This is a genomic window from Flagellimonas flava (assembly GCF_900129665.1).
Classification (GTDB): Bacteria; Bacteroidota; Bacteroidia; order Flavobacteriales; family Flavobacteriaceae; genus Flagellimonas; species Flagellimonas flava.
This window is the reverse complement of sequence record NZ_FQWL01000008.1, coordinates 56902-99979: the sequence shown is the minus strand read 5'-3', so window position 1 is coordinate 99979 and position 43078 is coordinate 56902. Positions and strand designations below refer to the sequence as shown.

Annotated in this window: 44 protein-coding genes, 4 tRNA genes and 1 rRNA gene (1 of these 49 cut by a window edge); 30 read left to right on the top strand and 19 right to left on the bottom strand. The window is 41.9% G+C overall.

Annotated elements, in window-relative coordinates; all coding sequences use genetic code 11:
- Positions 1-154 precede the first annotated feature (154 nt).
- The 3 genes from BUC10_RS16530 to BUC10_RS16520 all read right to left on the bottom strand — a co-directional run bounded on the left by BUC10_RS16530 (position 155) and on the right by BUC10_RS16520 (position 2056).
- A tRNA-Ala gene (locus BUC10_RS16530) sits at positions 155-228 on the bottom strand.
- A gap of 123 nt (positions 229-351) precedes the next feature.
- Positions 352-425, bottom strand: a tRNA-Ile gene (locus BUC10_RS16525).
- A gap of 107 nt (positions 426-532) precedes the next feature.
- Positions 533-2056: ribosomal RNA gene (locus BUC10_RS16520) — 16S ribosomal RNA — on the bottom strand.
- A 441-nt stretch (positions 2057-2497) separates the two neighbouring features.
- Here BUC10_RS16520 and thrS point away from each other — a divergent pair.
- The 4 genes from thrS (at position 2498) to rplT (ending at position 5710) form a co-directional block, all read left to right on the top strand.
- Positions 2498-4438: a threonine--tRNA ligase gene (gene thrS / locus BUC10_RS16515; protein WP_073181715.1), complete on the top strand. Its 1941-nt coding sequence runs from the start codon at positions 2498-2500 to the stop codon at positions 4436-4438.
- 30 nt (positions 4439-4468) lie between these two features.
- Positions 4469-5023, top strand: a complete 555-nt coding sequence (infC, locus tag BUC10_RS16510; RefSeq protein WP_084732690.1) for a translation initiation factor IF-3 — start codon at positions 4469-4471, stop codon at positions 5021-5023.
- A gap of 50 nt (positions 5024-5073) precedes the next feature.
- A complete protein-coding gene (rpmI, locus tag BUC10_RS16505) occupies positions 5074-5271 on the top strand; it encodes a 50S ribosomal protein L35 (RefSeq protein ID WP_073181711.1) in 198 nt (65 codons plus the stop codon).
- Between the two features lie 94 nt (positions 5272-5365).
- Complete coding sequence (rplT, locus tag BUC10_RS16500) at positions 5366-5710, top strand: 50S ribosomal protein L20 (protein ID WP_073181708.1); 345 nt, start codon at positions 5366-5368, stop codon at positions 5708-5710.
- Between the two features lie 63 nt (positions 5711-5773).
- On the opposite strand, the gene BUC10_RS16495 is transcribed toward rplT, so the two are convergent.
- Positions 5774-6196, bottom strand: a complete 423-nt coding sequence (locus tag BUC10_RS16495) for a secondary thiamine-phosphate synthase enzyme YjbQ (protein WP_073181706.1) — start codon at positions 6194-6196, stop codon at positions 5774-5776.
- Positions 6197-6268: 72 nt separating this feature from the next.
- Between BUC10_RS16495 and BUC10_RS16490 the strand changes: the two genes are divergently transcribed.
- Both BUC10_RS16490 and BUC10_RS16485 read left to right on the top strand, forming a co-directional pair.
- The gene (locus BUC10_RS16490) at positions 6269-7060 is read left to right on the top strand and encodes an HAD family hydrolase (protein WP_073181704.1); all 792 of its coding nucleotides are present in this window, start codon (positions 6269-6271) and stop codon (positions 7058-7060) included.
- On the top strand, positions 7057-7557 hold the full coding sequence (locus BUC10_RS16485; RefSeq protein ID WP_073181702.1) for a cupin domain-containing protein: 501 nt from the start codon (positions 7057-7059) through the stop codon (positions 7555-7557). Before BUC10_RS16490 ends, BUC10_RS16485 begins: the two co-directional genes overlap by 4 nt.
- Positions 7558-7567: 10 nt before the next feature.
- Here the strand turns inward: BUC10_RS16485 and BUC10_RS16480 are convergent, their stop codons facing one another.
- The 5 genes from BUC10_RS16480 to tgt form a co-directional block, all read right to left on the bottom strand.
- Entirely contained in the window at positions 7568-8872 is a 1305-nt protein-coding gene (locus BUC10_RS16480; RefSeq protein WP_073181700.1) for an asparagine synthetase B, read from the bottom strand.
- Positions 8856-10400, bottom strand: a complete 1545-nt coding sequence (gene dnaB / locus BUC10_RS16475) for a replicative DNA helicase (protein WP_073181699.1) — start codon at positions 10398-10400, stop codon at positions 8856-8858. Before dnaB ends, BUC10_RS16480 begins: the two co-directional genes overlap by 17 nt.
- A gap of 167 nt (positions 10401-10567) precedes the next feature.
- On the bottom strand, positions 10568-11521 hold the full coding sequence (locus BUC10_RS16470) for an acetyl-CoA carboxylase carboxyltransferase subunit alpha (protein ID WP_073181697.1): 954 nt from the start codon (positions 11519-11521) through the stop codon (positions 10568-10570).
- A 104-nt stretch (positions 11522-11625) separates the two neighbouring features.
- Positions 11626-12708 carry an LptF/LptG family permease gene (locus BUC10_RS16465; RefSeq protein WP_073181695.1) on the bottom strand — a complete coding sequence of 361 codons (1083 nt, stop codon included), beginning with the start codon at positions 12706-12708 and terminating at the stop codon, positions 11626-11628.
- Entirely contained in the window at positions 12708-13838 is a 1131-nt protein-coding gene (gene tgt, locus BUC10_RS16460) for a tRNA guanosine(34) transglycosylase Tgt (protein WP_073181693.1), read from the bottom strand. Before tgt ends, BUC10_RS16465 begins: the two co-directional genes overlap by 1 nt.
- Positions 13839-13995: 157 nt before the next feature.
- Here tgt and BUC10_RS16455 point away from each other — a divergent pair, with 157 nt between their 5' ends.
- From BUC10_RS16455 to BUC10_RS16440, 4 genes are read left to right on the top strand one after another with little or no spacing between them, the layout of a single operon-like run.
- Entirely contained in the window at positions 13996-14841 is an 846-nt protein-coding gene (locus tag BUC10_RS16455; protein WP_073181691.1) for a transketolase, read from the top strand.
- A 12-nt stretch (positions 14842-14853) separates the two neighbouring features.
- Positions 14854-15540, top strand: coding sequence for a hypothetical protein (locus BUC10_RS16450; protein ID WP_073181689.1), 687 nt, complete (start codon positions 14854-14856; stop codon positions 15538-15540).
- Between the two features lie 7 nt (positions 15541-15547).
- Positions 15548-16501, top strand: coding sequence for a transketolase family protein (locus BUC10_RS16445; RefSeq protein ID WP_073181688.1), 954 nt, complete (start codon positions 15548-15550; stop codon positions 16499-16501).
- 51 nt (positions 16502-16552) lie between these two features.
- Entirely contained in the window at positions 16553-17164 is a 612-nt protein-coding gene (locus tag BUC10_RS16440; protein WP_073181686.1) for an outer membrane beta-barrel protein, read from the top strand.
- A gap of 53 nt (positions 17165-17217) precedes the next feature.
- Here the strand turns inward: BUC10_RS16440 and BUC10_RS16435 are convergent, their stop codons facing one another.
- Positions 17218-18189, bottom strand: a complete 972-nt coding sequence (locus tag BUC10_RS16435) for an FKBP-type peptidyl-prolyl cis-trans isomerase (protein WP_073181684.1) — start codon at positions 18187-18189, stop codon at positions 17218-17220.
- A 79-nt stretch (positions 18190-18268) separates the two neighbouring features.
- On the opposite strand from BUC10_RS16435, the gene BUC10_RS16430 reads away from it, so the two are divergent.
- The gene (locus tag BUC10_RS16430) at positions 18269-18640 is read left to right on the top strand and encodes an RNA-binding S4 domain-containing protein (RefSeq protein ID WP_073181682.1); all 372 of its coding nucleotides are present in this window, start codon (positions 18269-18271) and stop codon (positions 18638-18640) included.
- A 36-nt stretch (positions 18641-18676) separates the two neighbouring features.
- The gene (locus tag BUC10_RS16425) at positions 18677-19174 is read left to right on the top strand and encodes a phosphoribosyltransferase family protein (RefSeq protein WP_073181680.1); all 498 of its coding nucleotides are present in this window, start codon (positions 18677-18679) and stop codon (positions 19172-19174) included.
- Here the strand turns inward: BUC10_RS16425 and BUC10_RS16420 are convergent.
- Positions 19166-19681: a shikimate kinase gene (locus BUC10_RS16420; protein ID WP_073181677.1), complete on the bottom strand. Its 516-nt coding sequence runs from the start codon at positions 19679-19681 to the stop codon at positions 19166-19168. The two genes, BUC10_RS16425 and BUC10_RS16420, sit on opposite strands and share 9 nt — an antisense overlap.
- 121 nt (positions 19682-19802) lie before the next feature.
- Here BUC10_RS16420 and BUC10_RS16415 point away from each other — a divergent pair.
- Positions 19803-19875: transfer RNA gene (locus tag BUC10_RS16415), tRNA-Lys, on the top strand.
- 97 nt (positions 19876-19972) lie between these two features.
- Here the strand turns inward: BUC10_RS16415 and BUC10_RS16410 are convergent.
- From BUC10_RS16410 to BUC10_RS16380, 7 genes are all read right to left on the bottom strand, one after another.
- On the bottom strand, positions 19973-20494 hold the full coding sequence (locus BUC10_RS16410) for a glutathione peroxidase (RefSeq protein WP_073181675.1): 522 nt from the start codon (positions 20492-20494) through the stop codon (positions 19973-19975).
- Between the two features lie 113 nt (positions 20495-20607).
- Complete coding sequence (locus BUC10_RS16405) at positions 20608-21906, bottom strand: TRAP transporter large permease (RefSeq protein WP_073181672.1); 1299 nt, start codon at positions 21904-21906, stop codon at positions 20608-20610.
- A 1-nt stretch (position 21907) separates the two neighbouring features.
- On the bottom strand, positions 21908-22366 hold the full coding sequence (locus BUC10_RS16400; RefSeq protein ID WP_073181670.1) for a TRAP transporter small permease: 459 nt from the start codon (positions 22364-22366) through the stop codon (positions 21908-21910).
- On the bottom strand, positions 22367-23284 hold the full coding sequence (locus tag BUC10_RS16395; protein WP_245812849.1) for a TRAP transporter substrate-binding protein: 918 nt from the start codon (positions 23282-23284) through the stop codon (positions 22367-22369).
- Positions 23285-23330: 46 nt separating this feature from the next.
- Positions 23331-24734, bottom strand: a complete 1404-nt coding sequence (gene uxaC, locus BUC10_RS16390) for a glucuronate isomerase (protein WP_073181666.1) — start codon at positions 24732-24734, stop codon at positions 23331-23333.
- Between the two features lie 22 nt (positions 24735-24756).
- A complete protein-coding gene (locus BUC10_RS16385; protein WP_073181664.1) occupies positions 24757-26325 on the bottom strand; it encodes a solute:sodium symporter family transporter in 1569 nt (522 codons plus the stop codon).
- 29 nt (positions 26326-26354) lie between these two features.
- Positions 26355-27233: an inositol oxygenase family protein gene (locus tag BUC10_RS16380; protein ID WP_073181662.1), complete on the bottom strand. Its 879-nt coding sequence runs from the start codon at positions 27231-27233 to the stop codon at positions 26355-26357.
- Between the two features lie 409 nt (positions 27234-27642).
- Here BUC10_RS16380 and BUC10_RS16375 point away from each other — a divergent pair, with 409 nt between their 5' ends.
- On the top strand, positions 27643-28740 hold the full coding sequence (locus BUC10_RS16375) for an aldose epimerase family protein (protein ID WP_116465787.1): 1098 nt from the start codon (positions 27643-27645) through the stop codon (positions 28738-28740).
- Between the two features lie 27 nt (positions 28741-28767).
- On the opposite strand, the gene BUC10_RS16370 is transcribed toward BUC10_RS16375, so the two are convergent.
- Positions 28768-29199: an RrF2 family transcriptional regulator gene (locus tag BUC10_RS16370; protein WP_073181658.1), complete on the bottom strand. Its 432-nt coding sequence runs from the start codon at positions 29197-29199 to the stop codon at positions 28768-28770.
- 125 nt (positions 29200-29324) lie between these two features.
- Here BUC10_RS16370 and BUC10_RS16365 point away from each other — a divergent pair, with 125 nt between their 5' ends.
- The 16 genes from BUC10_RS16365 to BUC10_RS16290 all read left to right on the top strand — a co-directional run.
- Complete coding sequence (locus BUC10_RS16365) at positions 29325-29828, top strand: c-type cytochrome (RefSeq protein WP_073181656.1); 504 nt, start codon at positions 29325-29327, stop codon at positions 29826-29828.
- 9 nt (positions 29829-29837) lie between these two features.
- Entirely contained in the window at positions 29838-30416 is a 579-nt protein-coding gene (locus tag BUC10_RS16360; protein WP_073181654.1) for a fasciclin domain-containing protein, read from the top strand.
- A 33-nt stretch (positions 30417-30449) separates the two neighbouring features.
- A complete protein-coding gene (gene nosZ, locus BUC10_RS16355; RefSeq protein ID WP_073181652.1) occupies positions 30450-32408 on the top strand; it encodes a Sec-dependent nitrous-oxide reductase in 1959 nt (652 codons plus the stop codon).
- 78 nt (positions 32409-32486) lie between these two features.
- On the top strand, positions 32487-33074 hold the full coding sequence (locus BUC10_RS16350; protein WP_073181650.1) for a hypothetical protein: 588 nt from the start codon (positions 32487-32489) through the stop codon (positions 33072-33074).
- A 10-nt stretch (positions 33075-33084) separates the two neighbouring features.
- The gene (locus BUC10_RS16345) at positions 33085-33531 is read left to right on the top strand and encodes a nitrous oxide reductase accessory protein NosL (protein WP_073181648.1); all 447 of its coding nucleotides are present in this window, start codon (positions 33085-33087) and stop codon (positions 33529-33531) included.
- Between the two features lie 54 nt (positions 33532-33585).
- Positions 33586-33834: a cupin domain-containing protein gene (locus tag BUC10_RS16340; protein WP_245812848.1), complete on the top strand. Its 249-nt coding sequence runs from the start codon at positions 33586-33588 to the stop codon at positions 33832-33834.
- Between the two features lie 4 nt (positions 33835-33838).
- Complete coding sequence (locus tag BUC10_RS16335; RefSeq protein ID WP_073181645.1) at positions 33839-35065, top strand: nitrous oxide reductase family maturation protein NosD; 1227 nt, start codon at positions 33839-33841, stop codon at positions 35063-35065.
- On the top strand, positions 35065-35775 hold the full coding sequence (locus BUC10_RS16330; protein WP_073181643.1) for an ABC transporter ATP-binding protein: 711 nt from the start codon (positions 35065-35067) through the stop codon (positions 35773-35775). Before BUC10_RS16335 ends, BUC10_RS16330 begins: the two co-directional genes overlap by 1 nt.
- Positions 35768-36550: an ABC transporter permease gene (locus BUC10_RS16325; RefSeq protein WP_073181641.1), complete on the top strand. Its 783-nt coding sequence runs from the start codon at positions 35768-35770 to the stop codon at positions 36548-36550. Before BUC10_RS16330 ends, BUC10_RS16325 begins: the two co-directional genes overlap by 8 nt.
- Positions 36551-36662: 112 nt before the next feature.
- Positions 36663-38381 (top strand): GMC family oxidoreductase, encoded by a 1719-nt coding sequence (locus BUC10_RS16320; protein WP_073181640.1) that lies wholly within the window; start codon positions 36663-36665, stop codon positions 38379-38381.
- A gap of 2 nt (positions 38382-38383) precedes the next feature.
- The gene (locus tag BUC10_RS16315) at positions 38384-39097 is read left to right on the top strand and encodes a gluconate 2-dehydrogenase subunit 3 family protein (protein WP_073181638.1); all 714 of its coding nucleotides are present in this window, start codon (positions 38384-38386) and stop codon (positions 39095-39097) included.
- Between the two features lie 127 nt (positions 39098-39224).
- Positions 39225-39308 (top strand) — tRNA-Leu (locus BUC10_RS16310).
- Positions 39309-39477: 169 nt separating this feature from the next.
- Entirely contained in the window at positions 39478-40377 is a 900-nt protein-coding gene (locus tag BUC10_RS16305; protein ID WP_073181636.1) for a MerR family transcriptional regulator, read from the top strand.
- Positions 40378-40393: 16 nt separating this feature from the next.
- Positions 40394-41848 (top strand): phytoene desaturase family protein, encoded by a 1455-nt coding sequence (locus BUC10_RS16300; protein WP_073181634.1) that lies wholly within the window; start codon positions 40394-40396, stop codon positions 41846-41848.
- A gap of 4 nt (positions 41849-41852) precedes the next feature.
- On the top strand, positions 41853-42692 hold the full coding sequence (locus BUC10_RS16295; RefSeq protein ID WP_073181632.1) for a phytoene/squalene synthase family protein: 840 nt from the start codon (positions 41853-41855) through the stop codon (positions 42690-42692).
- On the top strand, positions 42693-43078 hold the 5' portion of the coding sequence (locus BUC10_RS16290; protein WP_073181630.1) for a sterol desaturase family protein. Its footprint extends 64 nt past the window's final position; the window shows 386 of its 450 coding nt (coding positions 1-386); it begins with the start codon at positions 42693-42695; the stop codon falls past the right edge of the window.

The window sequence follows — 43078 nt, the reverse complement described above, 5'->3', positions numbered from 1 at the left end:
GTAATCCTTATATATTCTATTCTACTTCGTGTTTCTTCTTTGACTTCGCAATGATGGTACAATACCATCATGCTCCGTCCCAATATGTCAATGAACTTGTGGCGGGCCGCCACTGGCAGTTACAAAAATGCCGTGGACAGCTTTTACGCCCTTGTGGAGAATACCGGAGTCGAACCGGTGACCTCCTGCGTGCAAGGCAGGCGCTCTAGCCAGCTGAGCTAATTCCCCATATACTAGTCGTTAGTACATAGTAGTTAGTAGTTAGTCCATAACTACCGCCCAACTTCCAGAATTTCCTTTCAACATTTAATGAACTTCGGCCCCCTTCGCACCAGGCTCCGGTGACCACAGTAGTCTCAGGCAGACTCGAACTGCCGACCTCTACATTATCAGTGTAGCGCTCTAACCAGCTGAGCTATGAGACTGTTTGGCCTAAAATTGCCAGTATGTTTACATATTATAAGACAGCATAAAAGAAAAACAAAGGGACCACCTGATGCCGGACCCGAATCGTCCGGTCGTCTTTCTCTAGAAAGGAGGTGTTCCAGCCGCACCTTCCGGTACGGCTACCTTGTTACGACTTAGCCCTAGTTACCGATTTTGCCCTAGGCCGCTCCTTGCGGTGACGGACTTCAGGCACTCCCGGCTTCCATGGCTTGACGGGCGGTGTGTACAAGGCCCGGGAACGTATTCACCGGATCATGGCTGATATCCGATTACTAGCGATTCCAGCTTCACGGGGTCGAGTTGCAGACCCCGATCCGAACTGTGACCGGTTTTATAGATCCGCTCCCCCTCGCGGGGTGGCTTCCCTCTGTACCGGCCATTGTAGCACGTGTGTGGCCCAGGACGTAAGGGCCGTGATGATTTGACGTCGTCCCCACCTTCCTCACGGTTTGCACCGGCAGTCCCGTTAGAGTCCCCGACTTGACTCGCTGGCAACTAACGGTAGGGGTTGCGCTCGTTATAGGACTTAACCTGACACCTCACGGCACGAGCTGACGACAACCATGCAGCACCTTGTAATGAGTCCGAAGAAAAGCCTATCTCTAAGCCTGTCCCACTACATTTAAGCCCTGGTAAGGTTCCTCGCGTATCATCGAATTAAACCACATGCTCCACCGCTTGTGCGGGCCCCCGTCAATTCCTTTGAGTTTCATTCTTGCGAACGTACTCCCCAGGTGGGATACTTATCACTTTCGCTTGGCCGCCGAGCCCGAAGGCCCGACAGCTAGTATCCATCGTTTACGGCGTGGACTACCGGGGTATCTAATCCCGTTCGCTACCCACGCTTTCGTCCATCAGCGTCAGTACGTTGTTAGTCACCTGCCTTCGCGATCGGTGTTCTATGTGATATCTATGCATTTCACCGCTACACCACATGTTCCGGCAACTCCACAACGACTCAAGACCGCCAGTATCAAAGGCAATTCTACGGTTGAGCCGCAGACTTTCACCCCTGACTTAACGGCCCGCCTACGGACCCTTTAAACCCAATGATTCCGGATAACGCTCGGACCCTCCGTATTACCGCGGCTGCTGGCACGGAGTTAGCCGGTCCTTATTCTTACGGTACCGTCAGACACCTACACGTAGGTGCGTTTCTTCCCGTATAAAAGCAGTTTACAACCCATAGGGCAGTCATCCTGCACGCGGCATGGCTGGATCAGTCTCCCGACCATTGTCCAATATTCCTCACTGCTGCCTCCCGTAGGAGTCTGGTCCGTGTCTCAGTACCAGTGTGGGGGATCCCCCTCTCAGGGCCCCTAACCATCGTTGCCTTGGTAAGCCGTTACCTTACCAACAAGCTAATGGTACGCATGGCCATCCCTGTCCGATAAATCTTTAATCCCTCCACCATGCGGTGGTGGGATACCATGGGGCATTAATCCAAATTTCTCTGGGCTATTCCCCTGACAGGGGCAGGTTCCATACGCGTTCCGCACCCGTGCGCCGGTCGTCGGCAAAGTGCAAGCACTTCCCGTTACCCCTCGACTTGCATGTGTTAGGCCTGCCGCTAGCGTTCATCCTGAGCCAGGATCAAACTCTTCATTGTAAAAAGTTAAATAAATTCAACTCCCAAACAATACAAGGTCCTTGACATCAAAATGGTTCTTTGTTATTCTCTTTTACGCTGTCTATACAATATGTCAAATGAACTTCAAAAATCCACAAGAGAAAAAAATAAGGCCCGCAGACCCTCCTAAATCCCCCAGTAAACAACCCAGCTTTATCAGCTAAGCGGGTGCAAATATAGAGAGGTTTCTTTTATCCAACCAAACAATTTCAAAAAAAAAATCAAAAAAAACACAAGTCATTGCAAATCAGGTATTTAAATTTCAAAATTTTGAATTTCAGCCTATTACGGTAAGCCTATTTAACGAACCCCATTTATAATCCTCTGAAAGAAAGGTTTCTATCAATACAATCCTCCTACTATTGTAAGCATCATATCAAGATAGTATCTTTGCGCTCCATCCAAAATAAAGGAGAACAAATGATTCAGATTACATTGCCAGATGGCGCAATAAAAAAAGTTTCCAAAGGCACGACTCCCATGGAGATTGCCAAAAATATCAGTGAGGGTCTTGCAAGAAATGTTATTTCCGCAAAATTCAATGATACCACAGTGGAAACCGTCACTCCTTTAGAAGAGGATGGAAACCTTACATTATATACATGGAACAATGCGGAGGGCAAAAAAGCTTTCTGGCACTCCAGTTCGCATGTTGTGGCCCAAGCGCTGGAAGAACTTTATCCAGGCATCAAACTAACCATTGGCCCAGCCATAGAAAATGGATTCTATTACGATGTTGATTTTGGAGAACAGGGTATTTCAGAAAAAGATTTTCCAGCCATCGAAAAAAAAGCTCTGGAAATTGCTCGTGGAAAACACGAGTATAAAATGCGAAGTGTGTCAAAAACCGAAGCGTTATCCTATTATAAAGATCAGAACAACCCTTACAAAGTTGAACTTATTGACAACTTAGAGGATGGCACCATAACTTTTTGCGACCACAGTACCTTTACCGATTTGTGCCGAGGGGGACACATCCCCAATACTGGCATCATAAAAGCCATAAAAATCCTAAGTGTTGCAGGGGCATATTGGCGAGGAGATGAAAATAATACCCAATTGACAAGGGTTTATGGTATTTCATTTCCTAAACAAAAGGAGCTTACCGAATATCTTGCCTTGTTGGAGGAGGCCAAAAAACGTGATCATAGAAAATTGGGTAAGGAACTGGAGCTCTTCACCTTCTCACAAAAAGTTGGACAAGGACTGCCTTTGTGGCTTCCGAAAGGAGCTGCCTTGAGGGAACGTTTGGAGCAATTCCTGAAAAAAGCTCAAAAAAAGGCTGGGTATGAAATGGTGGTCACTCCCCACATCGGCCAAAAAGAGTTATATGTCACCTCTGGGCATTATGCCAAATACGGGGAAGACAGTTTTCAACCTATTCATACTCCAAAAGAGGAGGAGGAGTTTCTTTTGAAACCCATGAACTGTCCTCATCATTGCGAAATATATAATAGTCGCCCTTTTAGCTACAAAGACCTACCCAAACGTTATGCAGAATTTGGAACTGTCTATAGATATGAACAAAGTGGAGAACTACATGGACTTACACGAGTAAGGGGTTTCACTCAAGATGACGCCCATATTTTTTGTACGCCTGATCAGCTGAACGAGGAGTTCAAGAATGTAATAGACCTTTCACTTTATGTTCTGGGCTCATTGGGTTTTGAAAACTTTACGGCCCAAGTTTCGGTTCGTGATTTGGACCAACCAGAAAAATATATCGGCGATACCGATAATTGGGAAAAAGCTGAACAGGCCATTATCAATGCTGCCGAAGAAAAAGGACTCAACTTTGTTATCGAAAGTGGTGAAGCTGCTTTCTACGGGCCCAAACTGGATTTCATGGTGAAAGACGCCCTTGGGCGGCAATGGCAATTGGGAACCATCCAAGTTGACTATAACCTGCCAGAACGCTTTGATCTTACTTACAAAGGAAGTGACAATGAACTGCATCGTCCAATAATGATTCATCGGGCTCCTTTTGGGAGTTTAGAACGATTTGTGGCATTGTTATTGGAACATACTGGAGGGAATTTCCCGTTATGGCTTATTCCGGAACAGGCTATAGTCCTGCCAGTCAGTGAGAAACATGAAAAATATGCTGAAAAAGTTTTGAATTCGTTGGAAAATCACGAAATTCGCGCGCTCATTGATAATAGGAATGAGACGGTCGGGAAGAAAATCCGGGAAGCCGAGCTGAAGAAAATCCCATTTATGCTCATCGTTGGTGAGCAAGAGGAAGCCTCCGAAACCATTGCCGTAAGAAGACATGGAGGAGAGGATTTTGGAAGCATCAGCATCAATGAATTTTCTGACTTGGTAGCTACTGAAATAAATAGTACCTTAAAGTCGTTCTAAGAATTTTAGTTTAATTAAAAAGTATACGTCATAGCAATACGAAGAAGATTTAGACCCCAACCACGGAGGGAAAATAAGAACCCTCACAATATCAATGACAAGATTACAGCCCCTGAGGTTAGGCTCGTTGGGGACAATGTGGAAGTAGGGGTATACCCTATTGCCAAAGCAATGGCCAAGGCCAATGAACTGGAACTGGATTTGGTGGAAATATCCCCCAAGGCCAATCCGCCGGTTTGTAAAATCATAGATTACAAAAAGTTCCTTTACGAGCAGAAAAAAAGGGAAAAGGCCATGAAGGCCAAAGCCACGAAAGTTATAGTAAAGGAAATCCGGTTTGGTCCGCAGACAGATGACCATGATTATGAGTTTAAAAAACGTCATGCGGAGAAATTTCTAAAAGATGGAGCCAAGCTAAAGGCATATGTCTTTTTTAAAGGAAGATCTATCGTTTATAAGGATCAAGGTGAGATTCTACTGCTTCGTTTGGCACAGGAACTCGAAGAACTTGGCAAGGTAGAGCAGATGCCAAAATTGGAAGGGAAAAGAATGACCATGTTCATTGCTCCCAAAACCAAAAAATAAATAAAGCGGGAGACCAAATTGTTTTGGTCATAATTTATAAAGAGGAGAAAATGCCTAAAATGAAAACAAAATCCAGTGCTAAAAAGCGATTTAAGCTTACAGGTTCTGGTAAAATCAAAAGAAAGCACGCTTTTAAGAGTCATATCCTGACTAAAAAGTCTAAAAAGCGTAAGCTTAAGTTGACCCACTCCACATTGGTGCACGAGTCGGATGTCAACAGCATCAAGGAACAATTACGATTAAAATAATTGTTCAAACACAGGTACATTAATTTATAACCATGGAGTCAGGCTCTAAAAAGCGTTCGCAATTGAACCGCCTGCTACAAAAAAATGAAACATTATGCCAAGATCAGTAAATTCAGTTGCTTCTAGAGCTCGAAGAAAAAAAGTAATGAAGCAAGCCAAAGGTTACTTTGGAAGACGTAAAAACGTTTGGACAGTAGCCAAAAATGCGGTAGAGAAAGCAATGCTTTATGCCTACCGTGACAGAAGAAACAAAAAACGTAATTTCCGCGCCCTATGGATCACTCGTATCAATGCAGGTGCCAGAATGCACGGAATGTCTTACTCCCAGTTCATGGGAAAAGTTAAATCCAACGGAATAGAACTTAATCGTAAAGTTTTGGCGGATTTGGCCATGAACCACCCAGATGCTTTTAAAGCCATCGTGGAGAGAGTAAAATAAGATTTTATATAAACTTACCCCGCTTATCAAAATCCCGCTCAATTGAGCGGGATTTTTGTATTTCTAAATTCCTGAAACCGTGAGCACCAATTTTCTCCCAGAGGCATGGTCCCGATGCTCACAAAGGTAAATTCCTTGCCAAATCCCCATATTCAGCCTACCATTCGTTATTGGAATGTTCACCGATGCTCCCAGCAGGGAAGACTTTATATGTGCGGGCATATCATCTGGCCCTTCATAGGTATGCACATAGTAAGGCGCATCTTCGGGAACCATTTGGTTAAAGTGACTTTCAAAATCTAAACGGACCGTAGGGTCGGCATTTTCATTAATACTCAAACTGGCAGATGTATGCTTTATAAAAACCTGCAACATGCCCATTTTGAATTCTCGGATTTCCGGTATGGATCGTTCAACAATATCCGTTATCAAATGAAATCCCCTTGAATGGGGTTTAAGTGTTATTTCCGATTGGTGCCATTTCATAAGTTGTGAATTTAAGACAAAGTTTACTTCATTCCCATAGCAAGACCTACCTTTGCAGTTTAAATCAAATGCATGGACCTTTCCCAGATTAAAATGGTTGTCTCTGATATGGATGGCACCCTACTTAACTCAAAACATCAAGTCAGCGATAGATTTTTTGAACTTTTCAAGTCCTTGGCCAATAGGAACATTCGTTTTGTGGCTGCAAGTGGAAGGCAATATCATAGCATTGTGGACAAGCTTGACCCTATACGGGAAGATATCCTTGTGATTGCAGAAAATGGAGCATTGGTAAAAGACAAAGAGAGGGAGCTGTTGGTCACCCCAATTGAACACCACCTTAAGAACGACCTTCTTTCCATAGTCGACCACATTGAAGGCGCCCATGCTATGTTATGCGGTAAGTACAACGCTTATTTTGATGGAAAGTCAGCACCCTTTTTGGAACAATTGAAGGAGTACTATTCGAGTTATGAAATACTGGATAATCTTCATGACGTAACGGACGAAATTATTAAAATAGCCGTGTACCACAGCATAAATGCCGAGGAATACATCTACCCGGCCATGAAAGGTTTGGAAAGTCAGGTTAAGGTGAAGGTCTCGGGTTTAAATTGGGTGGATTTAAACCATTCTAACGCACACAAAGGGCATGCTTTGGAAAAGCTCATGAACGCTTATGGCTTAAAGTCCCATGAAGTTTTAGTCTTTGGCGACTATAACAACGATTTGGAAATGTTGGAATTATCGGATTATAGCTTTGCAATGGCGAATGCACACCCCAATGTAAAGCAAATTGCAAAATATGAAACCTTGAGCAATGACGAATTTGGTGTGGAGCACATCTTGGAACAGCTGGTATGAACAGGATTTCACAACTTATTTCCAATTTCGGACTTCAACCCCATCCGGAAGGAGGGTACTTTAAAGAAACCTATAGGAGTGATGGTTTAATACCCAAAATCTCCCTTCCGTCCCACTATCCCGGGAATAGAAACTACGCCACGGCCATTTACTTTTTGTTGACATCAGACACATTTTCAGCTTTTCATAGGATAAAGCAGGATGAGATATGGCATTTTTACGAAGGCTCTCCCATAAAGCTTCATGTAATATCCGAAACGGGTGCATATACGGAGCAATTAATCGGAACCAATTTCTCAGCCGGGGAGGTCCCCCAATTCGTGGTTCCGGGAAATCATTGGTTTGCCGCTGAAACTGTAGAACCCAATAGTTACTCCTTTGTTGGTTGCACTGTTTCACCAGGTTTTGATTTTGCAGATTTTGTCATGGCAGATGGCACAGGGTTGGCAGCTCAATTTCCAGACCTTGGTGATGTAATAGGAAGACTAACCCGGTAAAGACTCTATCTTAGGTCTTCTGCTTCTTCTTACGAGCAGCGGGGAACAATACATTATTCAAAATAAGGCGATATCCAGGCGAGGTTGGATGCAGCTCCAATTCGGTTTTGGGGTCCCCTACCCTATGCTGGTAATCTTCCGGATCGTGTCCTCCGTAAAAGGTAAAGAAACCTTTGCCCTTTATCCCATGGATATAGCGTGCTTCCCCATTGATTTTGTTCTCTCCCAATATCATGACCGTTGGTTTAACCTCATTTCTGGTAAAGGCGGTTGTCTGACCCATGAATCCTTTTACCAATGTAGTATGGTTCTGGGTCAACATGGTGGGTACAGGATCCCATTTGGCCGAGAACTCCATCAACGAAAAATAGTCCGACTCCCTTGGGACATTCCTACGTTTATTGGTCATATCAATGGATGAAAACTCATATCGAAGGGGGTTTCGCTCCAAAACGAAATTGGTGAAAGCGAAGGTGTTTCCGTAATCCAGTTTTCCTTGATAGTTGGCTTCTGATGGATCACCATCGAACATAGGTTCACAAATGTCCACACTTTCAGCTGCCAAAGCAATGTCAAAACTATCCGCAGCAGAGCACATGGCAAACATAAATCCGCCCCCTATCACATAATTTCTGATTTTAAGGGCTACGGCCCTTTTTTCTTCCGAAACTTTGTCAAAACCCAACTTCTGAGCCAAGGCCTCAGCTTTTTTCTTTCCTTCAATATACCAGGGAGCCGCCCGGTAAGCACCATAGAACTTTCCATACTGGCCCGTAAAATCCTCGTGATGCAAGTGTAACCAATCATACAACACCAATTTATTGTCCAGCACCTCTTCGTCATAAACCGTGACATACGGAATCTCTGCATACGTTAGGACCATAGTCACCGCATCATCCCAGGGTTGGTTTCCCTTGGGAGAGTACACTGCAATTTTAGGGGCTTTTTCCAAAATGACAGCTTCTTGGTTTTGGGATGGACTGCTTATCCCATCTAAAATTTGCTCTGCCTGGGCATCAGACAAGACCTCAAAGGAAACACCCCGAATCTGGCATTCCTTTCTGATGGTTTCTCCATCCGGTAATAGAAAAGACCCGCCCCTATAGTTTAACAGCCATTGCACCTTTTGCTGTTTCCCCAACACCCAATAGGTTATCCCGTAGGCTTTTAAATGGTTTTCTTGACCCTCCGCATCCATCGGTATAAGAATAACTGAGGCAAACGATTTAAAAAAGAATAAAAAGAAAAAGAAAAGGAAGGCACTTCTCGCTTTGGCTTGAAGCGGCGAGCTTACAATTTTAGAAAGGTACGTCATTCTCCGGGTCATCGTCACTATTCATTGCGCTGCCAAATGCCTCATCTGTGCTTGGAAGATTCGGTGTTGCAAAAGGGTTTTCTTGATCCGCATTCATCTTAGACTGAAACTCAAATGGGGAATCAAAGTCATCCAAGTTATCAAATTTACCCAGTGCACCCACAAACTTTAACCTAATATTATCCAATCCACCGTTTCTGTGCTTGGCCACAATAAATTCGGCCTGACCTTGGGTAGGGGTCCGTTCTTCATCATCCCACTCATCAATTTTGTAGTATTCAGGTCGATAAATGAATGACACAATATCTGCATCCTGCTCAATGGCACCTGATTCCCTCAAATCAGAAAGAATAGGACGTTTGCTGCCACCACGCGTTTCCACTGCCCTAGACAACTGGGACAACGCTATGACGGGCACATTAAGTTCTTTTGCCAGTGCTTTTAGGTTTCTTGAAATCGTTGAAATTTCTTGTTCCCTATTTCCACCTTTTTGGCTACCCCCAGCGGTCATCAATTGCAAATAATCAATTACGATGAGCTTTATACCATGCTGGGATGCCAACCGTCGAGCTTTTGCCCTTAAGTCGAAAATCGAAAGCGATGGAGTGTCGTCAATAAACAAAGGAGCCTTTTCCAAGGCCTTTACCTTTACATTGAGCTGTTCCCATTCATGTTTTTCCAATCTCCCGGTTCTGAGCTTTTCGGAGGATAGACCTGTCTCTGACGAAATTAAACGGGTAATCAACTGTACAGAGGACATTTCCAAGGAGAAGAATGCTACGGGAATTTCCGAGTTTACGGCGATGTTCCTGGCCATTGAAAGCGTTAACGCCGTTTTACCCATACCAGGCCTCGCAGCCACAATAACCAAATCGCTGGGTTGCCAACCTGAGGTCAGTTTGTCAAGTTTATCAAATCCAGAGGGAATTCCACTTGTACCTTCTTTGTTTGAAATCTCCTCAATTTTCTTTTTGGCCTGAATGACCAAATCCAATGCGGTTTCGGCGGATCGTTTCAGATTACCTTGAGTAACCTCGTATAATTTGGCTTCCGCACTATCCAACAAATCAAAAACATCGGTTGAATCGTTGTATGCATCTTCAATGATTTCGTTTGAAATTTTAATCAAACTTCGCTGAATGTATTTTTGAAGTACGATACGGGCATGAAACTCAATATGGGCGGAAGAAGCCACTTTTTGAGTCAATTTTATCAGGTAAAAATCACCTCCTACGGCTTCCAAGTGTCCGTCCTTCTTTAATTGCGAAGAAACGGTTAATAAATCCACTGGCTCCGAAGATTCAAACAATTTGAAAATAGCTTCGTAGATAAACCTATGGGCATCTTTGTAAAAGGCATCGGGATGTAAGATATCTATTACTTCATCCACTCCTTTTTTGTCAATCATCATCGCCCCTAACACAACTTCCTCTAAATCAACAGCTTGCGGAGGTATCTTACCTCTCTCAAGGTTGATTAGGGTGGATTTGTCAACTTTATGACCAATAATCGGGCTGGGCTTATCCATAACTACGAAAGTAGGTAATTAACCTTTAGTTAACTTTAAATTTATCCTTTGCGATGTTCACAGGTAATAAACAAAGTTAGTGTTGATAACTTTGAAATATTGTTAATAACCTGAAAATGTTTGAAGAAAAAAACTGAAAAAAATGAGGATGGGCCAGAAACCCGTTATTACCCGTTGAACACTCCCATAGAAGCATACTTTTCCATTCGGGTTTTTACGAGTTCTTTTGGTGATAACTTTTTTAGCTCCTCAAAATGGGCCGAAATTTTATTCCGAACGGTCTCGAAAGTTTTTTCTCGATTGGTGTGCGCACCCCCTAAGGGTTCCTTTACAATCTCATCCACCAACTTCTGTTTTTTCATATCCGTGGCCGTAAGTTTCAAGGCATCCGCTGCCTGCTCCTTAAACTCCCAGCTTCTCCAAAGAATGGAAGAACATGATTCTGGGGAGATTACAGAATACCAGGTATTTTCCAACATCAACACCTTATCCCCTACTCCAATGCCCAAAGCACCGCCTGAAGCACCCTCACCAATAATCACCACAATGATGGGGACCTTTAAACGGGTCATTTCCAAAATATTTCTAGCAATGGCTTCGCCCTGACCTCTTTCTTCGGCCTCAATTCCAGGATAAGCACCGGGAGTATCCACAAAACATACCACTGGAACACCAAATTTTTCGGCAGACTTCATTAAACGTAATGCCTTTCTGTAACCTTCCGGATTGGCCATACCAAAGTTTCGATATTGCCTAGTTTTGGTGTTGTAGCCTTTTTGTTGGCCCACGAACATATAGCTCTGCTCACCAATTTTTCCCAAACCACCGATCATCGCTTTGTCATCCTTCACGGTCCTATCGCCATGCAATTCCAAGAAGGTGTCCCCACAAATTGCATTGATATAGTCCATTGTATAGGGTCGGTTGGGATGTCTGGACAATTGAACCCGTTGCCAAGCGGTAAGGTTTTTATAGATGTCCTTTCGTGTTTCGCCCAACTTCTTTTCAATCTGAAGGCAGGTTTCGCTAACATCTACATCGCTCTCCTCTCCTATTATCATACATTTTTGAAGCTGGTCTTCAAGTTCTTTAATGGGAAGTTCAAAATCTAAATACTCCATGGAAGTTTGGTTTCAACAAAATATTGGGGACAAATATAAAACTTTAATGATACTCCGTGCCTCCTACCGGCATCAATTCCCCTTCAAAGGATTAGTGTAAAAGCTTATCGTTTGGCTCTCATCAACATATATACTGCAAAAGCCCCAAAAAGAAGGTTGGGAATCAAAACCGCCAACAAAGGTGAGAAGCCAGATTGCTCTGCCAAGGTTCCAAAAACCTTATCGAAGAATATGTAGATAAAGGCCACACCAATTCCAAAGGCAAGATTTAATCCCATTCCTCCCCTACGTTTAACCGAGGAAACGGCTACCGCGATAATGGTAAGAACAAAAGCTGTTATGGGAAGTGCCCATCGTTTGTATTTCACCAAAATATAGGCATTGATATTGGAGGCTCCTTTCCGTTTTTGATCATCGATGAACTCGTTCAACTCAAAAAGGTTCTTGGTTTCCGCCACATAGGAAACCGGGGTAAGGTCTTCAATTTTAAATGTGAACAAGGTATCCAACCTACGTTTGGTTTCCATGATTTCCACCCCGTCCCTAAGCTTACGTTTAACGTAATTTGTCAACCTATATATACTGTCTTTTTCTATCCATCTAATATTGGTAGAGGAAATTTTATAGTCGAGCTGTTTGATGGAATCGAAATGCTCAAAGGTAAAATTGTAGCCAATTTTTCTGCTGGGCTCAAAACTGCTTACATAAATGTAATCGTTCTCATTTAACTGGTTGAAAATATTCGTAGTTTCCCTTACCTGTTTTCCTCGTTTGAAATACTTGTATTCAAATTCGTTGTACCCAATACTTGCATGAGGCACAATAAACATCCCCATCATAAAAATCAGAAAGGCGACCAAGGTCGCACCTATTAAGTAAGGCCTTAGGAATCTCCAGTAGGACACCCCAGAACTTAAGATAGCCACAATCTCAGTATTACTTGCCAATTTGGAGGTAAAGAAAATGATGGACAGAAAGAGGAATATGGGTAGCAATAGGTTCCCGATCACCAGGGTGAAATTGCCATAAAACACAATTACCTCTCCCAGCGGAGCTTCATTGTCTATGATCTTTCCAACTTTTTCGGCCAAATTGGCCATGATGCCAATGGGAACAAACAACATCAGCATTCCCAAAAAGGTCACCAGATATCGTTTCAAGATGTATCTATCCAGTATGGTAAGCATTACAATCTTTTATCCATTTGTTGAACCATTTTGGTCTTCCATTCCTGAAAATCTCCCACTAAAATACGTTCTCTCGCGGTACGCACCAACCAGAGATAAAAACCGAGGTTGTGGATCGTAGCGATTTGCTTGCCCAAATATTCGTTGGCAGCAAATAAATGTCGTAGATACGCCTTCGAGTACTCAGTATCTACAAAGGTGATGCCCATCTCGTCGATTGGGGAGAAATCGGCCTCCCATTTTTTATTCTTGATATTTATGGTCCCGTGAGCGGTAAACAACATTCCGTTCCTTGCGTTTCTAGTTGGCATAACGCAATCGAACATATCTACGCCCAAGGCAATATTTTCCAAGATATTGATGGGTGTACCCACACCCATTAGATACCGTGGTTTGTCCTCCGGTAAAATATCGCAAACCAATTCGGCCATGGCATACATTTCCTCAGCAGGCTCACCAACAGAAAGTCCCCCTATAGCATTTCCCTCTGCACCTACCGAAGCTATGTATTCGGCCGACTGCTGACGTAGGTCCTTATATGTAGACCCTTGGACAATCGGAAAAAAACTCTGGGAATATCCATACTTAAAAGGTAATTTTTCCAAATGGTTGATACATCTATCCAACCATCTATGGGTCATGTGCATGGAACGTTTGGCATAATTGTAATCGCATGGGTAAGGTGTACATTCGTCAAAAGCCATGATAATATCAGCCCCAATGGTTCGTTGGATTTCCATCACATTTTCAGGGGTGAAAAAGTGATTGGATCCATCAATATGCGATTTGAACTTGACCCCTTCCTCTTTAATCTTTCTATTGTTGGACAAGGAATACACTTGATAACCGCCGCTATCCGTTAATATATTTCGGTCCCAGCCCATAAACTTATGAAGTCCCCCCGCTTCTTCCAGAATGGCAGTTTTTGGCCTTAGGTAAAGGTGATAGGTATTGCCCAAAATGATATCGGGATTGATTTCCTCACGTAGCTCCCGCTGGTGCACCCCTTTTACAGAGGCTACCGTGCCAACCGGCATAAAGATGGGAGTTTGAATTGTACTATGATCCAAGGTAAGCGTTCCGGCCCGTGCCTTGCTTTGGTTGTCCTTATGTTCTAGGGTAAATTTCAATGGTAACTTTTAAAACCGCAAATATAGCCAACTCCACCACTACAAAGCCTTAACAAAAAAATAAAGTTTCCCTTCGCAAAGCGTTTCGTAAAATAATGTACAAGTGCTTGTTTAACAACGGGAATGCCGTTACTTTTGAGAGCTTAAAATCAATACGATGCCAAACATTCAGGAATTACAGGATTTAGTTACCCAGGTTCGCAGGGATATTTTGCGAATGGTACACAAGGTAAACTCTGGACATCCAGGGGGTTCCTTAGGTTGTACTGAGTTTTTTGTTGCACTGTACAACGAGGTAATGGAGTTGAAAGATGGTTTTGATATGGATGGAATTGGTGAAGACCTTTTCTTCCTTTCCAATGGCCATATCTCACCTGTTTTTTATAGTGTTTTGGCACGACGTGGTTATTTCCCTGTTGATGAATTAAACACATTTAGATTGATAGATTCCAGATTGCAAGGTCATCCAACAACCCATGAAGGACTTCCGGGTGTACGTGTAGCTTCCGGGTCTTTGGGTCAAGGTATGTCTGTGGCCGTTGGCGCAGCTTTGGCCAAAAAGTTAAATGGGGATAATCATTTGGTTTACAGTTTGCATGGGGATGGTGAACTTCAGGAAGGGCAGAACTGGGAAGCCATTATGTATGCCGCAGGAAACAAAGTGGATAATTTGATTGCGACCATAGACAGAAATGGCCAGCAGATTGATGGTGGTACGGAAGATGTATTGCCCTTGGGCGATGTAGCCGAAAAGTTCAAGGTTTTTGGTTGGGATGTTATGGAAATTGAAAACGGGAACAACTTGGAACAAGTCATTTCCGGACTGAAAGAAGCCAAGAGCAGAACCGGAAAAGGAAAGCCGGTTTGTGTGGTAATGACCACAGAAATGGGCAATGGGGTTGATTTTATGATGTACACCCACGCATGGCATGGCAAGGCCCCAAGTGACGAACAGCTGGAGACCGCTTTGGCGCAAAATCCAGAGACTTTAGGCGATTATTGATAAACGTCAATCATGAAAAAGTTATTTTCACTATTTCCAATGCTGTTAATGGGATGCTTATGCTTCTCCCAGAATTTTGACTTTAAACTGGACTATGAAATAACTTATTTAATTCCTAAATCCAATGATACAGTTCGAATTAGGGTAGGCAATGCAGGACAATATCTGTTTACCGATTCCAAGACCGTGACATCAAGTTTTAGGAACTCCTTCCGCAAATTTGGCGGCAACAATAAAAATGCCATCATGTCCGGCAAACTGTTCTTGGATATGTCCACTAATTTCATGTTAATGCAAATGCAGATAGACAACAACACAGTTTGGGGACATGTGGACCTTACCACATTCATGAATCAAAACAAGTCCTTTGACTCCAAGGAGGAAACGGCTTTGGTAAAAAAATCGACCTCCGAAATCGTAACTATAAATGGCACCGAATATAGGGTGTATGAAATTGCACCTGCCAATAAGCCGGATGATATTCTATATGCCGCTTTTGACGACACCTACGATTTGGATTACAATACGTATTTTGGAAAGCTGTTTTCTGCCGCTCTTGGAGAAAAATTCAAAGTTGATATCCCAAACGGTGCATTGGTCTACGCCAGGGATAAAGATGGAAACGAGCAATTCCGACTTTTAGGAATAAAAGAAGAACAACTAACGGGTACCGTAGACCTCAATTTTACGCTAGAATAACATTATTATGACAAAATATACTGACCAAGGAAAACAGGATACAAGAAGCGGTTTTGGTGCCGGAATGACAGAATTGGGTCGAACCAACCCAAACGTGGTGGCTCTTTGCGCCGATTTGGTGGGCTCCCTAAAAATTCAAACGTTCATTGACGAAAACCCTGATCGTTTCTTTCAAGTGGGAATTGCCGAAGCCAATATGATGGGGATTGCCGCTGGACTTACCATTGGCGGAAAGATTCCTTTTACCGGAACTTTTGCCAATTTTTCCACGGGAAGAGTTTATGACCAAATCAGACAGTCCATCGCCTATTCGGGGAAAAATGTTAAGATATGTGCTTCACATGCTGGGCTTACCTTGGGAGAAGATGGGGCTACCCATCAAATTCTTGAGGATGTGGGTATGATGAAGATGCTACCAGGGATGACGGTCATCAATCCATGCGACTTCAATCAGACCAAAGCAGCTACCATTGCCATCGCAGAACATGAAGGCCCTGTTTACCTTCGTTTTGGAAGACCAAAGGTGGCCAATTTTACTCCAGTAGACCAGAAATTTGAGATTGGCAAGGCACTTATGCTAAATAAGGGTACGGATGTAACGATCATAGCTACCGGTCATTTAGTATGGCAATCGCTTATCGCAGCGGAAAACTTGGAAAATCAAGGAATCTCGGCTGAAGTAATCAATATTCACACTATAAAACCTTTGGACGACGAAGCTATTTTGGCTTCTGTCAAGAAAACAGGTTGTGTGGTTACTGCGGAGGAACATAACTACCTGGGAGGACTTGGCGAGAGTGTTTCCAGAGTACTGTCCATGAGTCATCCTGCTCCCCAGGAATTTGTGGCCACTCAAGATACTTTTGGTGAAAGTGGCACCCCTGATCAACTTATGGATAAGTATGGTTTAAACAATAAAGCCATAGAAGCTGCCGTTTTAAAAGTGTTGAAACGAAAATAGTTTTCGGTATCATCTTTGATACATTTCAACCAATTAAAAAACGAAGCACTTATGAAAAAAACACTCTTCATTGCAGTGTTGGCCCTAATGGGTACAGCTGCATTTGGCCAAAGCGGTTCAGGCTTTGGTGTAAAAGCAGGAATCAGTTACAACAAAAACGGAGATTTAATTCGGACTATTAGTAATTCTGCCCAGAACGCGGTGGAAGGTGCCGAGGGCAAAACCGGTTACCACTTTGGTTTCTGGGGAAAACTGGATTTTCCTAAAATTTACCTGAGGCCAGAACTGGTTTATACCAAAACCAAGAGTACCTATGATGTGGACGGCGACTCTAATGATTATGATGTTTCCAAATTGGACTTACCGGTACTGTTAGGTTATAAATTGGTTGGGCCGCTACATATTTTCGCGGGACCTGCCTTTCAATATACCCTAAGCAACGACTTGGGAGATTTGGAAGTGGAAGACGTAGAGAACGATTTCACCGTCGGGCTGAACGCCGGTGTAGGTGTTAATCTCGGTAAATTAGGATTGGATGTGCGCTATGAGCGTGGTTTCTCGAAAAACGAGGCCCAGATTATTTCGAACAATATCACCAATATTGAGGGAAGGGTAGATTCAAGACCATCGCAAGTAATTTTTGCCCTATCCCTGAAGTTGTAGAAAAAAAGAAAATTTATACCGTATAAAAAGCCCCGTTTAAAACGGGGCTTTTTTTAGTTTGTATCAGGATCCAGATAATCAGGAGTCCCATCGCTATCCGAATCTGGGTAAGGGAATATGATTTCACCCGTATCATCATTGGTTATCTCATTTCTGGTGGACACTCCATCCCCATCATCATCTCCATCTTGAAAATCGGCAAACCTAGTGACCAACCCAGAGTTGGATTCTACATCCACGTCTGTATTATCATCAAATAGATACCCGTTTCCATTTACATCTTCTTGAATGGAAGGAACACCATCGTTATCGCTGTCCGTATTTTCAATGACCCGCCCCACCTCTACTTGGAATACCAAATTAGCATACCGTGGTAAGGTATTGCTGGGACCGGTTCCGGAGAAATATGCCAGTCCAGATGGCATAATAATAAGGCCAATACCACTATCGTTATATTGGAAAGTACCATCAGGATTTACTACCAACCCATCGTTGGTAGCTGATGTGAGTTTGGAAATACCATTGGAATATCCTCGCAAGAAAAACGGTAATTCTTGCCAAATAAAACTTTCGGATGCATCAAATTTGACTCCGTCCAAAAGCATACCCTCATACCTTAAAAAAGTAGAGTCGGCCACCGTTGGCATTACTCCTTTTCCGTCTCTAGCAACCAAATAGTAAAGTGTATGGGGAATATCATTTTCTTCCTCACTAAGACCTAACTGGGAGGATGAAACCTGCACGGTAACAGAGCTAACCTGGTCGGCCAATGGAGTCTTATCCGCATTTGCGCCTGCAATGGTATCTATTTTAATTTTGATATCCAGAGCATCCGGATTCGCATCAAATTCTTCGTAATTATAAAAATGTGTGCGTAAGTATTCCTGAATCTCCTCATCGTTTTCTGGCGAAACCTCCGCCAACAGTCTCGGAGGGACAGTTTCAAGGTCAGGACCATTGTCGTCGTTATTGCAGGAAACGCATAAAACCATCGTAACCAAAAAAGCTAAAAAACCGTTCTTCATTCAAAAACTTGATTTAGCTGCGCAAGATACAATTTTCCACTATTTTTGCTCCTTACGTTAACAAAGATTTGCAGACCTTATGCGCATTGATAAATATCTCTGGTGTATTAGATACTATAAAACTAGAAACGTTGCCACAAATGCTGTTAAAAAAGGTCAAGTTCGGGTTAACGGGAGTGTAGTCAAAGCCTCACGGGAAATTTATCCCTTGGACGAAATTGTGCTTAGAAAAAACCAGATCGACCATAAACTTACCGTTTTGGATATTCCCGAGAGTCGTGTGGGAGCCAAATTGGTGGACATCTACAGAAAAGACACCACACCAAAGGAAGCTTTTGAGCATACAGATTTGTTGAAACACGCTAAAGAGCATTATCGTAAAAAAGGGCTGGGTAGGCCCACTAAAAAAGATCGCAGGGATATAGATGATTATTTGGATGAATCCGAATAATCTGTTTTTTATCTTTGGTAGCACTAAATTAGTTTCATGTTGAACCGCATACTCACCCACGAACAAATACAGCATAAGGTAAAGCGCATAGCCTATCAGATTTATGAGGCCAATGTAAACGAGAAGGAAATCATTGTTGCCGGGATAGATGGCGGTGGACTGAACCTGGCCAAAAAAATAACTACGACCTTAAGAAAAATTACCGAAGCACAGATTGTGCTCTGTAGCTTAAAAATGGATAAAAAAGACCCTCTTAAAAGTGGGGTGAGTACATCAATAAGTGAAGATGCATATAAAAACAAATCCATTGTTCTTGTAGACGATGTGCTTAACTCCGGCACTACGCTGATCTACGGGGTCCACCATTTTCTCAAAACGCCCATAAAACAATTAAAGACCGCCGTTCTGGTCAACAGGAACCATAAAAAGTATCCGATAAAGGCCGATTATAAGGGGATATCGCTCTCAACCTCCTTAAATGAACATATCCGCGTAGAGTTTGAGGCCAAAAACAACGCGGTTTACCTAGAGTAGTTTCTCCTTTACCTCAGCGACAAGTTCCACTATCGACTTACCGTAGCAATCCAAAGTAAATTTGGCCCTTGCATAAAAAGATCTTCTTTCAAAAAGGTGTTTCCCAACAAATTCTGGCAATTCCTCGTTATTCAGATTCTTTACCAGTGGGCGTTCCTCTTTCTCTTTGGCTATACGCTCCACTAAAGTGGCAACTGGCAGCTGCAGGTATATTGAATGATCGGAATGTTTTAGAATCGTATCCATATTTATACCATAGCATGGGGTCCCCCCCCCAGTAGAAAGTAACAGGGATTCTTTTTCCGTTAGGACCTTTTCCAACATTTGGTGTTCCAGTTTCCGAAAAAAGATTTCTCCTTTTTCCTGAAAAATGTCTTTGATGGATTGGCGTTGCTGTTCTTCGATATAGTCATCCAAATCCACAAAATCAAGACCTATTTCTTTGGCCAACAACCTTCCAACAGAAGACTTTCCACTTGCCATATAGCCGACTAAAACTACTTTCATTTCCTTGAATTAAAACCGATTTCAAAAAAACACAAATTTATCATTAAATCATCTTGCAAAATAGATTATTGATATTATATTTGCACCCGCTTAAGGCTACTCACGGTAGTAAATAAAGCAAGACCTGATAGCTCAGTTGGTAGAGCATCTCCCTTTTAAGGAGAGGGTCCTGGGTTCGAGCCCCAGTCAGGTCACTTAAAAAGCCCATAAATCTTTGATTTATGGGCTTTTTGTTTCTTGTTCCAATATGGGGGAATTAGACTTTGTCAAGCTTATATTTTCAATTCAAGTCTACAAGTATTTAGTAATCTTTGAACTTAGTGGTTTTGTAAAAGAATAGTAATAATCAATAAGTTGGCCTTTAGGACTGACCAAATACTTTTGAAAATTCCACTGAACCTTTGAACTTTTCTTGCCATTCAATTTCTTTAATGTCAACCAACTGTAAAGCGGATGTTGATGAACACCTTTGACATTAAGTTTTTCGGTCAGCAAAAACGTAACACCAAAATTGAGCTCGCAGAAACCTCGGATTTGTGAAGCGCTACCAGCTTCTTGCCCACCAAATTGATTACATGGAGCACCAATCACCACTAATTGATCAGGGTATTTGTCACTTAACTGTTGTAAATCCTTATACTGCGCTGTAAATCCACATTTTGAAGCAACATTGACAAACAGAATATATCTCCCTTTAAATATTGATAAATCAATTGGATTACCTCCGAGGTCGTTAACCGGAATGTCATAAATTGATTTCAATGCCTCTGGCACTTTGGAAGGAGCGGTCTTAATTTTTATGGCAGTCTTCATAAGGGGCCTATAATATTTTGAACTTCCTGTTTTTGCCCAAAATTACAAATTTGTTTAATTAAAATTAAATATCCTTAAACAAAATAATTTGTGATTATTGCCCTCTCTCTGTTTCACACCTTAAAAATCCCAGGAAGCCATAAACTTATCGCTGGAATGTACGTCACCAACAAAAGGGCCAAAATCATCGCCAAAAACAAAGGAATTAGAGGTTTAAGCACTTTTTCGATGGTGGTATTGGCCACACCCACACCTATGAAAAGCACCGAACCCACAGGAGGAGTGCAAATTCCTATACATAGATTTAGGACCATCACAATCCCAAAATGCACAGGGTCCATTCCCAATTTTGTCACAATCGGTAAAAAAATTGGCGTGAATATCAACACTGCTGGGGTGATATCCATAAATATACCCACGAACAATAATAACAGATTTATAATTAGAAGAATTGCGATTGGGTTATCGCTCAAAGCCAATAAAGTGGTGCTAATATCCTGCGGAATACTTTCATAGGACATTACCCAAGACATGCTCATGGAAGCTCCAACCAGCAGCATGACAATGGCTGTGGTGGCGGAAGAATCCAACAAGATTTCGGGAAGGCTTTTCCATCTGATTTCTTTGTAGGCAAATCCCAAAATCAACGTATATAAAACGGCAATGGCCGAAGCCTCCGTAGCGGTAAATATGCCTGATACAATACCCCCTATTACCAAAACGAGCAACATCAAACTAGGAAATGCATCAACAAAGGTCTTCCCTATTTCCTTTAAACTGCTTCGTTTTCCAGTTTTATACTTTTTCTTCTTTGCCCAAACAGAAGCTACCAGCATCAAGAAAAGGCCTGTTAGAATTCCGGGTAAATATCCTGCCAAAAATAAGGCAGCAATGGAGACGCCCCCGCTGGCAAGGGAATAGACAATAAGAACATTACTTGGCGGAATAATCAATCCTGTTGTACTGGAAGTAATGTTAACCGCTGCACCAAACTCCTTGGAATAACCTTCTTTTTCCATTTCTGGCCCCAAAATACTGCCTACGGCAGAGGCAGATGCCAAGGCTGAACCCGCAATGGCCCCCATAAGCATGGCCGAAATAATATTGATCAACGCCAGTCCACCTGGAAGGGCTCCCACCAAAGTTTTGGCAAAGGCAATTAACCTATGGGCCACACCTCCCTTGTTCATGAGCTGACCAGAGAGAATAAAAAACGGTATGGCCAGTAAGGCAAAACTATCCAATCCGGCAGCCATTCGTTGCGACACTGTCGTCAAAGCCGGTAAAAAGGGAATACTGACAAGCATCGTAAGTAATGAAGAAAGTGCAATGCTCCAAGCAACGGGAGTTCCTATGGAAAGAAAGAGCATAAAACCTAAAACAAGTACTAAAATTGGAATAACCTCTGCCATTTCAATTGTATTTTAGGTCATGAAGTTTATAATAGACAATCAATAATCCGCTAATTGGAATTACGGTATAGACTAAGGCCAGCGGTATTTGGAGTGCCGGCGATTTCTGCCCTAGTAGATAACTGATATACACCAATCTACTACCTCCCAGGACCATGGCGAAAAGTGCAAAAAGCAGTATCAGTACATAGACGATTGCTCTTAACCTTCTTTGCGATTTTGGAGATAGTCTTGAAGGAAGTGCTTCGATTGCCACGTGCATTTTTTTCCCAGATACGAAGGCTGCGCCCATAATCCCTACCCAAATCATTAGATATCGAGCCAATTCCTCAGTAAAGGAACTGGGACTTCCCAGTAAAAATCTGCTGCACACCTGCCACAATACATTGACCACCATTACTCCCATGATCATTGCCAGAAGGATTCCCAGAATTTTATCGACTTTTTTTCTCACCTCCATTCAGTTCGTATTTCGTATTTCTTCAATTAAAGTGTTCATAGTTGAATCTTGCTGGTATGCATCGTAGAATCCACTTACTTTTTCAATAAATGGGGATTTATCTGGGACTATCACTTCCACCCCAGCCTCCATTACAGCTTCAATGGCTCTTTTTTCTGCTTCGGCCCATAATTCCCGTTGATAGGCAATAGAGATTTCTGAAGCCTCTTTCAGCCACTTTTGCTCCTCATCGGACATTTTGTTCCATGCATGTGTCGCGATGACGAGCACATCTGGTAAAAAGGTGTGTTCATCCAGCACATAATACTTGCACACTTCATAATGTTTTGACAAATAGAAACTTGGGGGATTGTTTTCAGCACCATCCACAATACCCTGTTGCAAAGAGGTGTAAAGCTCTCCCCAAGAAATAGGAGTGGGCGAACCTCCTAGCTCGCGAACCATTTCCATGGCCGTTACACTTTCCATCACCCGAATTTTGAGGTTTTTTAAATCTTTTGGGGATTCCACAGGACGTTCTTTAGTGTAAAAGCTCCGACTACCCGCATCATAATACCCCAATCCTTTTAGCCAATACTTTTGTCCTTCGTTTAAAAGCCGTTGTCCTATGGGGCCATCTAAAACCAGAAAGGAATGGTCCCTATCTCGAAACAGAAACGGCATACCCAAAACCTTCATTTTAGGGGCGAAATTTTCCATTACCCCAACAGAAACCTTGGTCATATCCAGACTTCCCATTTGCAATAGCTCCAAACATTCGCGTTCGGTACCCAACTGTTGGCTGGGAAAAATCTCCAATGTCATTTTACCTTCGGAAAGCCTGCCCAGTTCTTCTCCCATTTTTACCATCGCCTGATGCACCGAATGGTTCACATCCAGACCGTGGGCCAATTTTAACACTTTTGTATCATTCTCCATACATCCGCAGAAGAAAATCGGTAAAATCCCCAACAGGATATAAAACCTAAAAATTGAAGTACTCTTTGGCATTATTGTAACAAATATCTTGTATGATTTTACCAATCCATTTTATATCGGTTGGCAGTTCTCCCCGTTGTATTTCTGCCCCAAAAAGATTGCACAGAATCCTTCTGAAGTATTCATGTCTGGGGAAGGATAAAAAGCTTCTCGAATCCGTAAGCATACCGATGAAAGTGCTTATCATTCCCATGTTCGATAGGGTATTCAACTGTTTTTCAATTCCATCTTTTTGATCTAGGAACCACCACCCCGAACCAAATTGGACCTTACCTTTTACAGTGCCATCATTAAAATTTCCTGCCATGGTGGCCAAAACCTCATTGTCTGAAGGGTTTAAGTTATAGAGAATGGTTTTTGAAAGAGTGTTGTTTTCATCCAACTTACTAAGAAATCTGGACAATGTAGCAGCCTGTTTAAAGTCGCCTATGGAGTCCCAACCCGTATCCGGGCCCAAAACTTTTCCCATACGACGGTTGTTATTGCGCAGCGCTCCCAAATGGAATTGCTGTACCCAACCCATTTCGTGATAACACTCCCCAAGAAACAGCAATAAGGCGGTCATAAATTGTTCCTGCTCTATAGGGCTGATCATCTTCCCTGCCCTACGCTTTTGAAATATGGCTTCAATTGTTATGGGTGCGGCCTCTTCAAATGGAATATAACTCAGACCGTGATCCGATATCGAGCATCCATTAACCTTGAAATAATGCAGCCGGTCCAACAAGGCATCGCATAAATCCTGATAGGTCCCAATCTGGGTTCCACTTGTTTCTTCAAGAACATCCAAATAATTATTGTAATCCTCGTTACCAATTAGGATGGCCCTATCCGGCCGAAACGCCGTTCCTACCTTAATTCCGAAATCACTCTGCCCCAAGGTTTGGTGATATACCAAGGTGTCCGTTGGGTCCTCAGTGGTGCAAAGCACTTCTACATTCATCATTTCCAATAGACCCCGGCAGCCATACTCCCCCGTTGCCAGTTTCTCTTTGGTTAATTGAAAGACCGTGTCTGCATTTTTATCCGATAACAATTCATGAAAATTGAAGTATCTGACCAGCTCTAAATGAGTCCAATGGTAAAGGGGGTTTCTAACCGTATAAGGAACTGTACCAGCCCATTTTTGAAACTTTTCCCTGTTAGAAGCATCCCCTGTAATATATTTCTCATCAACGCCCAATGCCCGCATTGCCCTCCATTTATAGTGATCTCCAGCGATCCAAACTTCAGTGATGTCATCATAGGTCTTATCCTCCAAAATCTGTTGGACCGGTAGGTGATTGTGGTAATCAATAATGGGCATCTTGCTCGCATACTCATGATAGAGTTCCATGGCATACTTGCCCTGTAATAAAAAGTCGTTTGCTATAAACTTGTTTTTGCTCATATTTTCTTTTCCCGATTCCCTCTTATGACAATGCTATATAAATTAGAATAGTTAAGCCAGTTAGTATTGCGCCTGCCCATTTTACTTTAGACCATGGTTGATCTGGATACTTATATTTTTCGTGAACATAATCCGTTGTTGAAAATTGTTTGGACACCAGCCACATAATGATGAAATTCAAAACAAACTCAATTCCCCATAAATGCACGAAGTGTATATCCAAATCCAGGATAAAAGTGGCCAATATGTAAAATGAAAAGCCAAAGAAAAGCCCCGCTTTTGCACCTGTTGCGTTAATTTGCTTGACAAAAATTCCAGCTATTATTACGGAAGAAATGGGTATAAAAAAGATTCCGTTTAATTCTTGGAGTAAAAAATAGAGTCCGTCCGGGGCATAGGCCACAAAAGGGGCAATGGCGATAGCACCAACTGCGAGTACCACGGAAGTAAACTTTCCCCATCGTACCAGTTTTGCGTCGGATGCTTGGGTGTTGATTATTTTCTTGTAGATATCATAACAAAAAATGGTACTGGCCGAATTAAGCACACTGTTAAAAGTGCTCAATACCGCTCCCAAGACCACCGCTGCAAAAAATCCATAGAGATAGGCCGGCAGCACTTTTTTGACCAACAAGGGGTAGATTAAATCCGGGGTAGCGTAGTACTCATCCTGAAAATAATAGAAAGCGATCAAGCCAGGTAAAACAATAATCAATGGAACCAAAAGCTTTAGTATACCTGTGTAGATCAATCCCTTCTGGGCCTCCGCCAAATTCTTGGCTCCAAATGCCCTTTGTATAATGGCCTGGTTCATTCCCCAGAAATAGAGTTGGTTGATCATTAGACCTGTGAAAAGTGTGGAAAAGGGCAATACAGAGTCCGGGGAGCCGACTATATCAAACTTCTCTGGGGCAAAATCGTATATTGTGGTCAATCCTTCAATCATGTCCCCGTTTCCAATCTGATATAGTGCAATGGTCGGAATAAGCAAACCGCCGAGCATCAGTCCCAATCCATTTAGACTATCTGAATAAGCCACCGCCTTAAGCCCACCAAAAATAGCATACAAAGAACCGATCACACCTATGGTCAATACCGTATACAAAAGTGCCTCTGTTTTGCTTATTCCGAACATTTCGGTAAACTCAAAAACACTCTCAATGTTGATTGCCCCAGAATATAAAACTATTGGCAAGAGGGTTACCACAAAGGAAAGCATCAGCAGAAATGCAACAATAGATCTGGTAAGTCCGTCAAATCTTCTTTCAAGAAATTCTGGAATGGTGGTAAGCCCCATTTGGATAAAGCGGGGAAGAAAGAAAATAGCAGCTATGACCAGAGCAATTGCCGAAGTGACCTCCCAGGCAATAACGATAATTCCATTTTTATACGAGCTCCCATTCATCCCTATGAGATGCTCGGTTGAGATATTGGTCAAGATCATGGAACCAGCAATAATAGGACCGGTAAGGCTTTTTCCCGCTAAAAAGTAGCCCTTGGCAGTTTTAAAATTGTCCCTCCGCAATTTATAGGTGGTGTAGAGCACCACGAAAAGCGTAAATCCAAAGAACCCAAGATAGGTGGTCAACATTGCGAAAGAGTGGTTACAAGAATTTGTTGCTAAAAACGAAGTTTTTCCGGAAGATATTTAGCCACTAAATCTTCATAATAGGGTTTTAGTGCGTTGGCATCTGGAGGAACGGGAGCTTTGGAATATAAATCGTAAGGGTTGAATTTCCGAACCCACTCAAACATTTCCCGATCTTTTTCATTCAAAAGATAGTCATAGGCATTTTCCCTGTGTTGGGCATAAAATGAGTGGTATCTGATCATGTACAAGGCGGGTTCCGGTAAATAGTCCTTCATGATTTGATATAAATACTCATCATGTCCCCAACTCATTTTAACATGATCAAGACCGCAATTTTCTTTATAAACACCGTACTTATGCTTGTACTTTTCATTTTCGGCATCCGGATTTTCTTGAAAAAATTCGGGATAAACTATCTTATCGGAAAAGGCACATCCTACTGGAAATGTATCACCAACAACAGCCCATTGGGGCTCTCCAAAAAGACAAAGAACCTTTCCCATATCATGCAAAAATCCGGTAAGGACGAACCAGTCCGGGTGCCCATCTGCCCGAATTGCCTCTGAGGTTTGCAGTAGATGTTGCAATTGATCCAACTCTATGTCAGGGTCACTGTCATCAACCAAAGTGTTCAAAAAATCTACTGCATCCCACAGCGACATTTCCTTTTGGTTGAATTTCAAAAACTCATTTTCCTTTTCACAAACAAAGTCATAGGTTTGGTATTTATGGTTCAATCGGTAAAATTCCTTAACTGTTTCAACCCGTTCGGAGTCCTCATAGTTACGGAATTCTTCCTTTTTCTTTTCATTTGTAGATGGATCAGGATAACGCTCTAATATATTGTCTTCCCAATCATCCAAGGTATTCAAAGGATTGTTTTCATCCTTGCTTAATTGTCTTCCCATCGCTAATTATTTTGTCAGTAGCAACCGATATTTACAAATCGGTTTGCACGTTGGCCCAAACCTCTTTTAAGATAGCATTTTTTTTGTATCCGAATTATTGTGTGTACAAAATACACAAAAAAAGATATATTTAAAAATATACAAATTAATTCATTGATAATCAATAAATTATACTCTGAATTTTAAAACTGCCCATAAGCCAAATAGCGCATTACTTCATAAAAACATGATTCTTTTAGCTTTATCAATTGAAATGGATCTTGGTAGGCCCATGGATGTTTTTGATTACATTTAATCCCTAAGTCATTCAATCATGTCCATCCCAAGGCTAAAAAAAACCATTCTTTTAATCGGATTCCCAATACTTTTATCCTGTTGCAAGGAACGAAGACCAAAAGACAATATCCAAATGGAAATTAATAATCCCAAACTTGATAAAATTCATACACCCCAAGAAGAAAACTTTAAAACTGAAATAGAGGGTGATTCCGTAAAGCTATATACCTTAAGAAATGGCAAGGGAATTGAAGCCTACTTTACCAACTTTGGCCAGCGACTTGTCTCCCTATATGTACCAGATAAAAACGGAAAGCTGGAAGATATCGTTCTTGGCTTTAATTCGCTAGAAGAATATGGACAAGAGGGCGCAGCTTATTTTGGAGCCACCATCGGCCGGTACGGCAATCGGATTGCCAATGGTAGTTTTGTTTTGGACGGAAAAACATATCCTCTAGCCAAAAACAATGGCCCAAATCATTTACATGGGGGCTTAAAAGGATTCGACAATGTTGTATGGAAAGTGGATGAAGTTTCCCAAAAGAGTATCCAATTTTCTCGAATTTCTCCAGATGGGGAAGAAGGGTATCCGGGTAATCTTGCTGTTAAGGTAAGCTACAAGTTAACGGAGGATAACGAACTAAAAATTTCCTATGAGGCAACGACCGATAAAAAAACGGTGGTGAATCTCACCCACCACTCCTTTTTCAATTTAAAGGGCGAAGGCAATGGCACTATTGAAGATCATATCCTTACCATCAATGCTGACCTATACACCCCTATAGATGAAAATTTGATTCCTACGGGAGAATTGGCCAATGTGAAACAAACTCCATTGGATTTTACATCTCCTAAAACCATCGGACAGGACATCCACAACAATTCTTCCCAGTTAACAATGGCAGGAGGGTTTGACCATAACTATATCCTGGAAACCTCATCGAAAAATTCCGAAGGCCTCGTCATGGCTGCAAAAGTTGAAGAGCCCTCTTCCGGAAGAACCATGGAAGTGTATACCAACGAACCTGGAATCCAATTCTATAGCGGTAACTTTCTTGATGGCACGGTTAAAGGAAAAAGTGGCAGAAAATATCTTAAAAGAGGGGCATTTTGCCTAGAGACCCAGCACTACCCCAATTCACCAAACCAATCTGGTTTTCCTAGTACGGAACTTGATGTAGGGGACACCTATACATCGGTCTGTGTCTATAAGTTCGGAATTAAAAAATAGGCTTGGAGCATTTGAGCAGCATTAAATTTAAAGTGGTAGTACCGTTTTCCCGTCTCTTACATCAACAATGAGGTCGGCAATACTAGTGTTCTCCAAATTTTCAATAAAATAGGAATTGGCATTCCCAACCAAATGATGTAGAGCACATGGATTTTCACTATCGCATTCTTTTATGCTCAAAAGGCACGATCGCAGACGTTGCTCCCCATCAATGACATCAACAATCTTAATCAGGGGTAGTTCCTTATTTATAGCACTCAGATAAAAACCTCCCTTAGGTCCCCTTGCAGAAGAAATCACATTGTGCTTGGATAGCTCCTGCAAAAGTTTGGCCAAATACGATTGGGGCACATTAATTCTTCCATATACATCCTTAACCATCATTTTATGGTCTTCATCCGTATGCAATGCCAAAAAAAGCACCGCCTTCATAGCATATTTAGCTGAATTTGATAACATGATGGAAAGCTAGAAAAATACATGCAATAATAAAAAGATATTTTTATCCTAAATCTGATTTTTATCATATTCTAACTGGAATCCAGCCGCTACATTTGACCACAAAATCAAGCAATTGTAATCAAATGAGAACTATTTTAAAAGGCTGTTCACTTCTTTTCCTAGGACTACTGGTTTCCTGTGGGGGGAAACAAGAAAAAAAACAAGATGGATTTGAGGTCCAAAGACAAAAAGCAACTGAAAACACCACCAAAAAACCCGAGGCTGAAGGCATTAAAGCATCAGAAAGAATTGATCTTTCCAACAAAGGTGTTGGTCCGGTTACTTCCGTAGATATTCCAGAAACGATAGATCCAGCACTTGCTGATCAAGGGAAAGCGGTATATGACCAAATGTGCTTGGCCTGCCACAGGGTGGGTAAAAAATTTATTGGTCCTGCTCCCGATGGTATTTTGGAGAGAAGAACTCCTGAGTGGGTAATGAATATGATTCTGAATCCCGAGGGAATGGTAAAGGAAGATCCTTTGGCCAAAGACCTTCTCATCGAATTTAATGGCTCACCTATGGCCAATCAGGGCCTAACAGAGGAACAGGCCAGGGCGGTACTCGAATATTTTAGAACCTTATAAAACTTGAATATGAAACAAATAGCCAACACGCATCTTTTATTTGGTTTGTTGTTTGCACTCTGCCTATTCGCCGGATGCAAAAACGAAACCAAGACCCAAGCCCCTTCCGATCAGGGGGCGACAACACAGGAAAATGCCAAAAAACAGGGGCAAGCATTTCTTAAAGACGATGAAGCCACGCCCAACGTATTGGATATTGCCATTGGCTCGGAAGATCACTCCACTTTGGTAGCAGCTGTTCAGGCAGCGGAATTGGAAAATGCGTTGGTCAATGCTGGACCTCTCATGGTCTTTGCTCCCACCAACAGTGCATTTGAAGCCCTACCTGCCGGTACAGTGGAAAATCTATTAAAACCGGAAAACAAGGACGCCCTTGCAAATATTTTAAAGTACCATGTTACACCTGGCCGCTACACCAAGGACTTTTTGAAAAAATTCAAAAAACTCGGTCAAGCCAACAACCAAAATGTAACAGTAGAGGTGCAAGGAGACGATGTATTCGTTGGAGGAGCCAAGATCATAGCCAGTGTTCCGGCTGGTAATGGTATTGTTCACGTTGTGGACAAGGTAATTCTTCCTCCCAATTAATTAGAACTAGATAATTTTTTTAAATCAACAACAATGAAAAGACTCAATTATTTTATGATTGCCCTAATCACCGGCCTGTTTTTGGTGACCAGTTGTAACCAGCAGGGCAACAACTCCAACGGAGCTTTATCGTCCAGTGCGGCGGAAAAAGTGTACGTGGCACCCGGAGAGCACGATGATTATTATGCCTTTATCTCCGGTGGTTTTAGCGGACAGTTATCTGTTTACGGACTGCCATCCGGACGACTTTTCAAGGTTATTCCCGTTTTTTCACAGGATGCGGAAAAAGCTTGGGGATATAACGAGGAAACCAAACCTATGTTGAACACTTCGCATGGCTTTATTCCTTGGGACGATTCCCACCACCCTGATATTTCGCAGACCAATGGAGAAGTGGACGGACGCTACGTGTTTATCAATGGAAACAACACACCACGGATTGCCAAAATCGACCTTAGTGTATTTGAAACTACGGAAATCATTGAAATTCCAAATAGTGCTGGGAACCATAGTTCTGCATTTGTAACGGAAAACACGGAGTATGTAGTTGCAGGGACACGTTTTTCGGTCCCGGTACCACAACGCGATATGTCCATCAAGGAATACAAAGGAAACTTTAAAGGGGCCCTATCCTTTATCAGTGTGGACCCAGAAGACGGTGAAATGGACCTTTCCTTCCAAGTACTTATGCCAGGTTTCGATTATGATCTATCACACCCCGGACGTGGTGCCTCCCATGGTTGGTTTTTCTTTACCACTTATAACACGGAGGAAGCCAGTACCCTTATGGAAGTGAACGCTTCACAAAACGATAAGGATTTTATCGCAGCGGTAAACTGGAAAAAGGCTGAAGAATATATCGCGCAAGGTAAATTCAAGACCATCCCGGCCAATTACGCCCACAACGTGTATGATGAAGAGACCCATACTGCAACCTCAACGATGAAAAAAGAGGTTAGGGTATTGGACCCAGCTGAATGCCCCGGATTGGTCTATTTCTTGCCAACACCTAAATCACCCCATGGATGTGATGTTGACCCATCTGGGGAGTACATTGTTGGTAACGGAAAATTATCCGCGGATTTGACCGTGCATTCCTTCACCAAAATGATAGATGCCATTGAAAACCAAAAATTTGATGGGGAAGCTTACGGTATTCCAATCTTGAAATTTGAGGATGTATTGGCAGGTACGGTAAATCAACCTGGTCTTGGACCATTACATACCGAGTTTGATGGTAAAGGAAATGCATACACAACCTTCTTCATCTCATCTGAGGTGGTTAAATGGAAACTTGGCACTTGGGAAGTGGTCGATAGAAAACCAACCTATTATTCTGTAGGTCACTTGATGATTCCAGGTGGAAACTCAAGAAAACCCTTTGGAGAGTACGTATTGGCCATGAACAAGATAACCAAAGACCGTTATCTCCCAACAGGCCCGGAGGTTACACAATCGGCCCAGTTATATGATATTTCAGGCGAAAAAATGGAACTCTTGCTCGACTTCCCAACCGTGGGTGAGCCACACTATGCCGCAGGTATCGCAGCGGATTTGGTGAAACCAAGATCCAAGAAAATTTTTAATCTAACGGATAACAAACATGCCTATGCTACAACATCGGATGCGGATGTTAGGGTAGAACGTGACGGTAAGGAGGTCCATATCTATATGACCATGATTAGAAGCCACTTTAATCCTGATAATATTGAAGGAATCAAAGTTGGCGACAAGGTCTATTTCCACGTGACCAACTTGGAACAGGACTATGATGTGCCCCATGGTGTTAGTATAATCGGGGCAAACACCTCTGAACTTCTTATTATGCCCGGACAAACGGAGACCTTTGTTTGGGAACCTAAACAAGTAGGAGTATGGCCTTTCTATTGTACCGACTTCTGTTCGGCGTTACACCAAGAAATGCAAGGATATATAAGGGTTTCTCCTGCTGATTCCAATTTGGATTTGACCTGGTCTCTAGGAGAAGATTAGTTAGTTTTTAATATTGGTTTAGTTGAAAAAAGCGGAGGGATCTTCCTTCCGCTTTTTAACCACAAAAGACCCAAAAAAATGAAAAAAGAGAAAATTCTAATGTTTGCCGGAGCTTTGCTCCCGCTTCTACTCTTCGTATTTCCATTGTGGAAAATTACCCTAGAAGCCCCTCAATACCCAACTCCACTTGGAATGTATATCCACATTAATGACTTCTCGGATGCCAACCCCCACGATATCAAGAATATCAACTTGATGAACCACTATGTTGGGATGAAATATATTCCCGAGGCTATTCCTGAGTTTAAAATATTCCCAGCTGGCATTTTAATCACAACTCTAATAGGTCTTTTGATCGCTTTTAAGGCGAATTACAAATGGTATTTGTATTGGTTCATCCTGATGGTACTCTTAAGTGCAGCAGGTCTCTATGACTTTTACCTTTGGGAACACGATTATGGGCATGATCTTGATCCTAAAGCTATTATGAAATTTACTAACCCTGATGGCTCTGTAATGGGTTTCCAGCCACCACTCTTTGGAACCAAGGATATCCTAAATTTTACCGCCCACTCCTATCCTCAACTTGGTGCCTACAGCCTGGGTGCAGGAATGGGACTTGCTTTTTTAGGGTTCTTGGTGGGAAGAAAGAAAAACAAACAATAAATTCTCCAAGATGAAAAAGTACTTGCTTTGGATATTGGTTTTACCCTTGCTACTAATTGGGCTTTTTTCTAGCTGTAGTGCCAAACCCCAGGAAATTGAATACGGCACGGATGGTTGTCATTTTTGCAGAATGACCATCGTGGACAAACAACATGCAGCACAAATAGTAACAAAAAAAGGAAAGGCTTATAAGTTTGACGCTATTGAATGTATGGTCAATTATAGAAATGAAATGGACCCTGAATCGGTTGCACTTTACTTGAACAACCACTATACCCAACCGGGAGAATTGATTGATGCTACAGCGTCCGTATTTCTGATCAGTGAGGGGATTCCCAGTCCCATGGGTGCTTTTCTAACCGCTTTTGCTACCCAGGAAGAAGCAGCAATCGAACACAACAAACATGGTGGTACTCTTTACTCCTGGGAAGAACTTTTGGTAGAACTCAATCCTTAGACCTATATGATGTACACAATCAATAATCAAATCAAAAATGAAAATTTTAGCGGCTTGAAAATTCAGGTACTGCGCAAAACAGATGCTGTTGAAGTACTGTCCATAAGTTTGGAGAAAGGCACCATCTTTCCAGAGCATAGCTCTCCTCGCGAAGCCCAGTTATTGGTTTTGGAAGGAAACATTGACTTTCATATCAATAAAAGCACGTTTCAACTTTCGGAACAACAGCATTTCAACTTTCCAAAAGAAGAAAAGCATTGGGTTGAGGCCAACGAAAATTCAAAGTTTCTGATTATACGATAGTACAATGACCAAAATTCTCCCTTTTTTACTGGTCTTAATCGGTCTGCATGCCCACGGAAAAACCATAGAGGTCTGCAAGTCCTGTCCTGTCAACAGCCTTAAGGAAGGTGTAGCCACGGCAATGGATTACGACACCTTGCTTATCCAAAAGGGCACTTACAAAGAATACAACATTGTCGTGGATAAGCCACTGACCCTCCTTGGGAAAAACTATCCTATAATTGACGGTGAAGACCAAGGCGAGATTATCACCATTACCTCTGATGATGTTACTGTGGATGGGCTCTTCATTATAAATGTAGGAACTAGCTATACTTCGGATTACGCAGCAATAAGAGTGGTTAAGAGTGCAAATTTCCTCATCCAGAACGTGGTGCTGGAAAAACTATTTTTTGGCATCTATTTAGAGAAAGCAAAGGACGGAAAGGTTTATCACAACAAAATCATTGGTGATGCGGTTGAGGAGTTCAATTCAGGAAACGGCATTCAATTATGGTACTGTAACAATATTGAGGTTTCCCGGAATATAGTACAGCATGTTCGGGATGGCATCTATCTGGAATTCTCGGATAATGTGCTTATAGAAAACAACATCAGCACCAATAACGTCCGATATGGGCTGCATTTTATGTTTTCCAACAACGACATCTATCAGGGCAACACATTTGAAAACAACGGTGCCGGGGTTGCCGTCATGTTCTCCAAGCAGATTAAAATGTACCATAATACTTTCAAGAAAAATTGGGGAACGGCTTCCTTTGGCATGCTCCTTAAAGAAATCAATGATGCGGAAATAGCCAACAATATTTTCGAAGAAAACACGGTAGGTATCAGTATTGAGGGGTCAAATAGAATCGAATATCGTCAAAATGATTTTGTCAGCAACGGATGGGCCATCAAGGTTCGTGGAGCTTGTTATGGCAACTCCTTCTCGGAAAACAATTTTTTATACAATTCCTTCGATGTCTCGTACAACAGTAAATTGAACGACAATACCTTCGACGGGAATTTTTGGAGTGATTATACCGGGTATGATCTGGACAAAAACGGGATTGGCGATGTACCTTATAGGCCTGTGAAGCTATTCTCCTATATCGTCAACCGAACACCGGAAACCATTGTTCTGCTGAGAAGCCTTTTTATGGATATCATAGATTTCTCAGAAAAAGTTTCACCTGTTTTTACTCCGGATAATCTCATGGACAATGCCCCTAAAATGAAAAAAATATAATGATTAAAGTAGTAGATCTCCATAAAAAATTTGGAAAAAATCAAGTGCTCAACAACTTGAACCTGATTATTGAAGGTGGGGGAATCTTTGCAGTTTTAGGCCCCAATGGTTCGGGGAAAACCACCTTGATCAAAAGTATTTTGGGCATGGTCCGCATGGACAAGGGCAAAATAGAGGTATTGGATCAAGCGGTTAAAACCAATTGGAAATACCGCAAGGAGATCAATTATCTTCCCCAAATCGCAAATTTCCCCGGGAACCTTCGTGTGGGTGAACTTATCAGAATGATTGTAGACCTGAGACAAAAACCAGATAATTCTGAAGAACTAATAGATGCCTTTCAAATTAGACCATTTTTGGACAAAAAATTAGCCACGCTTTCCGGAGGAACCAAACAAAAAGTGAACATCGTGCTAGCCTTTATGTTCGATTCTCCCCTTCTGATTTTGGATGAGCCAACCACCGGATTAGATCCGGCCGCCCTGATTCAGCTAAAAAAATGTATCCAAACAGAAAAGGAAAAGGGAAAGACCATTCTGGTTACATCCCACATCCTGCAATTTGTTGAAGAGGTAGCGGAGGGAATCATTTACTTATTGGAAGGTAAAATCTACTTCAAGGGCAGTATTGAAGAGTTAAAAAAACAAACAGGCCAAACCAATTTTGAACATGCCATCGTGGCCATCGCAACGCAAAAAGACCATGCTTAAGATTCTAAAATATAGTTTTTACGATTTAATGCGAAGTAGGTGGAGCTATGTATATTTTGTGTTCTATCTGCTTCTTGGTTTTGTCCTTTTATTTCTCAACAATGATGTATCCAAGGCAGTCATCACACTAATGAACCTGATTATAGTTTTGGTTCCCTTGATCGCCACCATCTTTGGGGTAATGTATTATTACAACTCCAAGGAGTTTACCGAACTGCTCTTGGCCCAACCCATTAAAAGAACCTCCATCTTCTTGGGCCAATACTTGGGCGTTGCAGGCTCACTTTCCCTAAGTCTTATTTTAGGCTTGGGCATTCCGTTCTTTCTATACGGATTGCTAAGGAGCAATGCCATTTGGGATTTTTCCCTTCTTTTGGTTACCGGTACTTTCTTGACCTTAATTTTCGCCGCTCTAGCTTTTAATATTGCCTTGTCCAATGACAATAAAATCAAAGGTTTTGGCTATGCCGTGTTGCTTTGGTTGTTTTTGGCGGTCATCTATGATGGACTCTTTTTAATGTCGTTGATTGTTTTTGAAGAATATCCCCTGGACAATTTTTCATTGGTCGCTACAATGTTAAATCCCGTGGACCTGTCTAGAACCTTGATTTTACTGAAACTGGATATTTCTGCCTTATTGGGATACACCGGAGCAGTCTTCAAAAAATTCTTTGGCACCAATTTCGGTTTCATCCTGTCCGTATTCGTGTTGATACTATGGACAATCATTCCCATTTGGAGATTACTTCTGAAGTCTAGGCGAAAAGATTTTTAGGCATCTTATCTCTTAAATTGTTGTCAAATACTTGAATTTTACCGTCGATAAGCGAAAAAAACTAAAAAGCCGTCTGGAATTTTTATATTTTGCTTAGGTAATAATTCTATAGATGCAGATTAAAGAATCTTCCAAAATCTACGATGTTATTATCGTAGGTTCCGGTGCCGGAGGTGGAATGGCAACCAAAATCCTATCAGAAGCAGGCCTTAAAGTAGCAGTTGTTGAAGCTGGACCTTTTTTTGACCCCGCAGACCCAGAACAAATGACCCAGTTAAAGTGGCCCTATGAATCTCCTCGTAGGGGAGCCAGTACGGTCCGTCCTTTTGGTGATTTTGATTCTGCCTATGGTGGTTGGGAAATAGAGGGCGAGCCATACACCAATGGGGAAGACACTGATTTTAAATGGTTCCGTTCCAGGATGCTGGGTGGCAGAACCAATCACTGGGGGCGTATTTCATTGCGATTTGGGCCAAAAGATTTTAAGCGAAAAGACCAAGACGGTCTTGGGGATAACTGGCCCATTGGCTATGAAGATGTTAAGCCCTATTACGATAAAGTGGACAAGCTAATCGGTGTTTTTGGCACCAATGAAGGATTGCCCAATGACCCTGATGGCTTTTTCCTCCCTCCCCCGAAACCAAGACTGCATGAGTTGTTTTACATCAAAGGGGCACGTAAATCCAATATTCCGGTGTACCCATCCAGAATGTCTATGCTCACAAAAAAAATAAACAACGAGCGGGGAGTGTGCTTCTATTGCGGGCAATGTTCAAGGGCTTGTCAGGTTTATGCTGACTTCTCCTCAGGAACCTGCTTGATTTTCCCAGCTCAAAAAAGTGGTGGACAGATAGATTTGTTTGTCAATTGCATGGTACGAGAGGTTACCACAGATGATGAAGGCAGGGCAACCGGAGTATCCTATATCAATAAAGAAGATCGCAAGGAATACAAACTGAAAGGAAAAATTGTGGTGCTGGCCGCTTCCGCCTGCAGTTCTGCAAGGATCCTGCTGAATTCCAAAAGTTCTCAGCATCCCAACGGTTTGGGGAATAGTAGTGATATTGTGGGCAAGTATCTCCATGATTCCACCGGAAGCAGTCGCGTGTCCTTTATTCCAGATTTGATGAATCGTAAAACTTACAATGAAGATGGTGTTGGAGGAATGCATGTTTACACCCCTTGGTGGTTGGAAAACGAAAAACTTGATTTCCCGAGAGGTTACCATATTGAAATGTGGGGTGGATTGGGTATGCCCGGCTATGGCTTTGGATTCAATGTAAATGATTTCAATAAATTCTTTGGCCTAACTGTTGGTGGTTACGGGAACGATTTAAGAAAAGACGTTAAAAAATATTATGGTTCCACGATAGGTATCTCAGGAAGAGGGGAATCTGTTGCACAAAAGAGCAACTATTGTGAAATAGACCCAACAAAGGTTGATGAATATGGCATTCCTGTGCTAAAGTTCCACTACAAATGGACAGATCATGAAATAAAACAGGTGAAGCACATGCATGACACCTTTGAGGAAATCATCCATAATATGGGTGGCGAGTCTTTAGGCAAAAAACCCGGGGAGGATGAAAACTACGGAATTTTGGCCCCTGGAGAGATCATTCATGAAGTGGGAACCACACGGATGGGGAATGATAAAAAGACCTCCGTCGTAAATAGTTATCAGCAAATGCACGATGTAAAAAATGTCTTCATTGTTGATGCCGGACCTTTTGTATCCCAAGCGGACAAGAACCCAACTTGGACCATTTTGGCCCTTTCATGGAGAACATCGGATTTTATCATTGAACAACTCAAACAACAAAACATTTAGCCATGGATAGAAGAAAGAGTTTAAAATCGATTCTATTGGGTGGCGTTGCAGGTGGACTTGCAGTCCATGGCTGCAGTCCAAAATCAGAAGCCATAGCTGAAGAAAGTACGGTGCTTAAAAGTTATACCTATGGTAGAACGCCAAAAGAGGTGCAGCGTGACCAAGAACTCATGGAAGAAGTTTTCTTCAACGATCATGAAATGGAAACAATTGCTGTATTGTGCAACCTGATATTACCCTCGGATGACGGACTAAAAGGCGCCCTTGATGCGGAAGTTCCCGATTTCATAGAGTTTATGTCCAAAGATATCCCTGAATTGCAAATCCCATTAAGGGGTGGTCTAATGTGGTTGGACCATAAGTGCAATACAGAGTTCAATTTGGAGTTCAAAGTTGCCTCTGAGGCACAACAAAAAAACATACTGGATACCATAGCCTATCCAGACCCGTCCGTTCCCCAAGACCAACATCCGTTGGAAATACAATTCTTTACACTAATGCGTAACCTTACGTTGTCTGGGTATTACAGTACAAAAATTGGGATTGAGGAATTGGGATACAAGGGGAATATGCCCAATGTCTGGGATGGAGTCCCGGAAGATGTATTGGCCCAACATGGAGTTGCATATGATGAGGAATGGTTGGCAAAGTGTGTGGATCAGAGTAAACGCGCGGTAATAGCCGAATGGGATGAACAGGGCAACCTTATAACTTAAGTCCAGCCTCTTTTCATCCTCCAATTAAATACACTGATTAGCTTGCGCAACAAGCCATTTTTTACCGATATTTGCCCTCACGTTTTTAGAATCATGGGGTTTCCTGGTTTTCAAATACACTTTTAAAGCCCACGTGGTGGAATTGGTAGACACGCTACCTTGAGGGGGTAGTGTTCGAAAGGACGTGCTGGTTCGACTCCAGTCGTGGGCACTAAACCGCATTTTTGCGGTTTTTTTTGTTTATGGCCCTTTTCGCTATAAAATCCCCTGTTTTTCTTCAAAATCCATGTTTTTTCCTTAAAGTCCTCCCAAATTTTATGACCATATACTAGGATGGCATCATTAAAATTGTAAATTTGTTTAACAATTACTTGGAAAAGATGAACAATGTAAAAAAATCTTTCAGTATTCGGGATATGGAGAACCTCTCCGGAATTAAAGCTCATACCATCCGAATCTGGGAAAAAAGATATAATCTGTTTACTCCCGAAAGAACAAGTACCAACATTAGAACCTACAGTTTGGCGAGCTTGCAAAAGTTGCTGAACGTTACCCTGCTATACAACAACGGATATAAAATTTCTAAAATCGCCAAATTAGAAGAACCAAGAATTCCTGTTTTGGTGCGTGAGATTGTATCCAATAGCAGTGAAAAGCACCATGCCATAAATGCTTTTAAACTGGCCATGGTCAATTTTGACCAAGTGCTTTTTCAAAACACTTATAATAGTTTACTTTCCGAACGATCGTTTCGGGATATTTTCAACGAGGTTCTGATACCATTATTAAATGAATTGGGCCTATTGTGGCAAACAGATACTATCAGTCCCGCCCATGAGCACTTTGTTTCGCATCTGATCAAGCAGAAAATCTATATCAACACGGAAAAGCTCCAATCCCTGGAGCCGACAAAAAAGGACAAGGTGTTCGCCTTGTTCCTCCCCGAAAATGAAATTCATGAGATTGGATTGCTCTATCTTAACTATGAGATTGCCCTACAGGGCTACAAAACCATTTATCTTGGACAAACCATGCCCATAGAGAGTTTGATAGATTTATTGAAGTATTATAACGACATCCATTTCGTTTCCTATTTCACCGTCTCCCCTACAAAAGACGAATTAGCGGCTTATTTTCAAAAATTCTCTGATACATTAAATACTTCCGGGACTTCTAAACTTTATGCACTGGGGCATCAAATACAGCATATAACCCAAGAAGAGCTTCCGGCGGACATTATGACCTTCTCCTCCATTGAACAGTTAATCAACAACTTGTAGTTCCCCCAACATAAACATGAAAAAAGCTATCGTCATTGGTTCTGGTTTTTCGTCCCTTTCTGCGGCCTGCTACCTTGCAAAAGCGGGTATGGAAGTAGAAATTTTTGAAAAGAACGATACCGTTGGTGGTAGGGCTAGACAACTTGTTCGTGATGGGTTTACTTTTGATATTGGGCCAAGCTGGTACTGGATGCCCGACATTTTTGAAAAGTTCTTTGCCGACTTCGGAAAAAGCACATCGGACTACTACCATTTGGATAAGTTAAATCCAGCCTATAAAATCTTCTTTAAAGACGACACCATAACAATTGGAGATTGTATGGAGCAAATCTGTCAGGAATTCGAGCGGATTGAGGAAGGTAGTAGTATTCACCTAAAAAAATTCATTGATCAGGCGCAAGAAAACTACGATATAGCCATAAACAAAGTGGTGCTAAAACCTGGTCTCTCCCCTTTTGAACTGGTTACCAAGGATACCATTTTTAGGGTAGACCAATTTTTTAAGACTATCAGTCAGGAAGTTCGCAAGCGATTTAAAAATCCCAAATTGATTTCAACACTGGAGTTTCCAGTTTTGTTTTTGGGTGCTAAACCGAGCAAGACACCTTCGTTTTATAGCTTTATGAACTTTGCCGATTTTGGATTGGGCACCTGGCATCCCAAGGGAGGCATGTATGAAATCATCAAAGCAATGGCCAATTTGGCTGAGGAGTTAGGTGTAAAAATACATACAAACAGCCCAGTGAACAACATTTTGGTCTTGGATGGGGTCATCTGCGGCATATCCAGCAAGGGAAAAAAGATAACCTCCGATTTTGTCATCAGCGGAGCGGATTACCATCATTCAGAAACCCTTCTTGACCCAAAATACCGGCAATATTCAGAGGCTTATTGGAACAATAGAACCTACGCCCCATCATCACTTCTTTTTTATATTGGATTCAATAAAAAACTAAAAAACGTAAACCATCACAATCTGTTTTTTGATACAGATTTTGAAAAACATGCCGCCGAAATTTACGATAAGCCGCAATGGCCTTCAGAACCACTTTTTTATGCAAACTTCCCATCTATAACCGATGAGACCATGGCTCCGAGCGGGTGTGAAACCGGATTTTTTTTGGTACCCATTGCTCCGGGATTGGAAGACACTCCAGAAGTGAGAGCGCAATATTTTGATATTGTGATGGATAGATTCGCCGCCCGCACGGGAGAAGCTATTAAAAATTCCATTATATTTAAAGAGAGCTTCTGTGTGAACGACTTTATTGAGCAATACAATTCTTATAAAGGAAATGCGTATGGAATGGCAAATACGCTCAGACAAACTGCCTTTCTAAGACCTAACCTCAAAAGTAGCAAGGTTAAAAATTTATTTTTTACGGGTCAGCTCACAGTACCTGGGCCAGGGGTTCCTCCCTCGCTAATTTCGGGCAAGTTGGTTTCTGACCTACTAATTAAAAAACTTTGAGAACATGAAAACTATTTTTGATGATGTATCCCGAAGCTGTAGTAAAATTGTAACGGAATCCTATAGCACTTCTTTTTCATTGGCCACAAAAATGCTGTCTACCTCTATAAGACAGGATATCTATAACATTTATGGTTTTGTGCGTTTTGCGGACGAAATCGTGGACACTTTTCACGATTACAACAAGGAAGAGCTTTTCAATAACTTTGAACTCGCCCTGGAAAAAGCACTCTCAAACAAAATAAGTTTGAATCCCATTCTAAATTCGTTTCAGTATACCTATCATAAATATGATATCCCGCATCATTTGGTGGAGGCTTTTATGAAGAGCATGCGGATGGATCTTACGAAAAAAGAATACCTCAGTTTTAACGAATACAAGGAGTACATCTATGGTTCTGCCGATGTAGTTGGACTGATGTGTCTTTGTGTTTTTGTAGATGGGGATAAAAACAAATATGAGGAGTTGAAAGAATCTGCCATGGCTTTGGGCTCGGCCTTTCAAAAGGTAAATTTCCTCAGGGATCTTAAGGCGGATTTTGAAGATTTAGAGCGTACTTACTTCCCCAATACCAATCTAATGGAGTTGGATGAAGCCTCCAAAAAAAGAATTGTGGATGAGATAAAAGCTGATTTTGCCCTTGGGTACTCAGGAATCGTAAAACTGCCGGAGCAAGCCAAGTTTGGTGTATACACTGCTTACAAGTATTATAAAAAACTGTTGCAAAAGTTACAAAGCACACCTCCTTTGGAAATAAAAAATACCCGAATAAGGGTTCCCGACTACCAAAAATTAGGACTTTTGGCCCAATCTTACGTAAACTATAAACTACAGCTGTTTTAAATGAAAGTTGCACTTTGGATTCTCATTTTTTTAGGCACTTTTTCCACCATGGAATTTATGGCCTGGTTTACGCACAAATATGTGATGCACGGTTTTTTGTGGAGCTTGCACAGAGATCATCACAAAAAAGACCACGATTCCTGGTTTGAGCGTAACGATGCCTTTTTTATTTTTTATGCCGTGGTCAGCATGATATGCTTCTATTTAGGAGCAGAAACCACTTTCTGGTATGGATGGCCCCTTGGTCTTGGGATTTTGGCTTACGGAATCGCATACTTTTTGGTACACGATATTTTTATCCACCAGCGGTTTAAAATGTTTAGAAATGCCAATAATTGGTATGCTCGGGGAGTTAGGCGGGCTCACAAAATCCATCATAAACATTT

Coding starts and splice junctions, on each gene's coding strand:
- thrS (WP_073181715.1), top strand. CDS start 2,498: ATGATTCAGATTACATTGCCAGATGGCGCAATAAAAAAAGTTTCCAAA.
- rpmI (WP_073181711.1), top strand. CDS start 5,074: ATGCCTAAAATGAAAACAAAATCCAGTGCTAAAAAGCGATTTAAGCTT.
- rplT (WP_073181708.1), top strand. CDS start 5,366: ATGCCAAGATCAGTAAATTCAGTTGCTTCTAGAGCTCGAAGAAAAAAA.
- BUC10_RS16495 (WP_073181706.1), bottom strand. CDS start 6,196: ATGAAATGGCACCAATCGGAAATAACACTTAAACCCCATTCAAGGGGA.
- BUC10_RS16490 (WP_073181704.1), top strand. CDS start 6,269: ATGGACCTTTCCCAGATTAAAATGGTTGTCTCTGATATGGATGGCACC.
- BUC10_RS16485 (WP_073181702.1), top strand. CDS start 7,057: ATGAACAGGATTTCACAACTTATTTCCAATTTCGGACTTCAACCCCAT.
- BUC10_RS16480 (WP_073181700.1), bottom strand. CDS start 8,872: ATGACGTACCTTTCTAAAATTGTAAGCTCGCCGCTTCAAGCCAAAGCG.
- dnaB (WP_073181699.1), bottom strand. CDS start 10,400: ATGGATAAGCCCAGCCCGATTATTGGTCATAAAGTTGACAAATCCACC.
- BUC10_RS16470 (WP_073181697.1), bottom strand. CDS start 11,521: ATGGAGTATTTAGATTTTGAACTTCCCATTAAAGAACTTGAAGACCAG.
- BUC10_RS16465 (WP_073181695.1), bottom strand. CDS start 12,708: ATGCTTACCATACTGGATAGATACATCTTGAAACGATATCTGGTGACC.
- BUC10_RS16455 (WP_073181691.1), top strand. CDS start 13,996: ATGCCAAACATTCAGGAATTACAGGATTTAGTTACCCAGGTTCGCAGG.
- BUC10_RS16450 (WP_073181689.1), top strand. CDS start 14,854: ATGAAAAAGTTATTTTCACTATTTCCAATGCTGTTAATGGGATGCTTA.
- BUC10_RS16445 (WP_073181688.1), top strand. CDS start 15,548: ATGACAAAATATACTGACCAAGGAAAACAGGATACAAGAAGCGGTTTT.
- BUC10_RS16440 (WP_073181686.1), top strand. CDS start 16,553: ATGAAAAAAACACTCTTCATTGCAGTGTTGGCCCTAATGGGTACAGCT.
- BUC10_RS16435 (WP_073181684.1), bottom strand. CDS start 18,189: ATGAAGAACGGTTTTTTAGCTTTTTTGGTTACGATGGTTTTATGCGTT.
- BUC10_RS16430 (WP_073181682.1), top strand. CDS start 18,269: ATGCGCATTGATAAATATCTCTGGTGTATTAGATACTATAAAACTAGA.
- BUC10_RS16425 (WP_073181680.1), top strand. CDS start 18,677: ATGTTGAACCGCATACTCACCCACGAACAAATACAGCATAAGGTAAAG.
- BUC10_RS16420 (WP_073181677.1), bottom strand. CDS start 19,681: ATGAAAGTAGTTTTAGTCGGCTATATGGCAAGTGGAAAGTCTTCTGTT.
- BUC10_RS16410 (WP_073181675.1), bottom strand. CDS start 20,494: ATGAAGACTGCCATAAAAATTAAGACCGCTCCTTCCAAAGTGCCAGAG.
- BUC10_RS16405 (WP_073181672.1), bottom strand. CDS start 21,906: ATGGCAGAGGTTATTCCAATTTTAGTACTTGTTTTAGGTTTTATGCTC.
- BUC10_RS16400 (WP_073181670.1), bottom strand. CDS start 22,366: ATGGAGGTGAGAAAAAAAGTCGATAAAATTCTGGGAATCCTTCTGGCA.
- BUC10_RS16395 (WP_245812849.1), bottom strand. CDS start 23,284: ATGGAGAATGATACAAAAGTGTTAAAATTGGCCCACGGTCTGGATGTG.
- uxaC (WP_073181666.1), bottom strand. CDS start 24,734: ATGAGCAAAAACAAGTTTATAGCAAACGACTTTTTATTACAGGGCAAG.
- BUC10_RS16385 (WP_073181664.1), bottom strand. CDS start 26,325: ATGTTGACCACCTATCTTGGGTTCTTTGGATTTACGCTTTTCGTGGTG.
- BUC10_RS16380 (WP_073181662.1), bottom strand. CDS start 27,233: ATGGGAAGACAATTAAGCAAGGATGAAAACAATCCTTTGAATACCTTG.
- BUC10_RS16375 (WP_116465787.1), top strand. CDS start 27,643: ATGGAAATTAATAATCCCAAACTTGATAAAATTCATACACCCCAAGAA.
- BUC10_RS16370 (WP_073181658.1), bottom strand. CDS start 29,199: ATGTTATCAAATTCAGCTAAATATGCTATGAAGGCGGTGCTTTTTTTG.
- BUC10_RS16365 (WP_073181656.1), top strand. CDS start 29,325: ATGAGAACTATTTTAAAAGGCTGTTCACTTCTTTTCCTAGGACTACTG.
- BUC10_RS16360 (WP_073181654.1), top strand. CDS start 29,838: ATGAAACAAATAGCCAACACGCATCTTTTATTTGGTTTGTTGTTTGCA.
- nosZ (WP_073181652.1), top strand. CDS start 30,450: ATGAAAAGACTCAATTATTTTATGATTGCCCTAATCACCGGCCTGTTT.
- BUC10_RS16350 (WP_073181650.1), top strand. CDS start 32,487: ATGAAAAAAGAGAAAATTCTAATGTTTGCCGGAGCTTTGCTCCCGCTT.
- BUC10_RS16345 (WP_073181648.1), top strand. CDS start 33,085: ATGAAAAAGTACTTGCTTTGGATATTGGTTTTACCCTTGCTACTAATT.
- BUC10_RS16335 (WP_073181645.1), top strand. CDS start 33,839: ATGACCAAAATTCTCCCTTTTTTACTGGTCTTAATCGGTCTGCATGCC.
- BUC10_RS16330 (WP_073181643.1), top strand. CDS start 35,065: ATGATTAAAGTAGTAGATCTCCATAAAAAATTTGGAAAAAATCAAGTG.
- BUC10_RS16325 (WP_073181641.1), top strand. CDS start 35,768: ATGCTTAAGATTCTAAAATATAGTTTTTACGATTTAATGCGAAGTAGG.
- BUC10_RS16320 (WP_073181640.1), top strand. CDS start 36,663: ATGCAGATTAAAGAATCTTCCAAAATCTACGATGTTATTATCGTAGGT.
- BUC10_RS16315 (WP_073181638.1), top strand. CDS start 38,384: ATGGATAGAAGAAAGAGTTTAAAATCGATTCTATTGGGTGGCGTTGCA.
- BUC10_RS16305 (WP_073181636.1), top strand. CDS start 39,478: ATGAACAATGTAAAAAAATCTTTCAGTATTCGGGATATGGAGAACCTC.
- BUC10_RS16300 (WP_073181634.1), top strand. CDS start 40,394: ATGAAAAAAGCTATCGTCATTGGTTCTGGTTTTTCGTCCCTTTCTGCG.
- BUC10_RS16295 (WP_073181632.1), top strand. CDS start 41,853: ATGAAAACTATTTTTGATGATGTATCCCGAAGCTGTAGTAAAATTGTA.